General features: G+C 70.4%; 56 protein-coding genes and 1 pseudogene (2 of these 57 only partly in view). 21 read left to right on the top strand and 36 right to left on the bottom strand.

All coding sequences use genetic code 11. The features are described from left to right. Positions 1-19: pseudogene (locus tag ACSHXC_RS06640) on the top strand (DJ-1/PfpI family protein); its annotated part reaches 152 nt to the left of the window's first position; the annotation flags it as partial. A 69-nt stretch (positions 20-88) separates the two neighbouring features. On the opposite strand, the gene ACSHXC_RS06645 reads toward ACSHXC_RS06640, so the two are convergent. Genes ACSHXC_RS06645 through ACSHXC_RS06660 form a run of 4 tightly spaced genes read right to left on the bottom strand, consistent with a single transcriptional unit; the run spans position 89 to position 4,323 of the window. Then, entirely contained in the window at positions 89-1,159 is a 1,071-nt protein-coding gene (locus ACSHXC_RS06645) for an acyl-CoA dehydrogenase family protein (protein ID WP_438290669.1), read from the bottom strand. Next, a complete protein-coding gene (locus tag ACSHXC_RS06650; protein ID WP_438290670.1) occupies positions 1,156-2,319 on the bottom strand; it encodes an acyl-CoA dehydrogenase family protein in 1,164 nt (387 codons plus the stop codon). Before ACSHXC_RS06650 ends, ACSHXC_RS06645 begins: the two co-directional genes overlap by 4 nt. Before the next feature lie 41 nt (positions 2,320-2,360). Further along, positions 2,361-3,152 carry an enoyl-CoA hydratase/isomerase family protein gene (locus ACSHXC_RS06655; RefSeq protein WP_438290671.1) on the bottom strand — a complete coding sequence of 264 codons (792 nt, stop codon included), beginning with the start codon at positions 3,150-3,152 and terminating at the stop codon, positions 2,361-2,363. A 28-nt stretch (positions 3,153-3,180) separates the two neighbouring features. After that, positions 3,181-4,323, bottom strand: a complete 1,143-nt coding sequence (locus ACSHXC_RS06660; protein WP_438290672.1) for a CaiB/BaiF CoA transferase family protein — start codon at positions 4,321-4,323, stop codon at positions 3,181-3,183. A 159-nt stretch (positions 4,324-4,482) separates the two neighbouring features. Between ACSHXC_RS06660 and ACSHXC_RS06665 the strand changes: the two genes are divergently transcribed. The 4 genes from ACSHXC_RS06665 (at position 4,483) to ACSHXC_RS06680 (ending at position 10,101) form a co-directional block, all read left to right on the top strand. Then, the gene (locus ACSHXC_RS06665) at positions 4,483-5,475 is read left to right on the top strand and encodes a LysR family transcriptional regulator (RefSeq protein ID WP_438290673.1); all 993 of its coding nucleotides are present in this window, start codon (positions 4,483-4,485) and stop codon (positions 5,473-5,475) included. 128 nt (positions 5,476-5,603) lie between these two features. Beyond that, positions 5,604-7,223 carry a purple acid phosphatase family protein gene (locus ACSHXC_RS06670; protein ID WP_438290674.1) on the top strand — a complete coding sequence of 540 codons (1,620 nt, stop codon included), beginning with the start codon at positions 5,604-5,606 and terminating at the stop codon, positions 7,221-7,223. A 462-nt stretch (positions 7,224-7,685) separates the two neighbouring features. After that, positions 7,686-9,383 (top strand): globin domain-containing protein, encoded by a 1,698-nt coding sequence (locus tag ACSHXC_RS06675; protein WP_438290675.1) that lies wholly within the window; start codon positions 7,686-7,688, stop codon positions 9,381-9,383. Between the two features lie 4 nt (positions 9,384-9,387). Continuing rightward, a complete protein-coding gene (locus ACSHXC_RS06680) occupies positions 9,388-10,101 on the top strand; it encodes a pyridoxamine 5'-phosphate oxidase family protein (RefSeq protein ID WP_438290676.1) in 714 nt (237 codons plus the stop codon). Between the two features lie 7 nt (positions 10,102-10,108). Here the strand turns inward: ACSHXC_RS06680 and ACSHXC_RS06685 are convergent, their stop codons facing one another. The 5 genes from ACSHXC_RS06685 to ACSHXC_RS06705 all read right to left on the bottom strand — a co-directional run bounded on the left by ACSHXC_RS06685 (position 10,109) and on the right by ACSHXC_RS06705 (position 12,230). Beyond that, positions 10,109-10,279 (bottom strand): hypothetical protein, encoded by a 171-nt coding sequence (locus tag ACSHXC_RS06685; protein ID WP_438290677.1) that lies wholly within the window; start codon positions 10,277-10,279, stop codon positions 10,109-10,111. An 89-nt stretch (positions 10,280-10,368) separates the two neighbouring features. After that, on the bottom strand, positions 10,369-10,563 hold the full coding sequence (locus ACSHXC_RS06690; protein ID WP_438290678.1) for a hypothetical protein: 195 nt from the start codon (positions 10,561-10,563) through the stop codon (positions 10,369-10,371). 31 nt (positions 10,564-10,594) lie between these two features. After that, positions 10,595-10,999, bottom strand: coding sequence for a (2Fe-2S) ferredoxin domain-containing protein (locus tag ACSHXC_RS06695; RefSeq protein ID WP_438290679.1), 405 nt, complete (start codon positions 10,997-10,999; stop codon positions 10,595-10,597). A 4-nt stretch (positions 11,000-11,003) separates the two neighbouring features. Then, positions 11,004-11,537 carry an isochorismatase family protein gene (locus ACSHXC_RS06700; RefSeq protein WP_438290680.1) on the bottom strand — a complete coding sequence of 178 codons (534 nt, stop codon included), beginning with the start codon at positions 11,535-11,537 and terminating at the stop codon, positions 11,004-11,006. Between the two features lie 114 nt (positions 11,538-11,651). Continuing rightward, positions 11,652-12,230, bottom strand: a complete 579-nt coding sequence (locus ACSHXC_RS06705; protein ID WP_438290681.1) for a MarR family winged helix-turn-helix transcriptional regulator — start codon at positions 12,228-12,230, stop codon at positions 11,652-11,654. A 95-nt stretch (positions 12,231-12,325) separates the two neighbouring features. Here ACSHXC_RS06705 and ACSHXC_RS06710 point away from each other — a divergent pair, with 95 nt between their 5' ends. Next, entirely contained in the window at positions 12,326-13,258 is a 933-nt protein-coding gene (locus tag ACSHXC_RS06710) for a quinone oxidoreductase family protein (RefSeq protein WP_438290682.1), read from the top strand. Between the two features lie 56 nt (positions 13,259-13,314). On the opposite strand, the gene ACSHXC_RS06715 is transcribed toward ACSHXC_RS06710, so the two are convergent. Next, positions 13,315-13,581, bottom strand: a complete 267-nt coding sequence (locus ACSHXC_RS06715; RefSeq protein ID WP_438290683.1) for an Atu4866 domain-containing protein — start codon at positions 13,579-13,581, stop codon at positions 13,315-13,317. Positions 13,582-13,720: 139 nt separating this feature from the next. Here ACSHXC_RS06715 and ACSHXC_RS06720 point away from each other — a divergent pair, with 139 nt between their 5' ends. Then, positions 13,721-14,569 carry a helix-turn-helix transcriptional regulator gene (locus tag ACSHXC_RS06720; protein WP_438290684.1) on the top strand — a complete coding sequence of 283 codons (849 nt, stop codon included), beginning with the start codon at positions 13,721-13,723 and terminating at the stop codon, positions 14,567-14,569. A 95-nt stretch (positions 14,570-14,664) separates the two neighbouring features. Continuing rightward, positions 14,665-15,243: a GNAT family N-acetyltransferase gene (locus ACSHXC_RS06725; protein ID WP_438290685.1), complete on the top strand. Its 579-nt coding sequence runs from the start codon at positions 14,665-14,667 to the stop codon at positions 15,241-15,243. Here the strand turns inward: ACSHXC_RS06725 and ACSHXC_RS06730 are convergent. Beyond that, positions 15,183-16,238 (bottom strand): bile acid:sodium symporter family protein, encoded by a 1,056-nt coding sequence (locus ACSHXC_RS06730; protein WP_438290686.1) that lies wholly within the window; start codon positions 16,236-16,238, stop codon positions 15,183-15,185. The genes ACSHXC_RS06725 and ACSHXC_RS06730 overlap by 61 nt on opposite strands. 153 nt (positions 16,239-16,391) lie before the next feature. Here ACSHXC_RS06730 and ACSHXC_RS06735 point away from each other — a divergent pair, with 153 nt between their 5' ends. Beyond that, entirely contained in the window at positions 16,392-17,267 is an 876-nt protein-coding gene (locus ACSHXC_RS06735) for a LysR substrate-binding domain-containing protein (protein ID WP_438296462.1), read from the top strand. Positions 17,268-17,346: 79 nt separating this feature from the next. On the opposite strand, the gene ACSHXC_RS06740 is transcribed toward ACSHXC_RS06735, so the two are convergent. Then, positions 17,347-18,321, bottom strand: coding sequence for an Lrp/AsnC family transcriptional regulator (locus tag ACSHXC_RS06740; protein ID WP_438290687.1), 975 nt, complete (start codon positions 18,319-18,321; stop codon positions 17,347-17,349). A gap of 124 nt (positions 18,322-18,445) precedes the next feature. Here ACSHXC_RS06740 and ACSHXC_RS06745 point away from each other — a divergent pair, with 124 nt between their 5' ends. Together ACSHXC_RS06745 and ACSHXC_RS06750 are read left to right on the top strand one after the other, a co-directional pair. Beyond that, positions 18,446-19,996: an MFS transporter gene (locus ACSHXC_RS06745; RefSeq protein WP_438290688.1), complete on the top strand. Its 1,551-nt coding sequence runs from the start codon at positions 18,446-18,448 to the stop codon at positions 19,994-19,996. Positions 19,997-20,309: 313 nt separating this feature from the next. After that, positions 20,310-22,109 carry an AMP-dependent synthetase/ligase gene (locus ACSHXC_RS06750; protein WP_438290689.1) on the top strand — a complete coding sequence of 600 codons (1,800 nt, stop codon included), beginning with the start codon at positions 20,310-20,312 and terminating at the stop codon, positions 22,107-22,109. Positions 22,110-22,171: 62 nt separating this feature from the next. Here ACSHXC_RS06750 and ACSHXC_RS06755 read toward each other — a convergent pair whose 3' ends face one another. Both ACSHXC_RS06755 and ACSHXC_RS06760 read right to left on the bottom strand, forming a co-directional pair. After that, positions 22,172-22,318: a hypothetical protein gene (locus ACSHXC_RS06755; protein WP_438290690.1), complete on the bottom strand. Its 147-nt coding sequence runs from the start codon at positions 22,316-22,318 to the stop codon at positions 22,172-22,174. Between the two features lie 156 nt (positions 22,319-22,474). Next, positions 22,475-22,789, bottom strand: coding sequence for a hypothetical protein (locus tag ACSHXC_RS06760; protein WP_438290691.1), 315 nt, complete (start codon positions 22,787-22,789; stop codon positions 22,475-22,477). A gap of 332 nt (positions 22,790-23,121) precedes the next feature. Between ACSHXC_RS06760 and ACSHXC_RS06765 the strand changes: the two genes are divergently transcribed. Beyond that, complete coding sequence (locus ACSHXC_RS06765; protein WP_438290692.1) at positions 23,122-23,523, top strand: VOC family protein; 402 nt, start codon at positions 23,122-23,124, stop codon at positions 23,521-23,523. A gap of 109 nt (positions 23,524-23,632) precedes the next feature. Here the strand turns inward: ACSHXC_RS06765 and ACSHXC_RS06770 are convergent, their stop codons facing one another. The 13 genes from ACSHXC_RS06770 to pqqA form a co-directional block, all read right to left on the bottom strand. Then, on the bottom strand, positions 23,633-25,714 hold the full coding sequence (locus ACSHXC_RS06770; protein WP_438290694.1) for a PQQ-dependent sugar dehydrogenase: 2,082 nt from the start codon (positions 25,712-25,714) through the stop codon (positions 23,633-23,635). Positions 25,715-25,725: 11 nt separating this feature from the next. Then, on the bottom strand, positions 25,726-26,991 hold the full coding sequence (locus tag ACSHXC_RS06775; RefSeq protein WP_438290695.1) for a glycosyl hydrolase family 8: 1,266 nt from the start codon (positions 26,989-26,991) through the stop codon (positions 25,726-25,728). A gap of 11 nt (positions 26,992-27,002) precedes the next feature. Beyond that, on the bottom strand, positions 27,003-28,019 hold the full coding sequence (locus ACSHXC_RS06780; RefSeq protein WP_438290696.1) for a chitinase: 1,017 nt from the start codon (positions 28,017-28,019) through the stop codon (positions 27,003-27,005). Between the two features lie 176 nt (positions 28,020-28,195). Next, positions 28,196-28,528 (bottom strand): hypothetical protein, encoded by a 333-nt coding sequence (locus ACSHXC_RS06785; RefSeq protein ID WP_438290697.1) that lies wholly within the window; start codon positions 28,526-28,528, stop codon positions 28,196-28,198. Next, complete coding sequence (locus ACSHXC_RS06790) at positions 28,528-30,474, bottom strand: discoidin domain-containing protein (RefSeq protein ID WP_438290698.1); 1,947 nt, start codon at positions 30,472-30,474, stop codon at positions 28,528-28,530. Before ACSHXC_RS06790 ends, ACSHXC_RS06785 begins: the two co-directional genes overlap by 1 nt. Continuing rightward, positions 30,471-32,111 (bottom strand): glycoside hydrolase family 28 protein, encoded by a 1,641-nt coding sequence (locus ACSHXC_RS06795; protein WP_438290699.1) that lies wholly within the window; start codon positions 32,109-32,111, stop codon positions 30,471-30,473. The genes ACSHXC_RS06790 and ACSHXC_RS06795 overlap by 4 nt, the downstream gene beginning before the upstream one ends. Before the next feature lie 23 nt (positions 32,112-32,134). After that, positions 32,135-32,923 carry a Tat pathway signal sequence domain protein gene (locus ACSHXC_RS06800; protein ID WP_438290700.1) on the bottom strand — a complete coding sequence of 263 codons (789 nt, stop codon included), beginning with the start codon at positions 32,921-32,923 and terminating at the stop codon, positions 32,135-32,137. Between the two features lie 7 nt (positions 32,924-32,930). Beyond that, positions 32,931-34,145, bottom strand: coding sequence for a glycoside hydrolase family 88/105 protein (locus tag ACSHXC_RS06805; protein ID WP_438290701.1), 1,215 nt, complete (start codon positions 34,143-34,145; stop codon positions 32,931-32,933). A gap of 82 nt (positions 34,146-34,227) precedes the next feature. After that, the gene (pqqE, locus tag ACSHXC_RS06810; protein ID WP_438290702.1) at positions 34,228-35,340 is read right to left on the bottom strand and encodes a pyrroloquinoline quinone biosynthesis protein PqqE; all 1,113 of its coding nucleotides are present in this window, start codon (positions 35,338-35,340) and stop codon (positions 34,228-34,230) included. After that, entirely contained in the window at positions 35,337-35,651 is a 315-nt protein-coding gene (pqqD, locus tag ACSHXC_RS06815) for a pyrroloquinoline quinone biosynthesis peptide chaperone PqqD (protein WP_438290703.1), read from the bottom strand. The genes pqqE and pqqD overlap by 4 nt, the downstream gene beginning before the upstream one ends. After that, positions 35,648-36,367, bottom strand: coding sequence for a pyrroloquinoline-quinone synthase PqqC (gene pqqC / locus ACSHXC_RS06820; protein WP_438290704.1), 720 nt, complete (start codon positions 36,365-36,367; stop codon positions 35,648-35,650). The genes pqqD and pqqC overlap by 4 nt, the downstream gene beginning before the upstream one ends. Next, the gene (pqqB, locus tag ACSHXC_RS06825; protein WP_438290705.1) at positions 36,364-37,266 is read right to left on the bottom strand and encodes a pyrroloquinoline quinone biosynthesis protein PqqB; all 903 of its coding nucleotides are present in this window, start codon (positions 37,264-37,266) and stop codon (positions 36,364-36,366) included. The genes pqqC and pqqB overlap by 4 nt, the downstream gene beginning before the upstream one ends. Positions 37,267-37,276: 10 nt before the next feature. Beyond that, positions 37,277-37,396 carry a pyrroloquinoline quinone precursor peptide PqqA gene (gene pqqA, locus ACSHXC_RS06830; protein WP_438290706.1) on the bottom strand — a complete coding sequence of 40 codons (120 nt, stop codon included), beginning with the start codon at positions 37,394-37,396 and terminating at the stop codon, positions 37,277-37,279. Between the two features lie 350 nt (positions 37,397-37,746). On the opposite strand from pqqA, the gene ACSHXC_RS06835 reads away from it, so the two are divergent. The 4 genes from ACSHXC_RS06835 to ACSHXC_RS06850 all read left to right on the top strand — a co-directional run bounded on the left by ACSHXC_RS06835 (position 37,747) and on the right by ACSHXC_RS06850 (position 41,500). Beyond that, a complete protein-coding gene (locus ACSHXC_RS06835; RefSeq protein WP_438290707.1) occupies positions 37,747-38,583 on the top strand; it encodes an aldo/keto reductase in 837 nt (278 codons plus the stop codon). Between the two features lie 237 nt (positions 38,584-38,820). Beyond that, the gene (locus ACSHXC_RS06840; RefSeq protein ID WP_438290708.1) at positions 38,821-40,203 is read left to right on the top strand and encodes a S53 family peptidase; all 1,383 of its coding nucleotides are present in this window, start codon (positions 38,821-38,823) and stop codon (positions 40,201-40,203) included. 81 nt (positions 40,204-40,284) lie between these two features. After that, complete coding sequence (locus ACSHXC_RS06845; protein ID WP_438290709.1) at positions 40,285-40,755, top strand: RICIN domain-containing protein; 471 nt, start codon at positions 40,285-40,287, stop codon at positions 40,753-40,755. A 46-nt stretch (positions 40,756-40,801) separates the two neighbouring features. After that, positions 40,802-41,500, top strand: coding sequence for a hypothetical protein (locus ACSHXC_RS06850; protein ID WP_438290710.1), 699 nt, complete (start codon positions 40,802-40,804; stop codon positions 41,498-41,500). A gap of 30 nt (positions 41,501-41,530) precedes the next feature. Here ACSHXC_RS06850 and ACSHXC_RS06855 read toward each other — a convergent pair whose 3' ends face one another. Together ACSHXC_RS06855 and ACSHXC_RS06860 are read right to left on the bottom strand one after the other, a co-directional pair. Next, positions 41,531-42,601: a S1 family peptidase gene (locus ACSHXC_RS06855; protein ID WP_438290711.1), complete on the bottom strand. Its 1,071-nt coding sequence runs from the start codon at positions 42,599-42,601 to the stop codon at positions 41,531-41,533. Between the two features lie 341 nt (positions 42,602-42,942). Further along, positions 42,943-43,884, bottom strand: coding sequence for a cupin domain-containing protein (locus tag ACSHXC_RS06860; protein WP_438290712.1), 942 nt, complete (start codon positions 43,882-43,884; stop codon positions 42,943-42,945). Positions 43,885-43,990: 106 nt separating this feature from the next. Between ACSHXC_RS06860 and ACSHXC_RS06865 the strand changes: the two genes are divergently transcribed. Beyond that, positions 43,991-44,854 (top strand): NmrA family transcriptional regulator, encoded by an 864-nt coding sequence (locus ACSHXC_RS06865; protein WP_438290713.1) that lies wholly within the window; start codon positions 43,991-43,993, stop codon positions 44,852-44,854. Between the two features lie 137 nt (positions 44,855-44,991). Here the strand turns inward: ACSHXC_RS06865 and ACSHXC_RS06870 are convergent, their stop codons facing one another. The 4 genes from ACSHXC_RS06870 to ACSHXC_RS06885 form a co-directional block, all read right to left on the bottom strand. Further along, positions 44,992-45,387, bottom strand: a complete 396-nt coding sequence (locus ACSHXC_RS06870; protein WP_438290715.1) for a hypothetical protein — start codon at positions 45,385-45,387, stop codon at positions 44,992-44,994. 197 nt (positions 45,388-45,584) lie between these two features. After that, positions 45,585-45,944 (bottom strand): helix-turn-helix transcriptional regulator, encoded by a 360-nt coding sequence (locus tag ACSHXC_RS06875; RefSeq protein WP_438296463.1) that lies wholly within the window; start codon positions 45,942-45,944, stop codon positions 45,585-45,587. Positions 45,945-46,112: 168 nt separating this feature from the next. Beyond that, positions 46,113-46,844, bottom strand: a complete 732-nt coding sequence (locus ACSHXC_RS06880; protein ID WP_438290716.1) for a class I SAM-dependent methyltransferase — start codon at positions 46,842-46,844, stop codon at positions 46,113-46,115. Between the two features lie 22 nt (positions 46,845-46,866). Next, entirely contained in the window at positions 46,867-47,178 is a 312-nt protein-coding gene (locus ACSHXC_RS06885) for a 4a-hydroxytetrahydrobiopterin dehydratase (RefSeq protein WP_438290717.1), read from the bottom strand. 80 nt (positions 47,179-47,258) lie between these two features. Between ACSHXC_RS06885 and ACSHXC_RS06890 the strand changes: the two genes are divergently transcribed. Then, positions 47,259-48,254, top strand: coding sequence for an NAD-dependent epimerase/dehydratase family protein (locus ACSHXC_RS06890; protein WP_438290718.1), 996 nt, complete (start codon positions 47,259-47,261; stop codon positions 48,252-48,254). Positions 48,255-48,381: 127 nt separating this feature from the next. Here ACSHXC_RS06890 and ACSHXC_RS06895 read toward each other — a convergent pair whose 3' ends face one another. After that, entirely contained in the window at positions 48,382-49,494 is a 1,113-nt protein-coding gene (locus tag ACSHXC_RS06895; protein WP_438290719.1) for a sensor histidine kinase, read from the bottom strand. Beyond that, the gene (locus ACSHXC_RS06900; RefSeq protein ID WP_438290720.1) at positions 49,487-50,443 is read right to left on the bottom strand and encodes a response regulator transcription factor; all 957 of its coding nucleotides are present in this window, start codon (positions 50,441-50,443) and stop codon (positions 49,487-49,489) included. The genes ACSHXC_RS06895 and ACSHXC_RS06900 overlap by 8 nt, the downstream gene beginning before the upstream one ends. A gap of 202 nt (positions 50,444-50,645) precedes the next feature. On the opposite strand from ACSHXC_RS06900, the gene ACSHXC_RS06905 reads away from it, so the two are divergent. The 3 genes from ACSHXC_RS06905 to ACSHXC_RS06915 are packed head-to-tail and all read left to right on the top strand — an operon-like array spanning position 50,646 to position 52,725. After that, complete coding sequence (locus tag ACSHXC_RS06905; RefSeq protein WP_438296465.1) at positions 50,646-51,362, top strand: glycosyltransferase family 2 protein; 717 nt, start codon at positions 50,646-50,648, stop codon at positions 51,360-51,362. After that, positions 51,359-52,069: a TIGR04282 family arsenosugar biosynthesis glycosyltransferase gene (locus ACSHXC_RS06910; RefSeq protein WP_438290721.1), complete on the top strand. Its 711-nt coding sequence runs from the start codon at positions 51,359-51,361 to the stop codon at positions 52,067-52,069. The genes ACSHXC_RS06905 and ACSHXC_RS06910 overlap by 4 nt, the downstream gene beginning before the upstream one ends. Further along, positions 52,063-52,725 (top strand): class I SAM-dependent methyltransferase, encoded by a 663-nt coding sequence (locus ACSHXC_RS06915; RefSeq protein WP_438290722.1) that lies wholly within the window; start codon positions 52,063-52,065, stop codon positions 52,723-52,725. The genes ACSHXC_RS06910 and ACSHXC_RS06915 overlap by 7 nt, the downstream gene beginning before the upstream one ends. Positions 52,726-52,830: 105 nt before the next feature. Here the strand turns inward: ACSHXC_RS06915 and ACSHXC_RS06920 are convergent, their stop codons facing one another. Further along, positions 52,831-54,667, bottom strand: partial view of a putative Ig domain-containing protein gene (locus tag ACSHXC_RS06920; protein ID WP_438290723.1) — the 3' portion only. Its footprint extends 161 nt past the window's final position; 1,837 of the gene's 1,998 nt are visible here — the last part of the coding sequence; the start codon falls outside the window, past its right edge — the gene reads right to left on this strand; the stop codon is at positions 52,831-52,833.

The raw sequence follows: 54,667 nt of genomic DNA on the forward strand, positions 1-54,667 counted from the left end.
CGAGCCGGTCGCCGCCTAGTACGAGAGTCCGGCGTGGCCCTTCCACGGCCGCAGGCCAGGCGGCCGAGGCGGCTGGTCGGCGGGCCGGTCAGCCGCCGGTCACCTGCGGCCAGAGCCGGTCACTGCCGCCTTCCACCACCCGCCGCCCGATCCTTTTGCACCACTCATGTTCACTGCCGTCCTCGTCGCGCCAGGACCACATGCGGGTGGTGGCCAGGCGGAGCGGGCTGAGTTCGGTGAATCCGATCGCGCCGTGCAGCTGGTGGGCGATGCGGGCGACCTCGGCCACCGAGGCGGAGGCCTGCGCGGCGGCGGTCCAGGCGGCGAACTCGGCGGCGGCCGGATCGGCCGACGCAGCACCTGCCGCTTCGACGGCCGCCGCCATCAAGGCTGCCTCCTCGATCAGCTTGGCCTCCTCCTGCTTGACCGCCTGGAAGTGGCTCAGCGGCCGGCCGAACTGCACACGGGACGCCGTATGAGCGACCGTCAGATCGACACAGCAGCGCGCCGCGCCGGCGATCAGGGCGGCCCGCGCCAGACCGGACCGCCACTGCGCCTCCCGCACCAGCGCGGCAGGGACTCGGCGAACCCGCTCGGCAGGCACGGCCGCGTCGATCAGGACGAGTTCGTCCCGGGGCTCGCCCGCCAGGTTCGCGCCCTCGACCCATACGTACTCGGCCGCTTCGAGAAGAAGGAGCACGGGCCCGGCGGACGGCCCCTCGGTCAAGACGACCACGGCGTCGGCGGCTCGGGCCCACGGCACCCTGCTCAGCGTGCCGCTGACCCGCACCGCGTCATCGGTGCCGCACGCTCCCAGGGGTCCGACCCTGCTGCCCGTGTCCACGTGGGCGAACCGTACGTCGAGGGGGCCGGATGCGACCGTGAGCGGGCCGTCCGGGACGACGAGCCCGGCCTCGACAAGGAGCGGGCGCGCGACGAGCAACGTCTCGGCGAGCGGAGCCGGTGTGCTGCGGTAACCGGCCTCGCGGGCGAGAGCCACCAGGGCGGCCGGGTCCGTGCCGAGCGGCGGCAGGGCATCGGCGCTCCGCAGCTCGTTCCACACCGCTCGGGCGGACTCGGCCGGGCGCTCCTGGACGTCGGCCCCCTCCGCTCCGGCCAGCACCGCGGCAGCACGCTTGATCAGGGTTTCGATGCTCATGACGACTGCTCCAGGGCTCGGGTGATGATTCCGCGCAGGATTTCGTTGGTGCCGCCACGCAGCGTGTAACCCGGCGAGTGCAGGATCGCCGTGGCGAGCAGTTCGGGGAAGGTGCCGCGAGTGGTGTCGAAGCGGGCGGCGACCGGGAGGATCTCGCGGACCTCGCCCACGAGTTCACCCTCGAAGCGGGTCCCGAGGTCCTTGACCAGTGCGGCCTGCACGTCGGCCGGGCGGCCGGCCTCCAGGGCTGCGGCCACGCCGAGGGACAGCTGCCGGATCGAGGACAGGCGCGCGGTGAGACGGCCCACCCGGGCGTGCTGCTCCGGGCCGCACGCGGCCTCCCGCAGCTGTCCGACGAGTGCGACGAGGAGCGGCAGCGTGGAAAGGAAGCGTTCCGGCCCGCTGCGTTCCAGGGCCAGTTCCCCGGTGACCTGCTTCCAGCCGTCACCGGGGCGGCCGAGCACGGCGTCGTCGGCGAGCTCGACGCCTTCCAGGTGGAAGTAGTTGAAGGTGTGTTCGCCGCTGAGCAGGCGGATCGGCTCGACCCGGACGCGCGGATCGCGCAGGTCGACGATGAACTGGCTCAGCCCGGCGTGGCGGTCCTCGGACTCCTCTGTACGGGCGAGCACGATCGCGTAGTCGTTGATGTGCGCGCCGCCCGTCCACATCTTGGTGCCGGTCAGCCGCCAGCCGCTGGCGGTCCGCTCCGCCCGGGTCCGCACCGAGGCCAGGTCGGAACCGCTGTTCTGCTCGCTCATTCCGATCGAGAAGAAGCACTCGCCGGCGGCGATCCTCGGCAGGAAGGAGCGCCGCTGCTCCTCGGTGCCGTGGCGCAGGATGGACGGCCCGGCCTGTCGGTCGGCGACCCAGTGGGCCGAGACCGGAGCGCCGGCCGCGAGCAGTTCCTCGATGACGACGTAACGTTCGAGGTTGCCGCGCCCTTGGCCGCCGTACTGCCGCGGCAGCGCCATGCCGACCCAGCCTCGTGCGGCGAGGCGCCGGGTGAACGCGGGATCCCAGCCGGTCAGCCAGGAGTCGGGGCGGCCGAGGACGGTGCCGGCGGCGCGCTCCGCGCGGAGGAAGTCGCGTACCTCCTGCCTCAACTGCATTGTCTCGTAGGGAAGTTGAACCGCTCCGACATCGAGGGCGGAGAGGGCCATGGGAGTACTCCTCACAGATAGTGGTGCGCGGGCGGTCGGGGTCAGGCGCCCGTGAAGCGCGGGGGGCGGTGCTCGCGGCGGGCCCGGACGCCCTCGCGGAAGTCGTCGGTGGTGGTCGTCACCGGCTGCGCGAGCGCCTCCCAGGTCAGCGCCTGTTCGACGGTGAGCTGCCCGTGAGCCAGGCCGCTCTTGGTCAACCGGACCGCCAGCGGGGCGGCGGCGGCCATCCGGTCGGCCACGTCGAGCGCGGTCGGGAGCACCTGGTCGGCGGGCAGGGCCTCGTGCACCATGCCCATGGCTGCGGCCTGCGCGCCGCTCACCAGCCGTCCGGTCAGCAGCAGTTCGCGTGCCCGTGGCAGCCCGACGGCCTCGGCGAGCAGTGCGGTGGTGGCCATACCGGGGTGCAGACCGAGCTGGACGAACGGCGCGCCGAGCTTCGCCCCGTCGGCGGCGTAGCGCAGATCGCAGGCCAGGGCGAGGGCCAGTCCGGCGCCCACCGCGTGGCCGCCCACGGCCGCCACGGTGGGGACGGCCAGGTCGCGGATGCCCAGCCAGGTCCGGTAGAAGGCCGACAGGTGGGCCCGAGTGCCGGAGAGGTCCTGGCCGTGCCGGTCGGCGAGCTCTTTGAGGTCGGCCCCCGAGCAGAAGGCGGGGCCGGTGCCGGTGACGACGACGGCCCGCAGGTCGGGGGCCTGGCGCAGGGACTGCAGGGTGCGCTGCCACTGCTCGGTCAGCCGCCCGGTCATCGGGTTGCGCCGGTCGGGATTGTCGAAGGTGAGCACGGTGACACCGCCCTGCCGGTGCTCGACGCGCAGTGGTTCCTGCTCGCTCATGATGTCCTCGATTCCTGGTGTTGCGGGCTCAGGCGGACGGCCGGTGGCCTATCTCGGCGAACACTTCCTCGGTGTGCTCGCCGATGTGCGGGCAGTGCCGGTGCAGGCCGGCCGGGGTGGCCGAGAAGCGGACGGGCTGGCCGATGAGGCGATAGCCGCCCTCGGTGGGGTGCTCGGCCGTCCGCAGCAGGCCGCCTTCGGTGGCGTAGGAGCTGGCGGCTGCCTCGGCCAGGCTCAGCACGGGGGCTGCGGGAATGCTGGCCGCGTCGCAGAACTCCTGCCATTCGGCGCTGGTGTGCCGGGGGGTGAACCGGCCCGCCAGTGCGTACAGTTCGTCGGCGTTGCGGGCGCGGTCGCCGAGCGAGCCGAAGCGCGGATCGTCGGCCAGCTCCGGGCGGCCCACGAAGGCGAAGAAGTCGTGCCAGTTGCGGTCGCTGTAGGGCAGGATGCACATCCAGCCGTCCGCCGTGCGTGAGGCTCTGCGCTGCGGACTGAGCGCCCGCGCATAGCCGATCGGGCCTTCGGGCGGATCGAGGGTCGCCGCCGCGAGGTGCTCGACGAGGTTGAAGGCCAGCATGGTGTCGGCCATCGGGACCTCGACGTGCTGCCCCTGACCGGTGCGGTCACGGTGGCGGAGCGCGGCGAGCACCGACTGCACGATCACCAGGCCGCAGATCTTGTCGGCGATCACGGTGGGGACGAAGTACGGGATGCCACTGACCTGTTCGTTCAGCCACACCAGGCCGGAGGCCGCCTGCACGATGTCGTCGTAGGCCGCGCGCCCGCCGAGCTCGGAGTCGCTGCGGAAGCCCTGGGCATTCACGTACACCAGGCCGGAGTTGCCGGCCGACACTTCCTCGTGGCCCAGGCCGAGTCGTTCGAGAGCCTGCGGGCGGACGTTGGTGATGAACACGTCCGCGGTCGCGGTCAGGGCAAGCAGTGCGTCGCGGCCGCCCGGGGCCTTGAGGTCGATCGCCACGCTGCGCTTGTTGCGGTTGAGGTTGAGCGTCGCCGCACCCATCCCGGGGCTGCGGGTCGGCGGGTAGTGGCGGGTCATGTCGCCCGCCGGAGGTTCGACCTTGATGACGTCCGCCCCGAGATCTCCGAGCTGCTGCGCCGCGTAAGGACCCATGATCACGGTGGCCAGTTCGACCACCCGCAGGCCGTTCAACGGCCCTGTACCACAAGGGACTTCCTGCCCAGACGCCATGTCACCTCTCCGATCCCATCGGGACCGGCTTCACGCACCGGCCCGTTGGCATCCAGTCAAATCCCCGGCGCTCCATAGCGTCCAATACTTCTTTCTGCCACTTCTCATACGCTGTGGGATATGGAACTGACGCAGCGCATACTCCAGCAGTTCGTCGTACTGGCCGAAGAACAGCACTTCGGCCGCGCCGCCGAGCGACTCGCCATGAGGCAGCCACCGCTCAGCCAGGCGATCCAGCGGCTGGAGCGCGGCCTCAAGGTCGCCCTCTTCGAGCGGAACCCGCGGGGTGCACGGCTCACCCCGGCCGGCCGCGCGTTCGCCGAGGACGCCCGGCGGCTGCTCGAAGCACAGGCCGCCGCCGTCGACCGGGCCCGGCGGGTCGCGAGTGGCCACGAGGGCGAACTCCGGCTCGGCTTCATCAGCAGCCTCGGCTACGACTTCCTGCCGCGCCTGCTGCGCCGCACCCACGCGGAGCTGCCCGGCCTGCGGCTGCACCTGAGCCAGCACCCTTCCGCGGAACTGGTCGACATGCTCCACGGGGGGACGCTCGACCTCGCGCTGATCCGCCTCCCGGCCCTCGGTGCGGAACGCCTGACCGTCCATCAGGTCGCCGTGGAGCGGCTGGTTGTGGCCCTCCCCGAGCACCACGCCCTTGCCGTCGAGCCGTCCCTCGACCTGCGCGAGCTCGCCGGGCAGGGGTTCGCGCTGCCCAAGTCCAGCGCCCTGCCCGGCCTCGCCCAGCAGGTCACGCTCGCCTGCGCGCAGGCCGGCTTCCTTCCCCGGTCACTGGGCGAGGCGGACGACTTGCCGGGGTTGCTCAGCCATGTCTCCGCCGGCCTGTGCCTGGCACTCGCCCCCGAGCAGGTGCTCTCGCTGGGGATTCCCGGTGTGACCTACCGCCCCTTGCGCGGCGAATCTCCCCATCTGGAGACCACGGTTGCGGCCGTCCACCGCCCGGACGGCCCCGACGCCGCCGTCCACCAGGTGCTGAGGCTGCTCGGAACCGCCGGACGGCCGGACGGCGAAAACCCGGAGACCGTCCCGACAGCGCGCCCCCCGCGCCGGGCCGCGAACACGTCGGGTCCGCGCCCGTCCGACGAGCTGCCCATGTAGCGCCGTATCCCGCCGGCGAGCCCGACCACCGATCGCCACGACCGGCACGAGGCCATGCCCTGCCGCACCTGACGAACGACGAGCTTAAAGTGCGGATGGTCAACTTCCTTCCAGTCAAAGGGTGTTACATGCCGATCGCGCGCAGATCAGTACTGACGGGTTCGACCGCGGCCGCGGCCGCCACCGCCCTCGGCACCGCGGGGCGCGCCGAGGCCGCCGACCCGTCGCGGCCCGCACCGCTCCCCTTGCTCCAGCGCACACCGGGCCGGATCGGCGCGCCCGGCGTGGCGGGGCTGCACCTCCAGTTCGGTGCGGACCCGGCCACCGAGATGACGGTCTCCTGGCTCAGCCCCCAGTCCGTGCGCCGCCCGCACGTGCGCCTCGGCTCCCCGGAAGGCGGCACCGGCCGGGTGGTCGAAGCCGAGACCCGCACCTACCGCGACGGGCTCTCCCACGAAGAGGTGTACGTCCACCACGCCCGCCTCACCCGGCTGCGGCCGGACACCACCTACCTGTACTCGGCCGTTCACGACGGCGCCCCGCCGGAGACCGGCTCGTTCACGACGGCGCCACGCGGGCGCACCGCGTTCACCTTCACCAGTTTCGGCGACCAGGGCGCGCCGAATCTGCGCCGGTCCGTCAAGTGGCCGACGGGCGGCGCCCCTTCGCCCTCGGGACGCTTCCCGCTCTACACCAGCAGCCAGGCCGGCACCGCGGCCTCCGCCGACATCGTGGCCGCGGTGGAACGGGTCGAGCCGCTGTTCAACCTGGTCAACGGCGACCTGTGCTACGCCTCCGCGGCCGGCGTCTTCGGCCAGAACCGCGTCGCGACGTGGGCGGACTGGTTCATCGGCAACAGCCGCTCGACACGGCTGCGGCCGTGGATGCCGTGCGTCGGCAACGGCGAGAACGAGCAGGGCAACGGCCCCCTGGGGGTGACCGGCTACCAGACCTACTTCACGCTGCCCGGATCGACGGCCTCCGCCGACCCGGAGACCCGGGGCCTGTGGTACGGCTTCACGGTCGGCGGGGTCCGGTTCATCAGCCTGGCCAACGACGACGTGGCGATCCAGGACACCGGCGACACCTATGTGCGGGGTTACTCGGACGGGGCTCAACACCGGTGGCTGGAAAGGGAGTTGAAGGCAGCACGTGCGGACGCCGGCATCGACTGGATCGTCGTCTTCATGCACCACCCGATGATCTCCAGCAGCCGCAGCGGAAGCGGCAGCGACCTCGGGATCAGGGAGGCGTGGGGCCCGCTCTTCGACGCGTACGGGGTCGACCTGGTCCTCAGCGGCCACGAGCACTACTACGAGCGCTCGCTGCCGGTCCGGGGCACCCTGCCGAACGAGGCCCGTACCCCGGTCCCCGTCTCCACGAGCACCGATGTCGCGGACACCGCCAAGGGCACCGTCCACATGATCATCGGAAACGGCGGCAACTTCGCGACCACCCAGGACGACCTGTTCGAGGAGCCCAAGGGGCGCGTCGTGGTCGATCTCGGCAAGGAGACCGAGGGCCGCCACCGCAAGGCGGTCTTCGTCACCGAGGACGCCCCCTGGCGCGCCGTCCAGGACCGTGTCCACACCCACGGCTTCGCCGCCTTCGACGTCGACCCGGGCGACACCCGCACCGGCCGCACCCGCATCCGGGTCACGTATTACACCTTCGACGGCCCCTACGGAGACCTGACCCCCGTGGACGCGTTCACCCTGGAACGACCCCGCGGAGACGTACGGCGCTGAGGGAACGAGCAATACGGCCGGTCAGGCGGACTCCAGCAGTGTGGGAAGTTCCCCAAAACGAGTGGGCGAATCGCCCCAGGTCCCAGCGATTTGCCCACCGGCCGATTCTGCATTTCCCTCCCACCATGGGACCGAATATGGGACATGTGCGACGCGGTTCGATTTCGGCAGGCCTGCGTGGAGTGTCCAAAGACCAGGGGTTGCGGTTTCAACCGCTGCCGGTATGGTCTAGTCCGACTCAGAGGAATGACCAACTCCGCAGTCCGGAAGGCAAGGTGAATCGGAAAGAACCGGGCACCGAACACCAACGAACACAACGATTGTCCACTTTGGGGGATGCAGCTGACAGCGCTGGCACAGCGAGGCTGTTCCAGAATTCAAAGGCAGCTCAAGGCGATCCCGAATTCCTTCCGCATCACGGAATGCGAAGACGACCGAAAGACGTGCGAGGCGAGGCAGATCATGGACGCTCCCACGACGACGGGCGATAACGGCTCTTCCGGCGGCGACAATGGCGAGCGGGGTTGGTTCACTCCGCCGAACAAGTCCTCTGCCAGTCCCAGCAGGTTGCGGCAGGATGAACGCGATGGTGATGCGGGCAGTTCCGTTGATGTCGATACGGAGAACGGCGTGCTCCGCAGCGCACCGAATCCCATTCGCCCGGTCGGCAACGCGGAAGAGCGAATACGCAGACCGGCGCCCGAGCCACCCTCCGCTCCGACCCCCCTCTCCCGCCCCGAAGACGGCCCGGGACACGAGGGGAACCACGACCCCGTACGGGACGCGGACAACGCCGGCGGAGCCGGGCGGTCGCACGCCGAGGCCGACCCCGTAGCCGCGAGCCCAGACCTCGCTTCCGGCACCTGGCCCGCCGCAGCGGTCCACCACACACCGGTTCACCCCACACCTTCGCCGGACCCGGCTCACCACGCACCTTCACCGGACACGGCGGAAACGCCGGAGCCCGACCCCCATGGCGGCACCCAAGGCGGCCCCGAAGCCACCGCCGCGCCGAAGGCCGCCTCCCCCACCGCGGTCCTCATCCGGCGCACCATGGCGGAGATCGAGCCCGTGGCCGACAAGGTCACGTCCTACTTCTACGCGCTGCTCTTCGTCCGGCACCCCGATCTTCGCGCCCTCTTTCCCGCCGCGATGGACACCCAGCGCGACCGCCTCTTCAAGGCTCTGCTGACGGCCGCCGAGCACGTGGACGACGCCGACACCCTCGGCGACTACCTGTCCCACCTCGGCCGCGGCCACCGCAAGTACGGCACCCGGCCCGAGCATTACCCGGCCGTCGGAGAGTGCCTCCTCGGCGCGCTGGCCCGGTACGCGCCCGACACCTGGAACCCGGACACCGAAGCGGCCTGGGTTCAGGCCTACACCGCCATCTCGCAGATCATGATCGACGCGGCCGCCGTGGACGAGGCCGTCTCGCCCGCCTGGTGGCACGCCGAGGTCGTCTCCCACGAGCTGCGGACCCCCGACATCGCGGTCGTGACCGTACGCCCCGACCAGCCCTACCCCTTCCTCGCCGGTCAGTACACGAGCCTGGAAACCCCCTGGTGGCCGCGGGTGTGGCGGCACTATTCGTTCGCGTCGGCCCCCCGCTCCGACGGTCTGCTCTCCTTCCACGTCAAGGCAGTTCCGGCCGGCTGGGTGTCCGGAGCCCTCGTGCACCGCGCCCGCCCCGGCGATGTCATCCGCCTCGGCCCCCCGGCCGGTTCCATGACCGTGGACCACACCACTGACGACGGCCTGCTGTGCCTGGGCGGCGGCACCGGTATCGCCCCGATCAGGGCGCTGGTCGAGGACGTCGCCGAGCACGGCCGCCGTCGCCTGGTGGACGTCTTCTACGGTGCGCGCAGCGGCAGCGACCTGTACGACATCGATCCGCTGCTGACCCTGGCACGCAAGCACCCGTGGCTGTCCGTGCGCCCGGTCGTCGCGACCGGCCCGGCGGGCGGCGAGGCGAACAGCATCAGCGGTCAACTGCCGGACGCCGTACGGCAGTACGGGCCATGGCGGGCGTACGACGCGTATCTGTCCGGACCGGCGGCCATGGTTCGCAGCGGGGTGGACGCGCTGGTGGGAGCCGGCATGCCGTCGAACCGCATACGGCACGACTTCATCGAAGAGCTGGTCATGGCGGGAGACTGAGGACTTGGCGACAGAGATCGAGCACGGCAGGGCCGCGGAGCAGGGAGAGGTACGGCCGGGCAGCGACGGCGAGCACCTGATGCAGCGTCACCTGGGTACCACCGAGCGGGCCGACCGCTTCTACGACGAGCAGGTCCTCGACCAACTCAACGCACGCATGCGGGAGTTCGTGGCACGCCAGGAGATGTTCTTCCTGGCCAGCGCCGACCGCCGGGGCGAGTGCGACTCCACCTTCCGGGCCGGCCCGCCCGGCTTCGTCCGGGTCCTGGACGAGCGCACCCTCATCTACCCCGAATACCGGGGCAACGGCGTCATGGCCTCGATGGGCAACATCGCGGAGAACCCCCACGTCGGCATCCTGATGGTCGACTTCACGCGGGACCGCATCGGCCTGCACGTCAACGGCCGGGCCCGCATCCTCCTGGACGAGGAGGTACGCGCCCACCACCCCGAAATCCCCCCGGACCCGGCCCCCGGCCGCCGCGCCCGCCTCTGGGTGGAGGTCACAGTCCAGGAGGCGTACATCCACTGCGCCAAGCACATCCCGCACCTGCAGAAGGTCCCCCCGCAGCAACGCTCGGCCCGCGACTGGGGCACCGACGACTACCGCCGCAAGGGCGGAGACTTCTTCGGCGCGGCAGAACAGACGGCCTCGCCCGGCCGTGCCCGGCACGCCGACGCCGCTTCCACCACCACTTCCACCTCCGAGGTGTACTGACTCGGGCTCACTCGTCGCCGTCGGGAAGGAGGGGAGTTTCGGCCACCCCGTCGGTCTGAAGCACGATCCGGCGGACATCGCCCGCGTCGGCGATCAGGACGTCCGGGACCTCGGCCTCGCAGAAACGGAGTGAGCCGATGGCGCCGACAGTCGTCGTCCGCGCCCCCAGCCAGGCCAAGAGGTGGCACAGTTCGTCGAATTCGTCCGGGTGTACCTCTTGGCGAGCAGCGAGCGCCCACCCTCGCGGCCCGGAGCAGAGCTCGCCGGTCAGAGCTCCGCCAATGCGGTGGGCCGGCCCCCTGGAGGACGGCAGACAATGCGCAGGGTCCGCGGCGTTGCGGTGCCGACCCGCGGAGTCAGCTGCGCGTACGCATGAAAGGCGCGTTCGGCAGCTCTTGCGGTGTCGGTCGCGAAGAGCAGCCCGGCCACCAGGAAGATCGTGCCGATCACTGCGAAGAACATCTGCTCATCAACTCACCCGGAGATACACGCCTCAGCGGGCGCGCTTCCGTGCCTCGGACGGGGGCGGGATCATTTGGAGGGCGAGCGTGGCCGGGGGTTCGGCGATGCCCGGGCCGCCTTGTTCCGCCCAGGTCAGGATGTCGTCGGTGGCGTCGTCGTCGAGGATCCAGCCGAGCCAGGTCGCGCGGGCGCCGCGCTGGCGGGCCCGGGCCGAGGGCTGGACCACCATCACGTTGGCCTGGCCGCAGGGGCCAAGGCAGTCGGTGGTGCGCACCGCGATGCGGCCGTCCGAGGCGGCGGCCGCGGCTCGGAGCCGGGCGAGCTGACCGGCGTGGTCGGTGCCGGGGTTCTTGGCGGCGTCGCCGCAGCAGCAGCCCCGGCACACGACGAGGGTGCAGGGGCGTGAACCGGCCGCGGATATCGAGAACTTGGGCATGCGATCAGCCGAACCCGATGGCGGAGGCGGTGACGACCGTTCCGAGCCGGGGGAAGTCGAGGGCGACCGCGGCCCGGTGTTCGTCCTCGGTCAGCGCGGCCATGGCGTCCTCCGCGAACAGCAGCTCGTAGCCGTGGTCGGCGGCGGCGCGGGCCGTCGACTCGACTCCGAGGTTGGTGGCGATGCCGCCGAGGACGAGGGTGTCGATGCCGCGTTCCGCGAGCAGTTCGTGCAGGCCTGTCCGGTGGAAGCCGCCGATGGTGCGCTTCACCACGGTCAGATCGCCGTCGGCTGCGAGGCCCGCGACGAGCTCGCTGCCGGGCGGCTGGGTGGCCGCGCCGGGGCGTTCGACCCGTACGAGCACGACGGTCGCGCCCGCCGCACGGAAGGTTTCCGCCAACTCCCTTGCCACGTCCACCACCTGACGGCCGGAGCGCGGTGCGAGCGGCAGCGCCGTGATGCGGTCCATCAGGTCGACGAGGACGAGCGCGGTGCGCCCGGGGTCGAGAGTGGCGGGCTCGCCTTCGAGTGCGGTCATGGCGGCACCGTACCGGCCCCGATGATCTAGACCGTACGCCGGGGACCCCTTCAGGCCACGAGAGGGCCCGGAAACGGGTCGAAAGCGGGCCCCGACGGGTCGGAAGCGGGTTCGTTACGCCTCGTGCAGGCGCGCCAGGAGGGCCATGAGGCGGCGCGCTTCGGCGGGGGCGAGCGGGGCGAGCAGCTGGGCGTTGGCCGCTTCGGCCGCGGCCGCGCAGCGTTCGATGAGGTCCTGGCCGGCCGGGGTGACGGTGACCGCGTTCTTGCGGCGGTCCCTGGGGTCGGGCTCGCGGACGGTGAGGCCGTCGGCCTGGAGGTCATTGAGGATGCCGACCAGGTCCTTGGGGTCGATGGCCAGCTTGCGGCCGAGGTCGGCCTGCGCGATCGGGCCGAGTTCGGACACCGCGGCCAGCACCGCGTGGTGCATCATCTTCACGCCCTGCTCCGCGAGCGCCTCGGCGACCAGCCCCCGGCCGCGCGCCGCGACCCGGCCGATCAGCCAACTCGGCAGCGACTGGATGTGCTGGAGCGGAGGGAGGGCCGGCGGCTCGGGCCCGTCGGCTGCGGGTGCGAGTACGGAAGGCGCGGCCTCGACCCCGCCGTCATCGGCGGAGGCGCCGCTTGCCGGGGCCCGGCCGAGGGCGCTCTCGGTCGTCCGAGTCCTACGAGTCCCACGAGTCATCCGAGCCATGCGCACAGCCTAACCCGAAAACATTGGGCTTCCCAACGATCTGATTTACGTCTACCGTTGGGACTCCCAACGAATTCTCAACCCCGGAGGGTGCCATGCGTCGCGTCCGATACGAAGTCAACGGCGGTCCCGAAGTCCTGTTCGTCGAGGACGTCGCCGCGCCCGAGCCCGGGCCGGGCGAGCTGCTGGTGGACGTCGAGGCGATCGGCGTGACCCTGCCGTCCGTCCGCAAGGTCCGCGAGGGCAGCGAGCCGATTCCGCTGGGCGGCGAGGTCGCCGGCACGGTGGCCGCGCTCGGCGAGGGCGTCACCGGGTTCGCCGTCGGCGACCGGGTGACCGGACTCTGCTTCTCCTATGGCTATGCCGAACAGGCCGTCCTCCACCCGGCGATGACCTCGCGCATCCCCGCCCACGCCACCGCCGTGGACGCCATCGCGCTGGTCCGCAGCGGCCTGGTGGCACGCGGCGCCTACGAGTCGGCGCGCCCCGAGCCCGGCGAGTCGGTCCTGGTCACGGCCGCCGCGAGTGCGATCGGCGCGATGGCCCTGCAGCTCGCGAAAGCGGGCGGTGCGAAACGGGTCGTAGCCGCGGTCAGTTCCGCCGAAAAGGCAGGCTTCGTAAGGGAGTTGGGGGCTGATGAGGTCGTCCTGTACGGGGACGCGTCCTGGGGCGAGCCGGTCGACGTGGTGATCGACGCGGTCGGGGGCGAGCTGCTCACCCCGGCCGTGAGAGCGCTCTCACCAGGCGGGCGCCTCGTCGCGTTCAGCTCGGGCGGCGGCACCATCGAGGCGTACGACCTGCTCGTGGGCGGCAAGTCGGTCATCGGCTTCCAGATGGCCGTCATCGCCCGCAACAAGCCCGCGCTGTACGCCCGTTGGCTCGGCGAACTGTGGGAGCTGCACGCCGCGGGGAAGCTGCGCACCTCCGTGGCGGCCGAACTGCCGCTCGCCGACGCGGCCCGGGCCCACGAGCTGATCGAGTCCCGCCGCAACCTCGGGAAGGTGGTGCTGGTCACGGGGCGGGCGTGACGGCGAATGGGCTGCCGGATCACCCCTTGGCCGTCCAGGAGTCCGGCTGTCCGGGACTACGACGGCTTCTGCTCCCGGTAGAGCACGAGGTGCTCGTGACAAAGCACTCCGTCCCGGATGTCGCCCGTGGCGGTGAACCCGGTGTCGTCGACGTAGTCCAGGTGGCTGCCGGTCACCGTGTACCGGCCGGTGTACGCGCTGCGCCGCTCGCCGCGGGCTTCGTCGTAACGGCCGTCCGGCAGCAGCTCCTGACGGATGCGGCCATCCGCGGTCACCCACATCCCGACCACATCGATGTGGTCGCCCTCAACGGTCCCGGCCATGGCGGACTCCTCTCCTCGCAGGGTGCGGTGCTTCCCGCTCCACCGAGCCTGGGCAGGTCAGCGGCCATCAACCAGGTCGTGTGCTGCCTGGGTGCGGCACACCCGGGCAGCCCACCGGGCCGGCGCCTAGCCTGACCACATGGACGACAACCACCTGGGAGACTTCCTGCGCGCACGCCGCGCCGGCCTGCGGCCGGAGGACGTCGGCATGGCGAGCTACGGGACCCGCAGAGTCGCCGGACTGCGCCGCGAGGAGGTCGCCGTCCTGGCCGGGGTGAACGCCGACTACTACACCCGCCTGGAACAGGGCCGCGAGCGCAACCCCTCACCCCAGGTGGTCGACGCGCTCGGCCGCGCGCTGCGCCTCGACTCGGACGCCCGCGCGCACGTGTACCGGCTGGCCGGGGCCACGCCGAGCGACCGGCCCTCCGTCCGCGCCGCCGAGCGGGTCGGCCCGGCGCTGCGCCAGCTGCTGGACGGCTACCCGAACACTCCGGCGTTCGTCATGAGCCGGACCCTGGACCTCCTCGCCGCCAACGCGCTGGCCGATGCCCTCTACGCCCCGTTCGAGCCGGCGGACAACTTGGCTCGCATGACCTTCCTCGACCCCGCGGGCCGCACCTTCTACACGGACTGGGACCGGGCGGCACAGGCCACCGTCGCCAACCTTCGCGAGGCAACCGGATTCGACCCGGACAACCCACGGCTGCGCGAACTCGTCCGCACCCTGACCGAGCACAGCGCGGACTTCACCCGCCTGTGGAACGCCCACACCGTGCGCGGCAAGACCCAGGACGCCAAACACCTCCTCCACCCGGACGTCGGCCCCCTCGCTCTCACCTACCAGGCCTTCGACGTACGCGAGGCGCCCGGCCAGCAGCTCGTCATCTACCACGCCGAACCAGGCAGCCCCAGCGCCCAGTCCCTCAATCTGCTCGGCTCCATCCACGCCACCCGGCACCGGCCCGGCCCCCGGCCCCACCGCTGACGGGCACCGAGAGGTGGCTCGGCGAGCAGGCAATGCCGTTGGGGGCGATCCACATCCCGTTGCCTACAGCGTCCGTTTCATACGATCCTCCCCGCATGGATCTCCCACCGCGGGTCATCGAAGTGGACGACACTCTCACGCTGCGCGCGTTCGACGCCGAGGCGGACCTTCCGGAATTCTTCCGGGTCATCGAGGAGTCGCTGGAGCACCTGCGCCCGTGGATGCCCTGGGTTGCCGAGCACGGTCTGGCCAGGACCATCGACTTCCTGGCCCGCCGTGCCGAACACTGGGCGAGCGGTGACGGGTTCACCTACGCGATCGTGCTGGACGGAGCCATCGTCGGCGCCTGCGGACTCTTCCGGCGGGACAGCACCCAGGACGAGGTGCGCGAGATCGGCTATTGGCTGCACCCGGCCGCCACCGGCCGAGGCGTGGCCACGCGGACCGCCCGCGGCCTGGTCGACCAGGCCTTCCGGCTGCCCGGTGTCGACGTCGTCGAGGTCGTCCACGACGTGGCCAACCTCGCCAGCGGCGCCGTCCCGGCCCGTCTCGGCTTCAGCGAGTATCTCCGCCGCCCCAACGAACCCCTCGCCCCCGCCGAGACCGGCGAGCATCAGGTGTGGCGGCTGACTCGCCGCGAAGCCGAGGCCGGCTCTGCCACCAAGGCTTCTTGATGATCCCGCTGGTGCTCGGGCGCCACATCCCGGGCCCGGCGCTTGGCGATCACCGCGCAGACCATCAGCTGCATCTGGTGGAACAGCATCAGCGGCAGCACCGCCAGTGAGGCCTGGGGGCCGAACAGGACGCTCGCCATGGGGAGGCCGGCGGCCAGGCTCTTCTTCGAGCCGGCGAACTGGATCGCGATCCGGTCGCCCCGGCCGAACCCGAGCCGCTTGGCCCCGTACCAGGTCAGCGCGAGCATCGCGGCCAGCAGTACGGCCTCGACGGCGAGCAGCGCGCCGAGCCTGGCCACGCTCACCTGGTGCCAGATGCCGCGGACCATGCCCTCGCTGAACGCGCTGTAGACGACCAGCAGGATCGAGCCCCGGTCGACGTACCCAAGCACCTTCTTGTTCCTGACGAGGAACCCGCCGACCCAGCGCCGCAGGAACTGCCCGGCCAGGAACGGCACCAGGAGCTGCAGGACGATCTTCAGGAGCGAGTCCGCGGAGAAGCCGCCCCCGCTGTTGCCAAGGAGACCCGCGGCGAGCAGCGGGGTGAACAGGATTCCGGCGATGCTGGAGAAGGAACCCGCGCAGATCGCGGCGGGTACGTTGCCGCGGGCGATCGAGGTGAACGCGATCGACGACTGGATCGTGGAGGGCACGAGGCAGAGGAACAGCAGACCGTTGTAGAGGTCCGGCGTCAGGACGAACGGGACGAGCCCCTTCGCCGCCAGGCCGAGCAGCGGAAACGCCACGAACGTGCAGGTCAGCACGGCCACATGGAGCCGCCAGTGGCGCAGTCCGTCCATCGCCTCACGGGTTGAGAGCCGGGCTCCGTACAGGAAGAACAGGAGCGCGACGGCTCCGGTCGAGGCGCCGCTCGCGACATGGGCGGCCGGCCCCGAGGCCGGGAGCAGGGCCGCGATTCCCACCGTGCCGAGCAGCGCCAGTATGTACGGGTCGATCGGCAGCCAGGACGGCAGCTTCGGAGTGCGGCGTCTCATGTGCTCCACTTACGGTGCGTTTATGTGTGTCCGGTGGCGTACGGGCCCGGATCGTGCCCTCTCGATGGTCCTCCTCTTCCGCCCGATCGGGAATCCCGTACACCACTCTCACTGTCATCACGTTCCACAATGAGCAGCGCTACCGTGGGCGGCATGTACGACGCGAACCAGCTGCGGACTTTTCTCGCCGTCGCCCAGACCCTGAACTTCACGCAGGCCGCACGGAGGCTCGGGCTGCGGCAGTCGACGGTGAGCCAGCATGTGCGCCGCCTGGAGGACGCGGCCGGGCGGCAGCTGTTCAACCGGGACACGCACAGTGTGCGGCTGACGGAGGACGGCGAGGCGATGCTCGGCTTCGCGCGGACGATCCTGGCCGCGCACGAGCGGGCCGCCAACTACTTCACCGGGACGCGGCTGCGCGGCCGGCTGCGGTTCGGCGCCTCCGAGGACTTCGTCCTGACGAGGCTGCCGGAGATCCTCCAGTCGTTCCGCCGCGATCACCCCGAGGTCGACCTGGAGCTGACGGTCGAGCTGTCCGGGACCTTGCACCGGCGCCTTGAGGCGGGCCGCCTCGACCTGGTGCTCGCCAAGCGCCGCCCCGGCGACAGCCACGGCGAGCTGGTGTGGACGGACGAGCTGTGCTGGATCGGGGCGCCCGGGCTGCGGCTCGACGCCGAGCGGCCCGTCCCGCTGATCCTGTTCCCGCCGCCCGGCATCACGCGGGCGCGGGCGCTCGAAGTCCTGGAGGAACATGGGCGTTCCTGGCGCATCGCCTGTACGAGCGGCAGCCTGAGCGGCCTGATCGCGGCGGCCCGGGCCGGCCTCGGCGTGATGGCCCACACCCGCGGTCTGATCCCGCCCGGCCTCGCCCCGCTCCCGGCCCGGACGGGTCTGCCGGAGCTCGGCGGAGTGGACTTCGTGCTGCTGCACAACCGGCGGGACTCGGCCGCGCAGGAGGCGGCGGGCGCGCTGGCCTCGGCGATCCTGGCGGGCGGCGACCGGCTGCACGCGGGGCGCCGGACGGGCTGAGACCTGTGTAGGCCGGGCGGGGAACCTGTGTGTAAATGCCGTCCGCAGGCCGGACTGGTTCAGACGCGGGCTCTGCGCGCTAGCGGGTCGGCCCCGGAACGCTGAGCTGTTTGATGCGGCGCAGCTTCGTCGTCGTCTCGATGTGCTGGATGCCGTCGAGGGTGCCGAGCCTGCCGCTGAGGTAGGCGTAGAGCTCGGCCGTGCCGCGGGTCAGGACCGTCGCGACCAGGTTGGAAGGGCCGGCGGAGGCCGAGACGAAGGCGACCTCCGGGTGCCGGGCGATGGCTTCGCCGACGCTGTGCAGGGCGGCGGGGGCGGCCGTGATCCACAGTGTGGTGCCGACCGGGAAGCCGATGTCCTCGGGACGGTACTCGACGTCGATGTACAGGGCGCGCGAGGCGAGCAGTGCGGCGAGCCTGCGTTTGACCGCCGACTCCGAGCGCCCGGTGGCGAGTTGGAGCTCGGGGTAGGTGGCGCGGCCGTCCCGTTCCAGGGCCTGGACGAGGGGCTCGTCGTCCGGTGTGATGCGGCCGGGGACGGCGGGCCGCGGCAGCTCCGTGTGCAGGGCCGCGGCCTGTGCCTCGCTGAGCGCACCGGACTTCATGAGCCAGCCGTCGCTGCCCCCGAAGAACGTGTGCAGCATCTGGTAGGCGCGGATCTCGACGATGCGCGGGGTGCGCGGCAGCTTGCCCAGCATCAGCTCGTCGCGCTCGCCGTCGCTGCGCGGCCGGGTCATGCAGATCACCTCGGTGCCGCCCGCGGCCAGCGCGATCCATGCCGTGTCGGGCCGGCGGGCCAGGGCGGTCGCGATGGCCTCCGCGCTGTCCGGGGTGCAGCGAAGCCGCAGCATCCACTGGTCCTGGCCGAACCGCTGGCCGTCACGGACCGCGACGACCTTCAGGCCGACGTCGGCGCACAGCCTGCGGTAGCGGCGGGCGATGGTCTGGTCGGAGACGCCGAGTACGGCGGCGATCCGGCTGAACGCGGCCCGCCCGTCGCGCTCCAGCGCATGAAGGAGCTGCCGGTCGAGCTCGTCGAGACTGTGGGATTCCATGCGCTGAAACCGCTCTCCTGTCGAATTCCGGCGGACTCGCACCGCCAACCGTCCGGATCGTCCGGTGATCACCGATCGTACGGAGGTACACGCACTGACCGGAAGATCTCGGGGAGTTGAGGACATGCGTATATGGGGGCCGCTGACGGCGGTGTGCCTGGGGACGTTCATGTTGTTGCTGGACGTGTCGATCGTGGTGGTGGCGCTGCCGGACATGGCGCGGGCGCTGAACGCCTCGCTCAGCGATCTGCAGTGGGTGATCGACGTGTACGCGCTGGCGCTTGCCGCGCTGCTGCTCGGAGCGGGAGCCGCGGCCGATGTGCTGGGCCGGCGACGGGTGCATGTGGCGGGGACGGCGGTGTTCGCACTCGCCTCGCTGGGCTGTGGGCTCGCCTCGAACGCCGGGCTCCTGGTGGCGGCCCGAGCAGTGCAGGGTATGGGTGCCGCCGCCATGTTCGCCACCACACTGCCGTTGCTCGGCACTGTGTACCAGGGCAAGCAGCGTTCCGTGGCGCTGGGTATGTGGGGTGCGGTCAGTGGCGGCGCCGCGGCGGTCGGCCCGGTCGTCGGCGGGCTGCTCACCGAGGGGCCCGGCTGGCGTTGGATCTTCTTCGTCAACCTGCCGGTGAGCGTGGCATCGGTGTGGCTCACCCTGCGCGTCGTACCGGAGTCGAAGGGGGCGCCGGGACGTCGGGTCGACTGGGCGGGCACGGCGGCGTTCGCCTGCTTCGCGGGTGCGGCGACGTACGCCACGGTGCGGGCGGGCGATGTGGGATGGACCTCGGTGTCCACCCTTGGCGCCTACGGCGTCGCCGCACTCTCTCTGCTCGTGTTCGCGGTGGTGGAGCGGCGGGCCGCGCATCCCCTGCTCGACATGGCGCTGCTGCGCAGGCCCGCACTGGTTGGTGTGCTGCTCGGGGCCTTCGGTTTCAGCATCGCGGCGTTCGGGGCCGTCCCGTACCTCTCGATCTGGCTGCAGACCGTACTCGGTATGAGTCCGCTGCGCGGAAGCCTGGTGCTGCTGCCGCTGGCCGGAACTTCCTTTGTGGTGGCGGCAGTCGGCGGTCGGCTGCTCCACGGGGTGCCGGCCAGGTTCGTGATCGGCGGCGGGCTGCTGCTGGTCGGGATCGGCGGGTTCTGCATGGCGGTCCTGGACGCCGGATCGGGCTGGCCCGCGCTGATCCCTGGACTCGCGCTGGTCGGTGTCGGTACGGGTCTGGTGTCGCCGGGGCTCGGTGGCGCCGCCCTCGCCGCGGTGCCGCCGGCCAGGGCGGGGATGGCGGGCGGCGCGGTGAACACGTTCCGCCAGCTCGGGTACGCGCTGGGCGTCGCCGTCCTCGGCACGGTGCTGACCTCGCGGATGCAGGACACGCTGGGGGCCGCGGCGCACACCGTGGCGGGCGGGGGTGCCGGGTCACTGCGCGACACGGCATCCGACCACATGGCGTCCAACCACATGGTCTCCGAGCACATAGGGTCCGATCACATAGCGCTCGACCACATGGTGCGTGCCGCTTTCGCGTCCGGCTTGAACTCGGTGGCGGTGGTTGCGGGAACGGCCGGGATCGTGGCGGGTGTGCTGGTGCTCGCCCTCGTGCGCGCTCGGCGCGAGCGGCCCGCCGAAGACAGCCGGGACCTGGGGCAGGAGCACATGCCAGTGGCAGAGACCGTGTAGGTGCGGCGTGCGGGGACGGAGCGTGGTCCGGACCAAACCCCGCACAGCCGTGGGCTGAGGGTGACCGGAGCGTACAGATTCCGTGGAGATTGCCTTCCGTAGAACCTACCTTTGAGTCAGCAATGCGCCCGAGCGGTCCCCATGTGGGCCCGTTTCGGGCGCTGACCTGTGAAGACGCCGTCCGTCTCGACTTACAGGAGACCCCTGTCACCGAAACTCTCTGTGGGGTACGGTCACCGCGCTGTGCGGAGCGCCACCGGGAGTGGCCACCCCGGAGGGAGGCAGGTCATTGCGCGAGTTCACGGTCCCACCCATGACGACGGCGCCTCAGGTCGGCGGGCTGGCGGACGCTGTCTTCGACCATGCCCTGGACGACCCCCACCGCGTCGCCCTCTGCCGCAAGGACGACTCCGGCAAGTGGCAGGACGTGACCGCCGCCGCGTTCCGGGACCAAGTGTTCGCGCTGGCCAAGGGGTTGATCGCGGACGGAGTGCGGTTCGGGGACCGGGTCGCCGTCATGGCGCGCACCCGCTACGAGTGGACGCTCTTCGACTTCGCCCTGTGGACGATCGGGGCCCAGCCGGTGCCGATCTACCCGACGTCGTCGGCCGAGCAGGTCTTCTGGATGCTGCACGACTCCGAGGTCACCGCGTGTGTGGTGGAGCACGAGGACCACGTGATGACGATCGGCTCGGTCGTCGACCGCCTCCCCCACCTCAAACGCCTGTGGCAGCTGGACACCGGGGCGCTGGAAGAACTGCTCAGAATCGGTGAGTCCATCGACGACGAAGTGGTCCACCGCCACCGGCGGGCCGTGACACCGGAGTCGGTGGCCACCGTCATCTACACCTCGGGCACCACAGGCCGCCCCAAAGGGTGTGTGATCACCCACGCCAACTTCATGTTCGAGACGGACATGCTGATCTCCCGCTGGGAGCCGGTGTTCCACTCCCGCCCCGGCGACGAGGCGTCCACACTGCTGTTCCTGCCGCTGGCCCATGTTTTTGGCCGCATGGTGGAGATCGCCGCGATCCGGGGCCGGGTGAAGCTGGGCCACCAGCCCGCCCTCTCCGCGTCCGCGCTACTGCCCGACCTGCAGTCCTTCCGGCCCACCTTCATCCTCGCGGTCCCGTACATCTTCGAGAAGGTCTTCAACGCGGCCCGGCGCAAGGCCGAGGCGAACGGGAAGACGGGGCCGTTCGACAAGTCCGTCGACATCGCGGTCAAGTATGCGGAGGCCCTGGAGCAGAAGGCCTTCGGCCTCGGGCCCGGCCCCTCGGCGGCGCTGCGGATGCAGCACCAGTTCTTCGAGAAAACGGTGTACGGCAAGGTCCGGGACGCGATGGGCGGGCGGGTGCGGCACGCCATGTCGGGCGGCTCCAGCATGGGCCGCAGACTCGGCCTGTTCTTCGAGGGCGCGGGCGTCACGATCTACGAGGGCTACGGCCTGACCGAGTCGACCGCAGCCGCGACCGCCAATCCCCCCGAGCGCACCCGGTACGGCACGGTCGGCCAGCCCATCCCCGGCACCACCGTGCACATCGCCGACGACGGAGAGGTGTGGATCCACGGCGGGCAGGTGTTCTCCGGCTACCTCAACGAGCCGAAGGCCACCGAGTCCGTACTCCGCGAGGGCTGGCTGGCCACCGGGGACATCGGGGCGCTCGACGAGGACGGCTACCTCACCATCACCGGGCGCAAGAAGGAGATCCTGGTGACCTCGGGAGGCAAGAGCGTGTCACCGGTCGCCCTGGAGGAACGGGTGCGAGCCCATCCCCTGGTCGCCCAGTGCATCGTGGTCGGCAACGACCGCCCGTACATCGCGGCCCTCGTCACCCTCGACCAGGAGGGCGTGGACCACTGGCTCGCCATGCGCAACAAGCCCCCGCTCACCCCCTCCGAGCTGGTACGCGACCCGGATCTGGAGACCGAGGTACGCCGCGCGGTGGTCGCCGCGAACACCCTGGTCTCCCAGGCGGAGTCGATCCGCACGTTCCGGATACTGGCCCACCAGTTCACCGAGGAACACGGCCTCCTCACGCCGTCCCTGAAGCTGAAGCGCCGGGCGATCGAGAACGCCTACGAGGTCGAGGTGGACGCGCTCTATCGGTGAGGGGCATGCGACCGGGGGGAAACCGGGCGCACTCGGCGCTGCGACAAGCCGATGTTTCGGCCCTACAGAATGCCGATGTTGGTGAGTGGGATGTTCCAGTCGTTGCTCTCGGCATGTCGGCCGGGGCCGTCCTGAGCCGCTGCCGGTACGGCGAACAGCATCAGCGCGGTGACGACGACGGCCAGGACGGCGATGACATGACGCTTCACAATTCCTCCTCGACGACGGCGGTACCGACCCACGCTGCTCCGAGCCTGGGGTATGAGCACTGCATGCCCCGACGCAGACGCGAAGCGGGGCATGCAGCAACTGCCGAAACCGGCATACCTACAGAGAGCGCCCCTTGGGGCGTAGTGCAGTTGGGTCTATCGCATGCCGCCATACGTGGCCACGGCATTGGCCTGCGAGCTGGCCACAGCAGTGCCGCCCCCATAGGCCACGGCGTTGGCCTGCGAGCTGGCGACCGCGACGGCCCGCGGATAGACGGGGGCGGGGGCTGGGGCGGGGGCGGGGGCGTCATAGCCGGGGGAGACGGGGGCGTCGTAGCCCGGGGCGGCGGGGGCGTCATAGCCCGGGGCGGCGGGGGCGTCGTAGCCATCGGCGAAGCTGACTCCGACACCGAGGGCGGACAGCCCCGTGACCGCTGCGATTACGACGGCAGCGCGCTGAAACTTGCGCATGGTTTGGCCCTTTCCTACCTGGGCGCGAAGCCCTGGGTTGATTGCTCAGCGTGAAGATATATATAAAAATCGCGGCAATCTGGGACCTTTGCCCTGCCATGTGTCGTGTCGGCTCCCGGCGAGACACCTCAGCCCCTGTCCTGTGCGGTGAGGCGGACGCCGACTCAACATGGGCCAGGACATGTGGAGTTGGTCCGTTCCGGGCGGGGTGAGGAAATTCCCCCCTTCCCTGTCACACCCGTCCGCCGGGCCGTGTCAGTGCGGTGAGACACAGCGACACCGCTACCGACAACGACCCACCTGGTGGGTCCGCCGGGTGAAGGGAAGACACCATGCTGACCAACGTCATGTACGTGACCATCTACGTCACCGACCAGGACCGCGCCCTCGACTTCTACACGGAGAAGCTCGGCCTGGAGAAGCGGCTCGACTTCCCGGGGCCCGACGGACGCTTCCTCACCGTGGGTGCTCCCGGGGGCGGGTTCGAGTTCATCCTGTGGTCGCACCCTGCCTCCGCGGGTCAGCCGGTCGAACCGGGTGCCACGCCCGGGCCGGTCATCCTCGAATCGGACGACCTGCGCGCCGACTTCAAGGTGCTGCGCGACCGCGGTGTCACATTCGACCTGCCGGAGCCGGAGGACTACCCGTTCGGCGTCCGCATCGAGGCCGTGGACCCCGACGGCAACCGCATCTCGCTGCGCCAGCGCGGCGGCGGAAGCCGCAACGACGCCTGACCCACCCATACGGCGCCCGCTTGCGGAGCGGCGCCGCCGACGTGCGGGGTGGCACTCCCCCGCACGTCAGCGGCGCTGGCTGCCCGTGTCAACTCCCCTTCTATCACCCCTACTTGACCAGCACCTTGAAGATCTTGTCCGAGCCTGCTCCCCCCGACCCGTTGTTGTCACCATTCGTGGTCGAGAGCCAGAACGCGTCCTCCCCCGGCACCTTGGTGACCGTACGCAGCCGACCGTACGAGCCCACGTAGTACGCCGTCGGTGTACCCACGTTCTCCGTGTCACCCGTGATCGGGATGCGCCAGAGGCGCTCGCCCTTGAGGGCCGCCATGTAGACGACGTTGCGGACGATGGCGATGCCGCTGGGCGAGGCCTGGCCGGTGGGCCAGCTGGCCTTCGGGTTGGTCATTCCGGCCGTGCTGCATGGGCCCTCACACGTCGGCCACCCGTAGTTGGCGCCCGGCTTGATGAGGTTCAGCTCGTCCTTCTTGCTGTCGCCGAACTCGGCTTCCCACAAACGGCCGTTGCGGTCGAACGCGAGGCCCTGCGGATTGCGGTGCCCGTAGCTGTAGACGTAGTTGTTGAACGGGTTGCCCGGGGCCGGCTTGCCGTCCGTGGTCATGCGCAGGATCTTGCCGTTGAGGGAGTTCTTGTCCTGGGCAAGGTTGGGCGTCTGGGCCTCGCCGGTCGAGGCGTACAGGTAGCCGTCGGGGCCGAACGCGAGGCGTCCGCCGTTGTGGTACCGGTTCTTCTTGATCCCCTGGAGCAGCACGGTGTAGTTGCCGAGAGCACTCCCGTTGTACGTCATGCGCACGACGCGGTTGCCTTCCGCCGCGGTGTGCATGAAGTACACATAGTGGTTGGTGGCCCACTTCGGGTCGACGGCGACGCCGAGCAGACCGCCCTCGCCGTCGGTGGTGACGGCGTTGGGAACGCTTCCCACCTGCGTCTTGGTTCCGTTCGGTGTCACCTTGTACACCTTGAAGCTGTCCCGCTCGGTGACCAGCGCGCTGGAGCTGTCCGGCATCCAGTAAGTCCCCCATGGGATGGTCCAGTTGCTGGAGAGCGTGGTGATGGAGGACGGGACTCCGCCGTCGGTCCGGCAGGTGGCCGTGGTGAAGGACACCGCGTTGCTGGCCGGCGATGTGTTGCCGCCCGCGTCCTTGGCGACGACGGTCAGCGAGTACGGACTGTCGCAGGCGAGACCGGTCAGGGTGGTGCTGGTGCCGGGCGGGCTGCCGGTGACCGCCTTGTAGACGTTGTCGCCGCTGCGCACCTCGTAGGCGGTGACACCCTTGTCGTCCGTGGAGGCGCCCCACTTCAGGTCCACGCTGTTGGCCGTGACGTTGGACGAGGTGAGGGTGCCCGGCTCGGTGGGCGGGGTGGTGTCGGTGCTGGGCGAGGTGGTGCAGTCGATCGCGGGGCTGGCCTGCGAGACGTTGCCGGCGGCGTCGCGGGCGAGCACTGTCAGGTTGTAGGTGGTGTTGGGGGTGAGCCCGGTGAGGTGGTCGGTGGTGAGGTTCCCGTCCACCTCATTGATCTTGTTGCCGTGTTCGTAGACGTCGTACTTCGCGACGCCCACGTTGTCGGTGGAGGCGCCCCAGCTCAGTGTGAGGGCGCTCTCGGTGACCGCCGAACAGGTGGGTGTCCCGGGCCGGGTGGGGGCTTGGGTGTCGCCGCCCGATGCCCCGCCGAAGTCGATGTAGTCGATGTTGGCGAGGCCGTCGGCGGTGGTCGAGGCGAGGCGGATCCTGTTGCTGCCCGCCTTGACCGCCACCGTCAGGGTGGAGTCGGCCCACGTGTCCCAATTCGTAGTGGCGTTGAAGGCGCGGGCGGCGGACACGACCGTGCCGTTGACCGACACGTCGGCGGGGCGGTTGGCGCCGGTGCCGTTCGCGTAGCGGATGGCGATGGTCGCGTTGCCCGCGGCGGCCGCGTCGACGGTCACCTCGACGTAGGCGCCGACCGCGTTGTTGGAGTTGACGAATCCGGTGCCGGAGTAGTTCTTGTGGTTGGTGTCGACGGTGCTGCCGGTCGAGCGGGTGCCGCTCTCGGCCTCGTAGCGGGTGGGTGCGGCGGAGGCCGGCTGCGGTGCCGCCTGCACCAGGCCCGCGCAGAGCAGCAGCACGCCGGCCGCGGCCACCTTCCGGGCCCGGCCTCTCGCGGGGCGTGGGGGTGTTGCGAGACGCATGTGATCCTCCGTCAAGAACCTTGTGGCACCCAGTAGTTGCCGGATGCCACGATCATGGACTGGAGCTGCACGCTGGCGCCGTAGTAGAGCTTCGGGTCCACCGGAGAGGCGGCCAGCTTGCTCCAGAGCGCGTCGAGCCAGGCCTGGGAGCCGGGGTCGGTGAGCGCGGCGACGGCGAACGGCGCGGTGAAGGCCATGTCCTTGCCGCTGTCGAACGCCGAGCCGTTGAGGTGGTAGCCGGTGACGACCTTGCTCGGGTCGCCGCCGGTCTTGCTCTTGATCCAGCCGTTGAGTTTGCGCGCGGAGGCGAGCGAGGCGGCATCCCCACCGGTCACCGCGTCCGCACCGATCCGCCACGCGTCACGGCAGGCGTTCCAGCCGTAGTCGCCGTCGTTGGCGGATTCGAGCACCTTGCCCGGGGCGGGTTTGGGCGTGCTGTTGGTGTTCACGACGAAGTCGGCCAACAGACCGGTGTCCGCAGCGTACTTGGACTGCTGAGAGGTGATGAGCTTCTGATGTGCCGCGCGCACGGTGTCCCACGTACTGTCGCCCGTCGCCGACTTGAAGGCCCGGAAGTGGTCGCCCATCCAGTCCGAGGAGCGCGAGATCCAGTAGTGCGACTCCCCGGAGGTCGACCAGTCGCCGAGCAGCATCAGGTGCGTGGTGGGATTCACCTCGCTCTTCTTGATGGCGTTGATGTGCTTGACGGCCAGACTCTTGTAGTCGTACGTCCCCGAACTGCCCCACTGCTTGTCGGCGAGCAGCAGCCCGTACGCGACGTCGAGGTCGCCGTCGGTCGCCGAGTCGGAGCCGTCGACGCTCTTGCAGGACTTGTCCTGTTCGGCGGCGAGCAGTCCGGAGTTGTTCGACGAGGGGTGGGCGAGGACGTACTTGACCATGCCGTCGAAGATCTTCTTGGCATCGTTGTCGGCGCCCGCCATCAGCGCGGTGACCACCATGCCGTACCCCTGCCCCTCCCCCACATAGGGGTGGTCGGCGTCGGGCGATTGCGTCTCGTACCAGCCGTTGCCACAGTTCTGCTTCACGAACGCGGCCTTCCATGCCTCGTACTTGTCGATCACTTGCCGGTCGATCGCCGCCTGGTTGCCGGACGGCCTCAACATGCCGTCCACGTAGGGGATTTGATGGCTTCCGAAGGGGGTGGCGGGGCCGCTGGGCGCGGCGGTCGCATACGGTGCGGCCGTCAGGGCGCCCGCGATGAGGCCCGCCGTCGCGGCAAGGGCCGAGAGCGCTCTCCTGTACTGCTGATGCGTCATGTCGCCCGCCCTCAACCCGCGTACTGGGAGACGATTTTGGTGAAGGCGTACGGGGACTGACCGACCCCGCTGCACGAGTCGCCGGCGCTCCCGCCCCCGGAGCACTGCCGGTCGCGGTTGACCGCCCAGAACGTGAAGCGCGCTATGTGGTGCTGTTTGGCGTAGCCGAGCATGGTCTGGAAGTCGCCGGTGGTGACGGTCTCGTCGGACTCGTCGGTCTTGCCGTTCATGGAGGACACGCCGATGTGCCGGTAGGCGGTGTCGTCGCTGTAGCTGTAGGCGCTCTTCACCGCCGCCTTCAGGCCTTCGAGAGCGCTCACCGTGGCCGAGCCCATCGACCCGCTGTGGCTGCCGAAGTCGAACGGCATGATCGTCCAGCCGTCGTTGGCGAGCCCGGCAGCCGCCCCCTTCTTGATCAGGTCCTTGCCGATGGCGTCGGGCCCGTTCGGGGTGGTGCCCATGGTCACGTAGGTGACGATGCCGGGGTTGTTGCTCTTGACGATCTTCAGCGCGCTCACCACCCGCTGCCGCACGGTGGCGTTCGAGAACTCGGTGTCCTCGATGTCGATATCGAGCGCCTTCAGGTGGTACGCGTTGATCACTTTCTGGTACGCGCCTGCGAGCGCCGAGGCGCTGGAGCACTTCTCGCCGAGCTTGTTGCCGCTCCAGCCGCCGACGGAGACGACCACGTCGCCGCCCGCACCGCGGATGGATTCGATCGCGCTCTCGTCGGAGCCGCCGGTCAGCGCGCGCGAACCGTCCCACTTCGGGTTGCAGCCGCCGTCGGACAGGATGAAGGCGAGCGTGAACCACTTGACGCCGGTCGCCGCCATGACATCGGTGGGCTTCTGCGGATTGCCCCAGCCGAGGTACTCGTACGGGGCGACCGCCATGGCGCCGGACGCGGCGGCCGCCTGCGGGACATCGGCTGCACTGGCCTGTGGGACGGTGGCGATCAGGGGCAGGACCAGACAGCCTGCGCCGGCGAGGGCCGCGATGAGACGGCGCGGGGGTACGGCAGTGTGCACGGGGGTTCCTTCCGTAGGGCTTGCGGGGGCCTGGGGGATGGGTTCTGGGGCACTGCAGCGCTGGGGAGCCGGGGATTTGCCTGAGGGGCGTGCACTCGGGGCTACTGGGGACTACGGGGTTGCGGAGCCTCTGTAGGAGCAGCGAAAGCCGCCATGTTAGGAAAGCTTCCTAACCATCACTGCATCGCAGTGCCTGGAGCGCCTGGTGTCAATGACTCGCGCGGGATCAATTCGCTTTCCCAGTACACGAGTTGAGCTCCGGAGGGCAGGCCGGACCGGGGTGACGGCGACCCCCGCCACCCCAGCCCGCTTCGGCGGCAGCCGCCCCCGGCGGCCCTGCCGAAGCTCTCGTCAGGGCGTCGTCGGCCGGGCCCTGACGAGGCGGGTCTCCCCCGGGCGGCGACGCCGTCCTGGTCCACGGCGAGGACCCGGTCGTTGGTGAGCATCGCCTTGTCCGTCGCGTTCAGGGCGGCGAGGTCGGTGCCGAGCAGGAGCGGGGAGGCCGCCATCACCCACAGGGTGAGCTGCGAGCGGCGCTGTTGGAGAGTGCGAAGTTGATGAGCCGACCGCTGGCGCGCAGCGCCCAGTCCCAGGCCTGGGCATCGGAACCGGACGGTGAGCCGGGAGCGCTCTCAGCTCCGGTGCGGGCCAGGGTCGCGGCCGAGCCCGTCGACGCGTAGGCGCTCCCGAGCCACGCCTCGTCGATCCGCAGCCGCTTGTAGCGGGCGGTGTCCGTCGAGGCCGCGTACGTGCTCGTCACCTCCAGGCGGACGTGGCCGGTGGAGACACCCGGAATGTCGATGAAGGCGACTCCCCGAGTGCTGGGCAGGGTGCCGGACTTCACCGGGCTCCCCCAGTTCCTGCCGTCCGCGCTGACGTACACCTTGTAGCCCTTGATCCGCGCCGACTGCTCGGTGTCGGACCGCGGGTAACTCACCGAGTCCTCTCGCTGGTTGATACCGAGATAGCGGACGGTCCTCGCCGTACCCAGGCTGAAGTCGAGCCGTACCGGGAGGGTCTTGTTGCTGTCCCAGTACGTGAGGTAGTCGCCATCCGCGGCAGCCGCCGCGCCATGCCCGCTCGCCGAGGCCGAGGCACTGATGGTGTAGTCGGCCGGGGCGATGATCCCGGTGCGCCCCTTCGTGGTCACCTTGAGGACGGTGTCGTACGGGTCCCACCCGGACAGGCCCGTGAGGCTGAGCGTTCCGCCGGACTGGCTGTACGAAATCGCCGCACCCGTACGGAGGTTGGTCACTCCGGTCACCTGGTAGCCGTTGTCGCGCAGCTTGAGGGTGGAGGTGCTTGGCGGGGTGATGACATGGATGTACTGGCGGTTCGGGTCGGTCTTGCTGATCGTGGTGACGCCCTGCGCGCCGTCGTTCCAGAACCCGGGTTTGAGGCCGCCGTACAGGTAGCCGCCGCCCTCGACGCCGTGCAGGGACTCCCAGATCGGCGCGAGGTAGCCGTTGGCGAAGTCGTTGAACGCGCTCTGGTTCGCCGGGAACTTGCCGTTCACCTGGGCCGTTTCCGCCATGAGGGCCTTCACCGACGAGCCGGCGTTGGTGATCAGCCGTCCGAGGGTGAGCTTCTTGTCCACGGCCGGGTTCGACCCGTCGTACCACCAGGCTCCGGTGGACGGCAGCTTGAAGTCGGCCTCGGTCAGGCGGGGCTGCGCGGTGTAGAGCGCCTGCGGGTAGTCGTACGACGGTGTCATGCCCGTCTTCTGCTCATTGCTGATCATGTCCATGATCGGCGTGTCTTCGTTGTTGTTGCTGATCGTGTAGTCGGGGCGCTTCTGGTAGATCTGCTGGTAGAGGTTGTGGCTGAGCCAGTAGTCGTTGTCGTTGTCGATCCAGAAGCCGCCGAGGTCGGGGTAGCGGTCCATGACCTCGAAGAAGTTGTCGTAGCTGAACTGCCCGAAGCCGTCCCGGGTGGTCAGGTCGACCTTGCTGCCCTTGTAGGCCGAGTAGCCGGCGGAGTCGAGCCACTCATGGCCTCCGTCGGTGTGCCACTGCGGGTCGTCCGTCATGTACAGGATGGTTTTGAGGCCCTTGGCCTTGGCGGCCGCGATCAGCTCGCCGAGGAAGTCGCGCTGGGTGGAGCAGCTGCCGGGGATCTTGGAGGGCCACGGCCGGGCGTAGCCGAGGCGGCTGTGAAAGGTGGCGAGGACAAGGTACTGGGCGTGCAGTTTCTGCGCCTCGTTCACCCAGTAGTCGGGGCTCCAGCCGCCGGCCGTGACGTCGGACTCCCAGGCGGAGCAGCTGGTGTGGGCGGGGGCGGTGCGCTCGCCCCAGTGCAGGAAGAGCCCGGCTGTGGAGGCGCGCAGGAAGTCCTGGCGCGGGTTCTGCAGATCGGCGCGGGCGGGGGCCTGGAGCGACAGTGCGCCGAGCACCAGGGACACCACGAGGAGGAGTCTTGTGGTCAGGCGGCCGCGTCTGGCCGAGTGCGCTCTCATACCGGTCCTTCCAGGTGGTCGAGGTGGGCCGCGCGATTCGCGGCGCCGGCGGTGACATGAGCCATTCCGGCACCGGTTTCGTGAGCGCCGCAGGACTGGGTGGAGCCGGTGCCGCCGATGCGCAGGGCGCCGCCGGTGGTGTTCTTGCTGTCGGTGACGCAGTAGCCGCCCGCCACGTTCTGGAAGCCCAGGTCGTACGGGCTCCTGCCGCCGCGCTGGACAGTGAAGCGGGTGAAGGCGACCGGGCCGCCGCCGTTGGCGATGACCGCGGGCCGCCCGTCGTCGGCGGCGGCGAACCGCACCGAACTGTCGGTGAAGGTGACGTGGTCGGCGTTGTGGAGATACCAGCCGTAGGCGGGCCGGGTGCTGATGGAGCTCGGGTTGTAGTCCGTCGCGTTGTTGCTCGGCGCTCCGGTGGACATGGCACCGTTGCCGCCCGGCACGGTGAGGTGGACCTCGGTGAACGTCACGCCGTCGATGTGATGCGCGCCGGACTCACCCCACAGGGTCGGCGAGAACGACGGGCTGTTGCCGGTTGCCGTGATGTTGTCGTATGTGACGCCGGAGATGTGGCCCACGTCCGGACTGTTGCCGCAGCGCTTTCTGGTGCCGGTCTTCAGCATGATCGGCGAGTGGACGTCGGTCATGGTGATGTCGCGGTAGTGGACGTCACTGATGTCGGCGCCGTCCATCGAGACCATGCCGAGCCCGGACTTGTCGGCGCCATTGATGGTGATGCCCTGGAACTGGTAGTCGGTGAAGTCGCCGCAGGTCTCCGAGCCGAACATCAGGGCATTGCAGCACTTCGCCGACAACTTGCTGTCGTGGACGGTCACATGACCATTCGTGAGCTTGGCACCCAGTGCGTAGTCGCTCTTGAAGACGAGGGCGTCGTCGTTGGCCGCGATGGTGGCGTTGGTGATGGTGACATGGGTCGTGCTGATGACGTTCCAGCCGTCGCGGTCACTCGCCGTGTCGATGGTCAGGTGGTCCGACGTGACGTGTGTGCAGCCGTTGATGAGAGCGGCGAAGTGGCCGCCTCGGCGCAGGGTGATACCGCCGCCCAGGGTGAGGCCGTCGCAGCGGGTCAGCGACAGGATCTTGTCGGCCTGGCCGGACTTGGGATTGCCGGTGATGAGGTTGCCGCCGCCGTCGATGACACCGGGCCCGGTGAAGCCGATGTTGGTCAGCCGGTCACCGTAGATCATCGCGTTGTGGAAGTGACTGTGCCCGTAGTCCTGGTACTGGTCGTACGGGTTGGGCTCGGGTGCGTCGTACTTGCCGGCGTCCGAGCCTTTCAGGGTCGCCCCGGAGTCGAGTTGCAGCGTGACGTCGGACTTCATATGGAGGGTGTTCTGCGACTTGTAGGTGCCGGAGGGGAACCGCACGGTCCCGCCGCCGGCAGCGTTGGCCGCGCTGATGGCCTTGTCGACGGCGAGGCTGTCATTGGCAGAGCCGTTTCCCTTGGCTCCGTAATCCTTGACGTTGAACTCGGGCGTGGAGGTGGGCAGTTGACTCTTCGGTGCCGGTCGGGCTGCGGATGGTGTGGCGAGTGCGGTGGTGGGTTGCACCAGAGCCAGTAACGCGGCAAGGAGCAGCCCGACGAGTGTGGGCCGCCTCTTCGTGAATGGGTGCATGTGCGCCTCTCCCTGACGAGTGGTCAGACAAGTTGGTAGCCGCGCAGATTGGTCAGGAGCAGATAGGTGTTCTGCAGGGACCCGGAGGCGTCACCCAGGGAGCGGTAGATACCCCACTTCGGGCGGACCCGGTCGGCGAGGAAGGTGTCGACGCCGGTCGCCGACTTGTCGATGACGGTCGCCCCGCCGCTCCTGAGGATCCAGCGCACCGAGCCCGCGGTCTTGTCACCGATCTTGATCTGGAAGTCGACGTCGGTCCATTTGTCATGGAGGGGGTCGAGGTTGGTGCGGCCTATGAGGGTCCCGCTGATGGGGAGTTGGAGCTCGATGGTCTGCATCCCGTTCACCCGGCGCAGCGACTGCACGACGATCGGCGAGGTGCCGTTGCCGGGCTGTTTCATCTGCATGATGTGGGTGAAGGTGGTGGTGGCCTTCAGCGAGCTCGGGATGAACAGGGAGTACGTGAGCCGCCAGGTCTGGCCGGGCAGCCACTTCAGGTACGAGCCGCCGTTGCGGAGCCCGGTGACCTCCTGGCGCTGCCGGTCGGTCATGGTGTCACGGTCGACAGTGTGCATGTTGAAGCGGAAGTTGTTGCCCTCGGGGAGGATGTGGGGGTGGCCGGCGGGGTGTGAGTTCGCCCGGTCGTCCTCGATCGTTTCGAAGGCCTTGAGCCCGTCGGTGGCCGCCGACGGCGCCCACTTCTGCTGCCAGTTCTGCTGCCGAGGCGTGGCATCCGCGCCGGCCCATGGCAGTCCGGCCGCCGCCGCGCCGCCCAGCGCGGACGCGAGCAGAGCCCTACGGGTGGGAGTCATCGATGGGTCACCTCTTCCTCAGCTGTTCGTTCATGATCAGGAAGGCGCCGAGGCCGTGGAAGTCATTGGTGGCCCGGGTGCGCCCGACGTAGTAGGAGTAGTCGCCTACGTTGGTGCCGATGGAGATGTCGGTGAGGTCGGTCCGGCCGTCCGGGCCCAGTGAGATCTTGGCGAGCACACCTTGGTAGCCGCGTTGGGCGACGGCCTCGAAGTGCGGGTCGATGTAGCCCTGCTGGACGGACCGGTCGAGTGCGTAGGTGAACATGCTGGAGCACGAGGTCTCGGTCCAGTTGTCGGACTTGGCCCCCTTGTCGACGACCTGGAACCATCGGCCGGTCTTCGAGTCCTGGTAGTGCTCAAGACCACTTGCCAAGTTCCGGAGATAGGTCGCGAGTTGAGCGCGGCGCGGGTGGTTGGCGGGGATGGCGTCCAGGACGTTGACGACAGCCATCGAGTACCAGCCGACGGCCCGGCACCAGTGCTCGGGGGCGAGCCCGGTGGTGGGGTCGGCCCAGCTCTGGGTGCGCGACTCGTCGTACGCGTGCTTGAGCAGCCCGTTGGCCACCTGCAAGTGGCTGCCATAGACCGCAAGTTGCTTGGCGGCCTCGTCATCGGTGTACGCCGAGTCGTTGAACTCCTTGCCGTACTCGACGAGGAGCGGGTTGACCATGTAGACACCGTCCGCCCAGAGTTGATGGGCTCGGCTGCTGGAGTCGGCGTGCCAGAATCCGCCGTCGGATGTGCGCGGGTAGGTGCTCAGCCGGTTACGGATCTTCTGTGCGGCGATCCGGTATCGGTCCTGCCCGGTCTCGTGGTGCAGGATGACCAGGAGCCGTCCGGCCTGCATGCTGTCGAGGCTGTTGAAGCTCTGGTTGATGCTGCCCTTGCTGTCGACGAACCGGTCGACGTAGCTCTTGATGAAGGACAACAACTTGGCGTCGTGGGTGCGCTGGTAGACCTCGTACTGGCCGTAGAGATACAGGCCGACCGGGTACGACCAGCCGCCGATGGATGTCGGAGTGAAGCGAGCCAGCGTCGATTGGGTCATGGCGACCGACCAGTCGGTGGCCTTCGCGTCCCGGGACTGCGCTGCGGTCGCGGGGGCGGTGGCCCCGAGGGTGAGACCGGCGACGGTGAGGAGCGCGGCGAGCAGGCCGGCCAGGAGCTTGCGGGGGCGGCGGTTTCGGGCGGTACGCCATGGGCGGGCGGGTGATCTGGTCATGGTCACCTCAAGTCTTCTCGGAGGGAAGGCACGGGGTCGGCTGCGCTGCGCACAGGGCGTAGAGAGGGGGGCGGGCTCGCGTTCACACTCGGTCGCCGCAGTCGGCGGCCGCGCGGAAGGACCGGGGTACGGCTGCGTTCGGGTCGCTGAGAGCGCTCTCGGAGACGATGCGGCGCAGGAGTGGGTGGTCGGGGGCGAGGCGGCAGGCCGGGTCGGGGCGGGCCGCGTCGCCGGTGAGGGCGTACGCCTGGCAGCGGCAGCCGCCGAAGTCGATGTCGCGGCGTTCGCAGGAGCGGCAGGGCTCGGCCATCCAGCCGGTGCCGCGATAGGCGTTGAAGGCGGGCGACTCCCGCCAGATCCACTCCAGAGAGCGCTCTCGCACGGTGGGCGGATCGAGCCCGGGCAGCGCGGCGGCCGCCGGGCACGGCAGTACGGTGCCGTCCGGGGCGACGGTCAGCGAGACCGCGCCCCAGCCGCCCATGCAGGGTTTCGCCATGCCGTCGAAGTAGTCGGGCACCACCCACACGAGTTCGGTACGCCCGGCGAGCCTCGCCTTCCACGCCTCGACGGACTCCCTTGCCAGCTGCAACTGCGTTCGGAAAGGCAGGAGTTGATTCCGATTGAGCAGGGCCCATCCGTAGAACTGGGTGTTGGCGAGCTCGATGCGGTCGACTCCCCAGTCGAGGCCCAGCTCGACGATCGCATCCAGTGCGTCGAGGTTGTCGCGGTGCAGGACGACATTGAGGCCCAGCGGCAGCCCGGCCTCCCGGACGACGGCGGCGGCCCGCGCCTTGTCGGCGAAGGAGCGGCGGCGCCCGGCGATCCGGTCCGACGCCTGCGCGTCGGAATGCTGCACGGACAGCTGTACGGAACGCAGCCCGGCGTCGATGAGCGCGCCGAGGCGGGCCGCGTCCAGGCCGATGCCGCTGGTGACGAGCTGGGTGTGAATGCCGGCCGCGTCGGCGGCGGCGACGATCTGCGACAGGTCGGGCCTCAGCAGCGGTTCGCCGCCCGAGATGTGGGCCTGCACGACTCCCAACTCAGCGGCCTGGCACATCACTTGGCGCCAGGTGCCGGTGTCGAGCTCACTGCTGCGGCGGACCAGTTCCACCGGGTTGGAACAGTACGCACAGTGCAGTGGGCAGCCGTGGGTCAGCTCGGCGAGCAGCGCCCAGGGTGGTTCGACGGGGGTCATCGCAGCCAGCCCTCCTCACGCAACCTGTCCAGAAACAAAGGGACTTCGGCGGCGACGGGTGCATCCGGGTGGCGCGCGGCCAGCTCGTCGACGATCCCCCGCACATCGCGCTCACCGTCGCAGAGCCGGACGATGCTCCCCGCCGGACCGTGCAGTACCACCACCCGCTCGGGCAGCACGAGCAGATCGGCTCCCCGCACCCGGTCGTGCCGCAGCAGCACATGCCGGGCGAGCGCGGGTCGCCACGCGGGGTCGGAGGTGGGTGCGGAGGCGGCCTGCGGATGAGATCCCGGGGTGGGGGTGAGAGTCATCCGACTCCCCCCGCTCCCCCGCACCCGCCCAGTTCCACCGCGTCGAGCAGTGACCACAGGACGTCGCACTTGAAGGCGAGGGCGGCCACGCAGCGCTCCTGTTCCGCCCGGGTGCGGGTCCAGCCGCTGACCAGGAGCAGGGCTTCGGCACTGTCGCGGCTGCCCTGTTCCATGCGGGTGCGGAAGTACTCCAGGCCGGCGGGCTCGATCCAGTCGTAATGCTCCTGGAAGGCGTCGATGCGGGTGCGCATGATGCCGGGCGCCGAGAGTTCCGTGAGGGAGGCGGCGACCGCGTCCAGGGCGGGGTTGAGCCGGCAGAAGTTGACGTAACCATCGACGACGAGGCGGACTCCGGGCAGGACCTCGGCGCCGGACCACATGCGTTCGCGGGTGATTCCGGCGGCCTCGCCGAGCCGGAGCCAGCGTTCGATACCGCCCGTGCCGTGGGTCGGTCCGTCGTGGTCCTGGATGCGGCGCAGCCACATCCTGCGCAGGTGCGGCTCGTCGAACTTGGCGAGGATGTGGGCGTCCTTGACGGGAATGTGCCGCTGGTAGTGGAAGCGGTTCAGGATCCAGCGCCGCAGTTCCTCTCGGTCGAGCTCACCCTTGTGCATGCGGATGTTGAAGGGGTGCCGGTCGTGGTAGCGGTGCTCGACCACGGCACGCAGCTGCCGCTCGAACTCGGCGTCTGTCCAAGGGAGTTGGAGGTCGCTCACAGTTCGATCACCATCCGCTCCGCGGCGACTTCCAGGCCGCGTTCGGCGAGCCGTGCGTGCTGGGCGGCCGCGGGGTCGTTGAGGGGGTTGGTGTTGTTGAGGTGGGTGTAGAGGCAGCGGCCGCGGAGCGCGGCGAGGCGGTGGGAGGTGCCGCGCGGCCCGACGACCGGAAGATGGCCCGTCGCGGTCGCCGTGCGGGTCGAGATCCCGCTGCGTACGGGCTCGTCGTCGTCCCAGAACGTGCCGTCCACGATGACGACGTCGGCGCTCCGTACCGCTTCGTCGAGCGCGTCGGACCAGGTGGCGATCGCGGGGGCGTAGACGGCCGTGGCACCGGTGGCCGGCTCGTGCAGCCGGAGCGCGACCGACCAGGTGGGGTCGTCGGACCCGGTACCGGCCGCGTAACGGGGCCGTTTGGCGGACACGGGGAGGGCGCTGACCTCGATGGAGCCGGGTGTCGACAGCGCTTCCGGCTTCTCGCTCAGCTCCCGCCATTCGATGGCCGTATAGGGGCTGAGCACATCCCCCAGCCGTAGCCGGTCGATGAGTGCGTCCCGTACGGGTGCGGTGGCCCGGACCACGAGGCCCTCCGCCTCGCGGAGCCGGGCGATGCCGAGGGTGTGGTCGAGTTCGGCGTCCGTGAGGATCACTCCGGCGACCGGGGTCTCGCGCGATCCGGGGCCGGGCAGCAGGGCGGGGGCGGATTCGATCTGGTCCGCGATGTCGGGACCGGCGTTGACGATGTGCCAGCGGGATCCGGGGCCGCCCGACCTGACAGCGAGGGAGGCGTGCCGGCGGCGGCGCCGCGGGTGGGCGCGCGCGCCGGCACAGCCGGGACACGCGCAGTTCCACTGCGGGACCCCGCCACCCGCCGCGGTGCCGAGCACCTGCAGCAGCATGGCGCGGCGCCTACCGGTCGGCGTGGAAGTAGCCGGTGACTTCGAGCGCGGTCTCGACGACCGTGTACTCGGGGGTCTCCCAGACCACGACGGGCACCGTTTCCTCCGATGTTTCCCGTGTGTCCTTCATGGGGTGTACCTGCCTTCCTGAGAGGTGGAGTTCAGGAGTGAACGGTGTGTGGCGCGCACATGAGCAGTTATCGGAGCTGGGCAGACATGTTGTTCACATGAGTGTCCGGCGTTCAGTTATGTGCCATAGCGTCGCGTCTTGTCGAGGCATGGTCAATGGTTCGGACCGAGAAGGTCGGAGCTGTATCGGCCATTCATCGTGAGCCGCAAGTCCCGCGTTGCTGAACAGCGAGTCAGGAGCGGTACTGAACCGCAGGTCAGGTGCGATCGAGTGGGCCTGTTGGGAATGCGTCGCTCCACTCGTTCGTTGACCATGGGAGTACCAACCGACGACGTAAGGATCGACCGCTCGTGAGCAAGGTCCCCTCCATCACCCTCAACAACGGCGTCGAGATGCCGCAGCTCGGTTTCGGCGTCTGGCAGGTGCCGGACGACGAGGCCACGAAGGCGGTCGCCACCGCCATCGAGTCCGGGTACCGGAGCATCGACACCGCCGCGATCTACGACAACGAGCGGGGCACCGGCAAGGCCGTCGCCGCCTCGGGGGTCGCCCGCGAAGACCTCTTCGTCACGACGAAGCTGTGGAACTCGGAGCAGGGGTACGACTCGACCCTGCGGGCGTTCGACGCCTCGCTCGACAAGCTGGGCCTGGACTACGTCGACCTGTACCTGATCCACTGGCCGGTGCCGGCGAAGGACGCGTACGTCGACACGTACGCGGCCTTCGAGAAGATCTACGCGGACGGCCGGGCCAAGGCGATCGGCGTCTCCAACTTCCAGCCGGTGCACCTGGAGCGGCTGCTCGGCGAGACCTCGGTGGTCCCGGCCGTCAATCAGATCGAGCTGCACCCGCAGCTCGCCCAGGCCGAGTCGCGCGCGCTGCACGCCAAGCACTCCATCGCGACCGAGGCCTGGTCGCCGCTCGGTCAGGGCAGGGGCCTCCTTGAGGTGCCGACGATCGTGGCCATCGCGCAGAAGCACGGCAAGACCGCGGCCCAGGTGGTGCTGCGCTGGCACCTCCAGATCGGCAACGTCGTGATCCCGAAGTCCGTGACGCCGTCACGGATCAAGGAGAACATCGAAGTCTTCGACTTCGAGCTCGACGCGGACGACCTGGCCGCCCTCGCCGCGCTCGACGAGGGCAAGCGCCTGGGGCCGAACCCTGCGGAGTTCAACCTCGGCGCCTGATCACACACGCTGACCAGCGCCTGAAGCAGGGGGCGCCGTCCGACCCGGTCGGACGGCGCCCTTTTTGTCGCCCATCGACTTTGGTTGGTCAGGTACCAACCAAGAATGTTCATTCAAGTGCACCCTCCAGGCAAAGCGTTCGACATCAAGCGACAAATCCTCTTGTCCTGCGCATGACCTTCCCGATGGGATCGCGAAGACCGCCCCGCGCGGCTTCACCCCACTCAGGGAGCATTCATGCGCATAGCCCGCCCCCGGACTCGTACCGCAGCAGCGACAGTTGGGGCCACCGCCCTTGCCGCCGCCGCGGTGATAGCCACCCCGCTGTCCGGGTCCGCCACCGCCGCACCTGCCGTCCCGCAGGTAAAGCCCGTCCCGGCCATCACCGGGCAGCACCTCGCCCACTCGACCAGCGGCCCGCTCACCACCGAGCAGTGCCAGGCCAAGTGGAAGATCGCCTGCTACGGACCGCTGCAGTACCGCCAGGCGTACAACCTGAACCCGCTCTACAAGGCGGGCATCACCGGCAAGGGCCGCACGATCGTGATCGTGGACTCCTTCGGCTCGCCGACGATCCAGCACGACCTGGACGTGTACAGCAAGCAGTACGGCATTCCCAGCAGCAAGGTCGACGTGGTCAAGTGGGGCAACGTTCCCCAGTGGGACCCCAAGAACAAGGACATGACCGGCTGGGCCGGTGAGTCCACGCTCGACGTCGAGATGGCCCACGCCGTCGCGCCGGACGCGAAGATCATCCTGGTCGAGACCGCGGTCGCCGAGACCGAGGGCGTCACCGGCCTGCCCGAGATGATGGACGCCGAGAAGCACCTCATCGACCAGGGCATCGGCGATGTCATCACCCAGAGCTTCGGCGCCACGGAGAACACGTTCCCCGGCTTCGACAAGGGCGACTTCTCCAGCATCAAGAACCTGCGGTACGCGTTCAAGGACGCGGCGGCCCACGGGGTGACCGTGCTCGCCTCCTCCGGTGACGGCGGCGCCACCGACAACACCGCGGACGGCAGCGGCTACTACAAGGAGCGCGTCAACTCCTGGCCCTCGTCCGACCCGCTGGTCACCTCGATCGGCGGCACCCAGCTGCACCTCGACGACAAGGGCAACCGCCTCAAGCCCGAGAGCGTGTACAACGACAACGGCTCGGGCGGCGGCGGTCAGTCGCACGTCTTCGAGCGCCCGTCCTTCCAGAACGGCGTGCGCGGCATCGTCGGCAACCGCCGCGGCACCCCGGACATCTCGATGGCGGCCGCGGTCAACGGCGGCGCCTGGGTGTACTCCAGCTACGACCCGACCGCCGTCGGCTGGGACGTGTCCGGCGGCACGAGCGAGGCGAGCCCGCTGTTCTCCGGCATCGTCGCCCTCGCCGACCAGGCCGCCGGGCACCGCCTCGGCAACATCAACGACGCGCTGTACTCGCTGTACAAGCACGAGGGCTACAAGCCGAGCAGCGGCCTCGTCGACGTCAACGACGGCACGAACAACAGCTACCAGGGCGTCACCGGCTACACCGCGGTGAACGGCTACGACATGGCGACCGGCGTCGGCACCATCGACGCGGCCCACTTCGTGACCGCGCTGGCCCGCGAGAGCCGCCACCACTGACGGCACCGCACTGTCGCGTGACCATGCCGCCGCCCGATTCCTCCGGGCGGCGGCGTTGTCATGACCGTATCCTTCGAGATCATGAATGAGATCCAGAGCCCCACCCTGCCCGAAGGCCGCTACCTCGTACGCAATGTGGCCAGCGGGCTGCTCCTTGAGGTGTACGGGGGCGCCAAGGGCAGCGGGGCCAATGTGCAGCAGGGCAAGGAGAGCGGTTCCACGGCGCAGCAGTGGCACATCTCCCCCGTGCACAGCGGCGGCGGGCTCTACCATCTGGTGAACGTGAACAGCGGCAAGCGGCTCGACGTCGCCAACGCCTCCACCGAGAACGGCGCGAACGTCCAGCAGTGGAAGGCCAACAACTTCGGTGCCCAGGAGTGGCTCGTGGAACGGCACTTGGACGTGCCCGGCCGAGTCACCCTGGTCAGTTACATCAGCGGCCTGCTCCTGGAAGTCGCCGACGGTTCCGCCGAGGACGGTGCGAACGTGCAGCAGTGGGAGGACACCGACTCCCCTGGGCAGTGGTGGGAGTTGGAGCCGGTTGTCGAGTAATGGGCTCAAGAAGAGTCGAGTGAACGGCTCAAAGAGAGGTGCGAAGGTGACCGAGGGGAATGCGCCGAACCGGCGGGCAGTGCTGCTGGGTCTGGCGCTGGCCGCGCCGGTCGTGGCGGCGGGCTGCGGCACAGGCCACGGCAAGAAGTCCGCGTCGAAGAGTTCCGCGTCGACGGGCGCCGTACCGTCCGACCCCGGGCGCGACACCACGGTCATGATCATCAGGCACGGCGAGAAGCCGGGCTCCGGTGATCCCGGGTTCGACGAAGCCGGCAAGCAGGACAAGAAGTCGCTGACCAAGCGCGGCTGGGAGCGCTCTCAGGCGCTGCCGCGGCTCTTCGTCCCCAACAGCGGGAGTTCTTCTGCCGGTTCGGGGTCGGCGCCGCTCCCCCGCCCCGCCACCGTCTATGCCGCGGCGGACCAGGGGCCGGACGCCGGTGCGCACCGGATGCGGCAGACCGTGACTCCGCTCGCCGAGGCTCTCCACGTGCCGGTGAACACCGAGTTCGCCGAGGGCAGGGAGAAGGAGCTGGCCGCCGCCGCTCTCGCGGCGACGGCCCCTGTGCTCATCTGCTGGGAGCACTCCAAGATCCCGCCGATCGTCGAAGCGCTGGGCGCTTCCCGGGCCGGCGGAGTCCCAGAGGAGTGGCCCGACCGCTTCGACCTGGTGTGGGTCTTCACGCGCCGGGCCGGCACCTGGACGTTCCGGTCGGTGCCCCAGCACCTGCTGGCGGGCGACGCCTGAGCCCCTGCCCGACCGGAACATCAGTGGAGGTCAGCCGATCTGCGCTCCGTACGCCTGGAGCGCTTCCGGTACGGGCTGGAAGAAGGTCTCGCCGCCCGAGCTGCAGTCGCCGCTGCCGCCGGAGGTGAGGCCGAGCGCCGTGCTGCCGTCGAAGAGGGAGCCGCCGCTGTCGCCGGGCTCGGCGCACACGGTGGTGTCGATCAGGCCGTCGACCTGGCCCTCCTCGTACGTCACGGTGGCGTTCAGGCCGGTGACCTGACCGCCCTGGACCTGGGTGGTGGAGCCGCTGCGCTGGACCTGCTCGCCGACGGTGGCCTCGCGGGCGCCGCTGATCGGCTGGGAGGAGCCGTTGTACAGGTCGACCGCGCTCGGGTGGTCGATGCCACTGGTGTAGCGGACGAGCGCGTAGTCGTGGCCGGGGAACGTGGAGGCCTCGGTGACCCCGATCTCCGAACCACCCTGCTGGTCCGACCAGCTGGAAACCGCGTTGCCGCAGTGCCCGGCGGTCAGGAAGTACGGCTGCCCGCCGACCGTGACGTTGAAGCCGAGCGAGCAGCGGGCGTTGCTGCCCCAGATCGCGTCGCCGCCCGCGATGAGCGGCTGGAAGCGTCCGGTCGTTCTCTTGAGGGTGACCGTGTCGCCGAGGCCTTGGACCACCTTGTTGAGCCGGTCGAGGCGGTCACCGGTGACGGTGCGGTCTGCCTTGACGACCATCGTGTTGCTGACCGGGTCCATCGACCAGGACGTGCCAGGTATCGACGCCTTGTCCTTCAACGCCTGTCGGGATGCGTTGAGTTGGCTCAGGGAGTGCTTGACGGTACGGGCTACGGCGCCCGCCTTGCGGACGCTGTCGGCGGTCGCGGCGTCGACCACGTTCACGACGAGCTTCTTGCTCGCGGCGTCGTAGTACGAGCCTGCCGTGCGGCCCGCGAGAGTGCTGTCGATCCGGTGTGCCAGCTGCCCCGCCGATGCGGCGGACTGCGGGGCGGCGGTCGGTGCGGGGGCTGCGTCGGCGCTCTGCATCGTCAGGGTCGCGCCGAGCGCCAGGGCTCCCGCCGCGGCGGTGGCCGCACGTCGGCCTGACATCCATCGCTGCTTCAACTCGAAACCTCCTGTGGGGGGTTGAGCCCGGCGACGGGTGTTCGCCGGGCCCGTCGGGCGCGATGACCGGGACGCGACGACCGGGATCCCGGCATGCGCCGGCGTCCATGCCAACTCGCCGCGTCGAGTATCCGTACCCCCACTGACTCACAGCAAGCAACGAACTCGCTTGATACGTAAGGGAGTTGGGGGTACTTGAGAGTGAGCAGGGGTGGTACGCGAAGGAATGCGAGCCGGTCGTGAAGAACCGGACCCGTTCGTAAGAGGGTTGAGTCGGGGTGCGGCCGGCCTCGGCGAGGGTGTGGCCGACGGTGAACGTGGCGAGGGCGTTGATCGGACGTTCAGCCGGTTCCGCCCAGAGCCCGGTGCTCCTGGGGGCTGATGCCACGGACACGCTTGAACGCGGCGCTCAGCGCGAACGCCCCGCCGTAGCCGACCTCGCGGGCGATGGCCTCGATGGTGGCGTCCGTCTCGCGCAGGCGGTCGGCGGCCAGGGCCAGGCGCCAGCCGGTCAGGTACGCCATCGGCGGCTCTCCCACCAGTTCGGTGAAGCGGCGCGCGAATCCCGCTCGTGACACCCCGCACTTCGCGGCGAGCGACGCCACCGTCCAGGCGTGCGCGGGGCTGTTCTGCAGCAGCCGCAGCGCGGGTCCGACCACCGGATCGCCCATCGCCCGGTACCAGGCGGGCGCGTCCGCGCCGGGCCGTGAGAACCACGAGCGCAGCACCGCGATGAGCAGCAGATCGAGCAGCCGGTCCAGGACGACGCTCTGGCCGGGCTCGTCGCGGGAGATCTCGTCGTCGAGCAGCGGCATGAGCGAGCAGTTCCACTCCTGCGCGGTCAGCAGCACCACCGGCGGCAGCGCGTCGAGCAGCCGCCCGCTGATCTCCCCCTCCATCAGATACGTGCCCACCAGCATGGTGGCCGAGCCGTCCGGGGCGTTGCCCCAGGTGCGTACGCCCAGGTCCATGGAGTCGGAGAGCGGCTCCCCGCGCAGGGTCGTGCACGTCTCGCCGGGGCCGATCCGGGCGAACGGTGCGAGCTCCGGCGAGTGCGTGACGGTGTACGGGTCGGGGCCGCGTACGACGACGATGTCGCCGGGGGCGATGTGCACGGCCTCGCCGCGGTCGGGCACGATCCAGGCCTCGCCCGCCGTCATCGACATCAGGGAGATCGGCGCGCGGTCCTCGATCCGGACGGACCACGGGGGTTCCATCACCATGCGGAGCAGGAAGGCCCCTCTGGCCCGCGGTCCGTCGAGCAGTCCGGCGAGTGCGTCCATGGGGCCAGCGTAGAACGCGCCGGGCGACACGAGGCGTAGACGAACGCGTATGGGGATTGGCCCCTGGCGCATGGAGAGTCCAGGGCCTTCCGGCGACGCTGGACGCATGACGAACACGACGCAAGACACCCGGCGGACAGACGAGTTGACGCAGCGGACGGTCCTGGTGACCAGCGGCACGGGAAAGACGGGGCACCGGGTGGTCGAGCGGCTCACCGCTCGCGGGGTGCCGGTCCGGTCGGGGTCGCGGACCGGTGAGGTCCGCTTCGACTGGGCGGACGACTCCACATGGGGCGCCGCACTATGTGGCGCGTACGCCGCGTATGTGGCCTACTACCCCGACCTCGCGGCGCCGGGCGCGGTGGATGCGATGCGCCGGTTCGGCCGGCTCGCGGCGGCGAACGGGGTACGCCGGGTCGTGCTGCTCTCGGGCCGGGGCGAGCCGGAGGCGGCCCGTGCCGAGAGCGCTCTGCGCGAGGCGTGCCCTGACGTCACCGTGCTCCGCGCCGCGTTCTTCGCCCAGAACTTCAGCGAGGGCGCGATGGCCGAGGGCGTGCTGGCGGGAACGGTGGCCTTCCCGGCCGGAGACACCGCCGAACCCTGGGTCGACGCCGACGACCTGGCCGACGTGGTGGTTGCCGCGCTGATGGAGGACGGCCACGCCGGGCAGACGTACGAGCTGACGGGCCCGCGCCTACTCACCTTCGCGGAGGTCACCGCCCAACTCTCCCGCGCGACCGGCCGCGAGATCCGCTATGTGCCGGTGTCGGGCGCCGAGTACGCGGAGTTGCTCACCCAGTACGGCCTGCCCGCGCCGGACGCCGAGTGGCTGGCCGGGCTCTTCGGCATGCTGCTCGACGGCCACAACGCGTCCACGACGGACGGTGTGAAGCGCGTTCTGGGCCGCGAGCCCCGCGACTTCGCCGACTTCGCGAGTCGGGCGGCGTCGGCGGGCGACTGGCACGTATGACCGGCCGGGTTCGGCGCCGGCGGGGCGGACGGGGGTCGGCCCACCCGCGCCGGCCTGCGGGGCCGGTCAAGGGGTGACCCCCGACGAGAGGCGCTCTCGTCGGGGGTCACCGGACACGGTCAGCGAAGCTTCTGCGATCAGAGGAGCTTCTGCGGGGCCTGGTACTGGTCGACGGGCGCGATGTTGCAGGCCGCCTTCGGGCCGCCGAGCAGGTGCCCGCCGATGCCCTCGCCCTCCGGCAGCGGAACCGCGCAGCGCAGGTCGATGTTGATGAGCGGGGCACCGTAGGTGTTGAGAATGCCGCCCGAGTCACCGGCGATGGCGGTGTTGCCGTTGCGGGTGCCGAAGTCCGTGGCACCGGCGCCACTCGCGGTCGGGCCCAACTCGGCAGCACGGGCGGCACGGATGCTGTCGTGCGCGTTGGTGGTGCCGTTCCCGGCCTCGGGACCCTTGGCGTGCGCCGACGCCGGCGCGGCGACAGCCATCACGGCGGCGGTCGCGAAAGCCGCGCCGGCCAGAACCTTCTTGATCACAGTGGTGCTCCTGGTGTGGAGGTGGACTCAGCGTGAGGGGCCCGTTCACACATGGTGCCGCCCCACATGGGTACAGAACTGCGACCACAGCACGCGAGTTACTCTCTGTTACTCGTTCGGCCCAACGGTTGGCGCGATGGAGCAGGGGGAAGAGCTCCGCCAACGCCATTCGGCCTACCTGCGTGGCTCGACAACACTCACCCTGCGTACACGGCGGCCAACTGCCTGATGGTGTCGGCCAGTTGGAACTGCAGCTCCGCCGGTGCCAGCACTTCGATCTCCGCGCCAAGCGCCAGGAATTCGCCGTGGGCGTGGTCGAGGGATTCGATGGGAAGGACGGCACGGGTCCAGCCGTCGGGCTCTTCGGTTCCGGTCTCGGCGAAGGCGCGGGCGGCGGCGCCGGTGAGCCGTTCGGCGCCGCGCGGCGAGAGGCGTACCGCCGCCTCGTCCTGGCGCAGCCAGGCATGGAAGTCGTCCTGCGCCCGCCGCCAGTAGCCGGCCAGGTCGAAACCGTCAGGAATCTCGAACTCCTCGTCCGAGATGGCCAGTTGGAGGATCTGGTCGACCCGGTACGTGCGCGGCCCGGGCGCGGCGACGACGTACCAGCGGCCGGCTTGAGGACCAGGCCGTACGGCTCCAGGGTGCTCAACTGGACCATGGAGATGACGAAGGCGGCCGACTAGGCAGACCTGGCGGGCTTGGGTGAGGCTTGCGTGAGAGCGCTCTCACCCCTTCCTCAGGGCAAGCAACCGGTACTCCGGGTCCGCCCGGCGCCGGTCCGGGTCCGGCAGGGCGGCCAGGGCCGCGGCCAGCTCCTCTGCGGGTGTACCAGTCAGGGTGAGCCACGAGGTGAAACCGCCTCGGCGGACGGCGTCCGCGGCGGTGAGCGGGGTGCGGCCCTGGCCGTGACCGGTGAAGCGGGCCTGGGCCACCGGGGTCAGGCCGTGCCGGGCGGCGTACGACTCGATGAGGTCGGCCCGGTCGGAGGGGGTGCCGGTGCGGTGCGGGGTGAGCAGGGCGTCGATGTCGGAGCCGACGTCGTGCGCGGCGTCCTTGTCCACGGTGGTGATGAACACTCCGCCCGGCTTCAGTACGCGCGCCACCTCGGCCACGACGGACTGTGGCGTGATCCGGCCCAGGTGGAGCAGCCACACCGCGGATACCGCGTCAAACGCCCCCGCGCGGAAAGGGAGTTGATTCACATCGGCGAGCACGATCCGGCGGCCGACGCGCTCGGCGGCGATACTCGCCATGCCGTACGACGCATCGGCCCCGTGGACGCACAGGCCCGGCCGGTTCAGGCGCTGGGTGACCGAACCGGTGCCGCACCCTATGTCGAGCAGGGTGCGGGCGGTGTCCGGAACGAGTCCGAGGACGGCCTCGGCGGCGGCCTCGGCCCGGGGCACGCCGCCGCGCGTGGCATCGTAATGAGCCGCCTCCGCGTTGTAATCCAGCATGCGGATCACTGTACGAGCGTGGTCACCCCGCACCGTGGCCGGGGGCGATCTCCTCTACCCGGTGGGCGAGTTGGAAGTCCAGGGCGGTGAGGGCGCCGCCCGCGTCGTGGGTGTTCACGGACAGGGAGATCGTGTTGTAGCCGAGGGTGAGGTCGCTGTGGTGGCCGAGCTCCTCCTGGATCTGGGCCACATGGACGACCATGGCCGTCGCGGCGAAGTGGTCGGTGAGACGGAAGCTGCGGGAGATCCGGTCGTGGTCGTCCGACAGCGACCAGCCGGGCAGCTCGCGCAGCCGGTCCTCGATGTCCTTCTGCGACAGTGGCTCAACGGGCATGTCCGGATACTCCTTACGGGGTGGTGACATGGCGGGGTGGAGCGGTGACGCAGAGGCTCCACATCCGTAGCGTCTCCTCTATGCGTGTACTTGTCACGGGAGGCGCGGGCTTCATCGGCTCGCACATTGTCACAGCGCTTGCCGCACACGGCCATGAGCCGCTCGTCCTGGACCGGGCGGTCCGTCCGGGGGACGACGTCCGGGATCCGGACGTCGTCGCCGCGGCACTGGTCGGGGTCGACGCGGTGTGCCACCAGGCGGCGATGGTCGGACTCGGCACCGGGTTCGCCGACGCCCCCGCCTATGTGAGCTGTAACGACCTCGGCACAGCGGTCCTGCTGACGGCGATGGCCGACGCGGGGGTGCGGGAACTGGTCCTCGCGGGGTCGATGGTGGTCTACGGCGAGGGCCGCTACGAGTGCCCCGAGCACGGGGTCGTACGCCCCGGGCCCCGGCCGGTCGAGTGGCTCGACGCGGGGCGGTTCGAGCCCCAATGCCCTTGCTGCGAGGCCGAGTTGAGTCCTGGTCTGGTCGCGGAGGACGCGCCGGTCGACCCGCGCAATGTGTACGCCACGACCAAGCTGGCGCAGGAGCACCTGGCCGCCGCCTGGGCCCGGGCGACCGGCGGCCGGGCGGTGTCGCTGCGCTACCACAACGTGTACGGGCCGGGGATGCCCCGGGACACGCCCTATGCGGGGGTGGCCTCGTTCTTCCGCTCGTCGCTGGCGCGCGGCGAGGCGCCCCGGGTCTTCGAGGACGGCCGCCAGCGCCGGGACTTCGTGCACGTACGGGATGTGGCGGCGGCGAATGCGGTGGCGCTGGAAGCGCTCTCAAGCCGCCCGCCCGGCGCGCTCACCGCGTACAACACGGGCAGCGGGACCCCGCACACCGTGGGCGAGATGGCCCGAGCGCTGGCTTCGGCGCACGGGGGTCCCGCCCCGGTGGTGACCGGCGAGTACCGGCTGGGCGACGTACGGCACATCACGGCGGACTCGGCGCGGCTGCGCGGTGAGCTGGGGTGGAAGCCGGTGGTGGGGTTCGCGGAGGGGATGGCGGAGTTCGCGGCGGCAGGGTAGGGCGGCCGCCGGCGTCTGGCGTGAGCCGGAGGAAGGGGTCGGGCTGCTTGCCTGGCCCCCTTTCCCCGGCTTTCCGCTGCGGACCGTCGGGGGCTGGTCGCGCCGTTCCCCGCGCCCCTGGGGGCGCCTATGCCGGGGCGACCGGCAGGGTGAGTTCGAAGCGGCAGCCGCCTGCCACGTTGCGGACTTCCGCGCGGCCCGAGTGGGCTTCCACGATGCCTCGGACGATCGCGAGGCCGAGGCCCGCGCCGCCGGGCGGGGTGCGTGCCTCGGTGCCGCGCCAGCCGGTGTCGAAGACGCGGGGCAGGTCGTCCTCGGCGATGCCGCCGCAGCCGTCGGTGACGGAGAGCGTGACCGCGCCGTCCCGGTCCTCGGCGGCGACCGCTACCGTGCCGTCGGCCGGAGTGTGCCGGATGGCGTTGACCAGGAGGTTCGCGAGGACCCGGGTCATCTCCTTGCCGTCCACCTCGACCGGCACCGCATCGACGCGCTCTCCGACGAGGCGTACCCCGTGTTCGCGGGCCAGCGGGTCCGCCCCCGCCAGCGCGTCGCCGATCAGGTCGTGGACGGACATGCGGGCAGGGTTGAGGGAGAGCGCTCCCGCGTGAATGCGGGAGAGTTCGAAGAGGTCGCCGACCATGGAGTTGAGGCGCTCGACCTCGGTTCTGATCTGGCGGAAGTAGCGGTCCGGGTCCTTGGCCATGCCGTCTTCGAGGGCCTCGGCCATCGCGCGGAGCCCGGCGAGCGGGGTGCGCAGGTCGTGCGAGATCCAGGCGACGAGTTCGCGCCGCGAGGTTTCCAGGGCTCGCTCCCGCTCACGCGACTCGGTCAGTTTCGCACTGGTGGCCGCCAACTCCCGGCTCAGTGCGGCGAGTTCGGCGGTGGCGGGCGCCGTGGGGGCGTCGAAGCTTCCGCCGTCGCCGAACGAGCGGGCGGCCAGGGCGAGGCGGCGACTGCTGGCTACGACCCTGCGGCCGAGCAGCAGCGCGGTGGCCAGTGAGGCCACCGCGGCCATGGCGACGACCACCGTCACCACGGTCAGGTCATGGGAGTTCAGGAGCATGGCCCAGGCGACGGCGAGCGTGCCGGCCAGCATCGCGATGACCGCGACGGCCGCGACGACGGCCACGGACGCGGTGAGCGAGCGGTGCCGCAGGAGGCGCAGGGCGAGCGCCCCACCGAGCCCGGCGGCCGCGGCACCGAGGAAGGCATACAGCGCGATGAGCAGGACGTCACCCATGGTCGCCTCCGCGAAGTACGGATGCGTCCGCGCCGGTGGTGCTGCTGGGCTCGGCCCCATATGGCCCGGCCCCATATGGCTGAGCACCATGTGGCCCGGCCCCATATGGCTGAGCACCATAAGAGCCGCCCGCATCCGGCTGGCGGCCCGCCATACGTGGCTCAGCCCCATGTGGCCGACCCTCATATGGCTCAGTACCATCTGCCGCCCCCGCACTATGTGCCGCAGCGGGACCAAGCCTCTCCGCCGCCCCCTCCTCGTCCGCCTCGAACCGGTACCCCACCCCCCACACCGTACGGATCAGCACAGGCTTCGCCGGATCGGTTTCGATCTTGCCGCGTAGGCGGCGGACATGGACGGTCACCGTGGACAGGTCGCCGAACTCCCATCCCCACACTTCATGCATCAGGCGTTCGCGGGAGATGGCCTCGCCGGGGCGGGCCAGGAGGTAGGCCAGGAGGTCGAACTCCCTCAGCGTCAGGGCCAGTTCGTTGCCGTCCTTCGAGGCGGTGCGGGCGGCCGGGTCGAGGGCGATGCCCGAGCGGGACATGCGCGGGCCCGGGCGGGCGGTGGCGGTGCGGGCGCGGCGCAGTACGGATTCGACGCGGAGGACGAGCTCGCGCGGGCTGAAGGGCTTGGTCACATAGTCGTCCGCGCCTATCTCCAGGCCGAGGATGCGGTCGTCCTCGTCGCCGCGCGCGGTCAGCATGATCACCGGTATCGGGGTCGTGGCACGAAGTCGGCGGCACACCTCCAGGCCGTCCATGCCGGGCAGCATCAGGTCGAGTACCACCAGGTCGGGGCGGCGCTGCGTGGCCGCGCGCAGGGCGGCGGGGCCGTCGGCGGCGAGCTCGACGGTGTGGCCCGCGCGTTCCAGGTAGCCGGTGACGACCTCGGCGACGGTCGGATCGTCGTCGACGACCAGGATGCGGCTCTCGGTGCTGTGCATGGAATCCAGCGTCGCACCGCCCGGGGGCGTCCGTCTGCGCCGGGTGGGCCCCGGGCGGGCGATGTCCGCGTTTCGTAAGAACCTGATATCCGTTTTGTCCGGTTTGGATTCGTACGGTGAGGACGTGACCGAATCCCCCTCCGCTCCACCTCCCGCGTCCCCGCCCCCGTCTCCGTCCCCGTCTCCGTCCCCGCGACAGCCCCTGTCCGCAGGCCTTCCCGGACCGGGTGCGGTGACCGTGGACGTCGTGCTGCCCTGTCTCGACGAGGCCGAGGCGCTGCCCTGGGTGCTGGCCCGGATCCCGGACGGCTGGCGGGCCGTCGTGGTCGACAACGGCTCGTCGGACGGTTCGCCCGAAGTGGCGCGCTCGCTCGGCGCGACCGTCGTGCACGAGCCCCGCCGGGGTTTCGGCGCGGCCTGCCACGCCGGGCTGCTCGCGGCCGAGGCCGAGTACGTCTGCTTCTGCGACTGCGATGCCTCCCTCGATCCGGGCGAGCTCGTCCCCTTTGTCCGGGAGGTGGCGTCCGGCGCCGCCGACCTGGTGCTCGGCCGGCGGCGGCCGCAGGGGCTCGGCGCCTGGCCGCTGCACGCGCGGGCCGGGAACCTGGCGCTCGCGCGGATGCTGCGGCGCCGCACCGGGCTGCGCCTGCACGACCTGGGGCCGCTGCGGGCCGCGCGCCGCGAGGCGCTGCTCGGGCTCGGGCTGACCGACGGGCGCAGCGGCTACCCGCTCCAGATGGTGGTGCGGGCGGCCGACGCGGGGTGGCGGGTGGCCGAGCACGCGGTGCCGTACCGGCCGCGCACCGGGAAGTCGAAGGTCACCGGGACGTGGCGGGGCACCTGGCAGGCGGTGCACGACATGCGCAAGGTGCTTGCCGAGCCGCCCGTGGCGGCGCGTACGTCGGCGGTGGCCCGATGACCGGGGCGGCGGGCGGGGCGGTGTCGGGCACGACGCTGATCGTCCTCGCGAAAGCGCCCGTGCCCGGCCGGGTCAAGACGCGGCTCACCCCGCCGTACACCCCCGAGGAGGCGGCCGAGATCGCCGAGGCGTCGCTCGCCGACACCCTCGACGCGGTCCTCGCCACCCCCGTACACAGAAGGCTTCTGGTGCTCGAAGGCGAGCCGGGGTCATGGCTTCCGCAGGGCTTCGAGGTGGTGCCGCAGTGTGCGGGCGGCCTGGACGAGCGGATCGCGGCGGCGTTCGCCGCGTGCACCGGGCCCGCGCTGCTGATCGGCATGGACACCCCGCAGGTGAGCCCGGCGCTGCTCGCACCCGCCCTGGCGGACCCCGGTCCGGACGAGGCGTGGTTCGGCCCGGCCGAGGACGGCGGGTTCTGGGCCCTCGGCCTGACCGAGCCCGACCCGTCGCTGCTGCTCGGGGTGCCGATGTCGGTGGCCGAGACCGGGCGCGTGCAGCGGCAGCGGCTGTACGACGCCGGGCTCACGGTGCGTGAGCTGGCTCGGCTGCGGGATGTGGACACCGCGCGGGACGCCCAACTGGTCGCGGCCGAAGCCCCGCACGGCCGCTTCGCCCGGTCCCTGGCAGCCGGAACCCCGGCGATTCGGCCCCCTGCCGCCCAGCCCTCGACAGCCGGCTCCCTCACCGCCGGGCCCCGCGCATGGTGAGAGCACTCTCCGCCGCCGCCCCGGCCGCCTGGCACGCCGACCCCTATACCGATGCGCTCCGCTCCGGGCGCGGCCCGCTGTTCCTGCGCAGGCCCGATGGCTGGCTGCTGCCGCTGGAGGTCGAACGCTGGTGTGCAGAGCCGGACTTGGCGGACCGTACGGTGCTGCGGCGCTGCCGGGGCGCGGTCCTGGACATCGGCTGCGGGCCCGGCCGCCTGGTGGCGGCGCTCGCCGCCGAGGGGGTCGCCGCGCTCGGCGTCGACGTGAGCCCCGAAGCGGTCCGCCGCACCCGCGACTGGGGCGGCAGCGCGCTGTGCCGCTCGGTCTTCGACCGGCTGCCGGGCGAGGGGCGCTGGGACACCGCGCTGCTCGTCGACGGGAATGTCGGCATCGGCGGCGACCCGGCGGCACTACTCGCCCGGGTGGCCCAACTCGTCACCCCCGGAGGCCTGTTGCTGGCCGAGACGGCACCGTACGAGATCGACGAGCGGATCCGGGTCCGGGTCGCCGATGCGAGCGGTGCGGCGGGCGGTGACTTCCCGTGGGCGCGGCTCGGCACCAACGCGCTGCTGTCCTGCGCCCGCCCGCTGGGCTGGCGTCCGGCCGGTCGCTGGACCGCGGCGGGCCGCCCGTTCGTGGCCCTTCGGCGCCGGTAGAGCCGGTAGACCGGTGCAGGGCGACGTCTGTCTGATCGCGGCGGGCGGGACGTACGAAAGGGCGGGGCAGGGGATGAACCCCGCCCCGCCCTTCGCGTGTTCAGGTCAGCTCACGTTGACCGCCGTGTCGTCGACGACGAACGAGGTCTGCAGGCTGCTGTCCTCCACACCGTTGAACTTGATGGTGACCGTCTGCCCCGCGAACGAGGAGAGGTCGAAGGACTTCTGGGCGAAGCCGGTGTTCTTGTTGAGGTTGGAGTAGCTCGCCAGCGTGGTCGAACCGGCCGTCACCGTCAGCTTGTCGTAGGCGGTGGAGGTGGTCGTCTCGTTGGTGTCGATGTGCAGGTAGTAGGTGAGGGTGGCGTGGCAGCCGGCCGGGATGCTCACCGTCTGGGAGAGCGAGTCGGTGTGGCTGATGCCGTAGCCGTCGAGCCAGGCCTTCCACGAGCCGGAGTGCGCGGCCTCGCCGCTGGAGTTGTCGATGACGCCCGCGGTCGCCGACCAGGGTGCGGCGCTGCCGGTCTCGAAGCCGGGGTTGCCGAGCAGCTGGGCCGGGGTGCAGCCGCCGCCCGGGGTGGTGACGTTCCAGGTGAAGGACGTCGAGCCGCTGGCGTTGGTGGTGTCCTTGGCGGTCACCGTCACGTTGGAGGACCCGGCGGTGGTCGGGGTGCCGGAGATCAGGCCGGTCGAGGCGTTGATGGACAGGCCCGCCGGGAGGCCGGTGGCGCTGTAGGTCAGCGACTGGCCGCTGTCGGAGTCGGTGGCGTGGATCTGGAGCGAGGCCGCCGTGTTGACCTGCGTCGACTGGTTGCCCGGGTTGGTCACCGAGACGGTGTTGCCGGTGCTCGTGCCGCCGGTGAAGGCCGCGGTGCCGTTCGGGGTGCCGAGGCCGGTCGGGCCGTCGTAGCCGACGCCCGCCTTGCACAGGTAGGCCGGGCTGCAGCTGCCGTTGGCGCCGGAGGTGACGTCGTTCAGGGAGCCGGTGTGGGCGTACGGGTAGGACGCCGGGTAGGTGTTCGCGGCGGGGGTTCCGGCGAGGGCGTACACGCCGGCGATGATCGGCGAGGAGGCGCTGGTGCCGCCGTACACGTTCCAGCCGCTGGCCTGGTAACTGTCGTACACCGCGAGGCCGGTGGCAGGGTCGGCGACCGCGGAGACGTCGGCGACGGTGCGCTTGGCACAGCCGGTGTCCGTCTGCCAGGACGGCTTCGGGTCGTAGGCGGAGCAGCCCGAGCCCGCGCCCTGGCCGCCGGAGCTGGAGCCCCAGACCGACTCGGACCAGCCGCGGCTGTTGCTCGCGCGGCTGAGCGAGGTGCCGCCCACGGAGGTCACGTACTGGGAGGCGGCCGGGTACTCGACGCCGTAGCCGCTGTCACCCGAGGAGACGGTGATGGCGACGCCCGGGTGGTTGAAGTAGGAGGCGTCGGAGCTCGGGTCGGTGGAGTCCTCGCTGCCGCCGTAGCTGTTGGAGACGTACTTGGCGCCCATGGTGACCGCGCGGTTCACCGCGGTACCCAGGTCGGCCATCGACGGCTGGTTGGCCTCGACGAGCAGGATGTGGCACTGCGGGCAGACGGCGCTGACCATGTCGACGTCGAGGGAGATCTCACCGGCCCAGCCGGAGTCGGCGGTCGGGTAGTTGGTGCCGCCGTTCTGGTCGACCTTCTTGAAGCAGCCGTTGGCGGTGGTGCAGGCGGGCAGTCCGTACTGCGAGCGGTAAGTGGCGAGGTCCGACTCGGCGTTGGGGTCGTCGTAGGCGTCCACGATCGCCACCGTCGCACCGGCGCCCGCGCTCGACGACAGGGCGTAGGCGCTCTGCAGGGCGCTGGGGCCGTAGCCGGAGGGGGCGGCGGCGGTGGATATGCCGAGGTGGTGCTGCACGTCGGTGCGGGCCAGGGCCAGGCAGGACATCATGCCCGCCTTGGTGGGCTGGGCGCACAGC

This window comes from Streptomyces sp. HUAS TT7 (assembly GCF_051550175.1).
In the GTDB taxonomy this organism is placed as follows: Bacteria; Actinomycetota; Actinomycetes; order Streptomycetales; family Streptomycetaceae; genus Streptomyces.

Bases quoted from the DNA above. Each gene is read 5' to 3' on its own strand.
- ACSHXC_RS06645 (WP_438290669.1), bottom strand. From the start codon at position 1,159: ATGAGCATCGAAACCCTGATCAAGCGTGCTGCCGCGGTGCTGGCCGGA.
- ACSHXC_RS06650 (WP_438290670.1), bottom strand. From the start codon at position 2,319: ATGGCCCTCTCCGCCCTCGATGTCGGAGCGGTTCAACTTCCCTACGAG.
- ACSHXC_RS06655 (WP_438290671.1), bottom strand. From the start codon at position 3,152: ATGAGCGAGCAGGAACCACTGCGCGTCGAGCACCGGCAGGGCGGTGTC.
- ACSHXC_RS06665 (WP_438290673.1), top strand. From the start codon at position 4,483: ATGGAACTGACGCAGCGCATACTCCAGCAGTTCGTCGTACTGGCCGAA.
- ACSHXC_RS06670 (WP_438290674.1), top strand. From the start codon at position 5,604: ATGCCGATCGCGCGCAGATCAGTACTGACGGGTTCGACCGCGGCCGCG.
- ACSHXC_RS06675 (WP_438290675.1), top strand. From the start codon at position 7,686: ATGGACGCTCCCACGACGACGGGCGATAACGGCTCTTCCGGCGGCGAC.
- ACSHXC_RS06690 (WP_438290678.1), bottom strand. From the start codon at position 10,563: ATGTTCTTCGCAGTGATCGGCACGATCTTCCTGGTGGCCGGGCTGCTC.
- ACSHXC_RS06695 (WP_438290679.1), bottom strand. From the start codon at position 10,999: ATGCCCAAGTTCTCGATATCCGCGGCCGGTTCACGCCCCTGCACCCTC.
- ACSHXC_RS06700 (WP_438290680.1), bottom strand. From the start codon at position 11,537: ATGACCGCACTCGAAGGCGAGCCCGCCACTCTCGACCCCGGGCGCACC.
- ACSHXC_RS06705 (WP_438290681.1), bottom strand. From the start codon at position 12,230: ATGGCTCGGATGACTCGTGGGACTCGTAGGACTCGGACGACCGAGAGC.
- ACSHXC_RS06710 (WP_438290682.1), top strand. From the start codon at position 12,326: ATGCGTCGCGTCCGATACGAAGTCAACGGCGGTCCCGAAGTCCTGTTC.
- ACSHXC_RS06715 (WP_438290683.1), bottom strand. From the start codon at position 13,581: ATGGCCGGGACCGTTGAGGGCGACCACATCGATGTGGTCGGGATGTGG.
- ACSHXC_RS06720 (WP_438290684.1), top strand. From the start codon at position 13,721: ATGGACGACAACCACCTGGGAGACTTCCTGCGCGCACGCCGCGCCGGC.
- ACSHXC_RS06725 (WP_438290685.1), top strand. From the start codon at position 14,665: ATGGATCTCCCACCGCGGGTCATCGAAGTGGACGACACTCTCACGCTG.
- ACSHXC_RS06730 (WP_438290686.1), bottom strand. From the start codon at position 16,238: ATGAGACGCCGCACTCCGAAGCTGCCGTCCTGGCTGCCGATCGACCCG.
- ACSHXC_RS06735 (WP_438296462.1), top strand. From the start codon at position 16,392: ATGTACGACGCGAACCAGCTGCGGACTTTTCTCGCCGTCGCCCAGACC.
- ACSHXC_RS06740 (WP_438290687.1), bottom strand. From the start codon at position 18,321: ATGGAATCCCACAGTCTCGACGAGCTCGACCGGCAGCTCCTTCATGCG.
- ACSHXC_RS06745 (WP_438290688.1), top strand. From the start codon at position 18,446: ATGCGTATATGGGGGCCGCTGACGGCGGTGTGCCTGGGGACGTTCATG.
- ACSHXC_RS06750 (WP_438290689.1), top strand. From the start codon at position 20,310: ATGACGACGGCGCCTCAGGTCGGCGGGCTGGCGGACGCTGTCTTCGAC.
- ACSHXC_RS06760 (WP_438290691.1), bottom strand. From the start codon at position 22,789: ATGCGCAAGTTTCAGCGCGCTGCCGTCGTAATCGCAGCGGTCACGGGG.
- ACSHXC_RS06765 (WP_438290692.1), top strand. From the start codon at position 23,122: ATGCTGACCAACGTCATGTACGTGACCATCTACGTCACCGACCAGGAC.
- ACSHXC_RS06770 (WP_438290694.1), bottom strand. From the start codon at position 25,714: ATGCGTCTCGCAACACCCCCACGCCCCGCGAGAGGCCGGGCCCGGAAG.
- ACSHXC_RS06775 (WP_438290695.1), bottom strand. From the start codon at position 26,991: ATGACGCATCAGCAGTACAGGAGAGCGCTCTCGGCCCTTGCCGCGACG.
- ACSHXC_RS06785 (WP_438290697.1), bottom strand. From the start codon at position 28,528: ATGGCGGCCTCCCCGCTCCTGCTCGGCACCGACCTCGCCGCCCTGAAC.
- ACSHXC_RS06790 (WP_438290698.1), bottom strand. From the start codon at position 30,474: ATGAGAGCGCACTCGGCCAGACGCGGCCGCCTGACCACAAGACTCCTC.
- ACSHXC_RS06795 (WP_438290699.1), bottom strand. From the start codon at position 32,111: ATGCACCCATTCACGAAGAGGCGGCCCACACTCGTCGGGCTGCTCCTT.
- ACSHXC_RS06800 (WP_438290700.1), bottom strand. From the start codon at position 32,923: ATGACTCCCACCCGTAGGGCTCTGCTCGCGTCCGCGCTGGGCGGCGCG.
- ACSHXC_RS06805 (WP_438290701.1), bottom strand. From the start codon at position 34,145: ATGACCAGATCACCCGCCCGCCCATGGCGTACCGCCCGAAACCGCCGC.
- pqqE (WP_438290702.1), bottom strand. From the start codon at position 35,340: ATGACCCCCGTCGAACCACCCTGGGCGCTGCTCGCCGAGCTGACCCAC.
- pqqD (WP_438290703.1), bottom strand. From the start codon at position 35,651: ATGACTCTCACCCCCACCCCGGGATCTCATCCGCAGGCCGCCTCCGCA.
- pqqB (WP_438290705.1), bottom strand. From the start codon at position 37,266: ATGCTGCTGCAGGTGCTCGGCACCGCGGCGGGTGGCGGGGTCCCGCAG.
- pqqA (WP_438290706.1), bottom strand. From the start codon at position 37,396: ATGAAGGACACACGGGAAACATCGGAGGAAACGGTGCCCGTCGTGGTC.
- ACSHXC_RS06840 (WP_438290708.1), top strand. From the start codon at position 38,821: ATGCGCATAGCCCGCCCCCGGACTCGTACCGCAGCAGCGACAGTTGGG.
- ACSHXC_RS06845 (WP_438290709.1), top strand. From the start codon at position 40,285: ATGAATGAGATCCAGAGCCCCACCCTGCCCGAAGGCCGCTACCTCGTA.
- ACSHXC_RS06860 (WP_438290712.1), bottom strand. From the start codon at position 43,884: ATGGACGCACTCGCCGGACTGCTCGACGGACCGCGGGCCAGAGGGGCC.
- ACSHXC_RS06865 (WP_438290713.1), top strand. From the start codon at position 43,991: ATGACGAACACGACGCAAGACACCCGGCGGACAGACGAGTTGACGCAG.
- ACSHXC_RS06880 (WP_438290716.1), bottom strand. From the start codon at position 46,844: ATGCTGGATTACAACGCGGAGGCGGCTCATTACGATGCCACGCGCGGC.
- ACSHXC_RS06885 (WP_438290717.1), bottom strand. From the start codon at position 47,178: ATGCCCGTTGAGCCACTGTCGCAGAAGGACATCGAGGACCGGCTGCGC.
- ACSHXC_RS06890 (WP_438290718.1), top strand. From the start codon at position 47,259: ATGCGTGTACTTGTCACGGGAGGCGCGGGCTTCATCGGCTCGCACATT.
- ACSHXC_RS06895 (WP_438290719.1), bottom strand. From the start codon at position 49,494: ATGGGTGACGTCCTGCTCATCGCGCTGTATGCCTTCCTCGGTGCCGCG.
- ACSHXC_RS06900 (WP_438290720.1), bottom strand. From the start codon at position 50,443: ATGCACAGCACCGAGAGCCGCATCCTGGTCGTCGACGACGATCCGACC.
- ACSHXC_RS06910 (WP_438290721.1), top strand. From the start codon at position 51,359: ATGACCGGGGCGGCGGGCGGGGCGGTGTCGGGCACGACGCTGATCGTC.
- ACSHXC_RS06915 (WP_438290722.1), top strand. From the start codon at position 52,063: ATGGTGAGAGCACTCTCCGCCGCCGCCCCGGCCGCCTGGCACGCCGAC.